We start from the raw sequence: 56,884 nt of genomic DNA on the forward strand, positions 1-56,884 counted from the left end.
TCAACGGGATGGGCGGGACGGCCCTGCTGGAGCTCTACGTGCTCGCCGAGCTCGCCTCGGCCGGACTGGCGAGTCGTGGGATCGACCGGGCGGGCCTGCTGGTCGGCACGTTCGTCCCGGCGCTGGACATGGCCGGGTTCTCGCTGACGCTGACCAGGATGCAGCCGTCCTGGAAGGACCACTGGGCCGCGCCCGTCGAGACGGCGGCGTGGGTACGAGGCACCGAGGAGACCCGATGATCGACCAGGACACCGTGCTGGACCGGTTCGCCCGGGCGGTCGAGGACGGCCACGGCGCGCTCACCGACCTCGACCAGCACTCCGGGGACGGCGACTTCGGCGACAACCTGCGCGCCGGGGTACGGCACGCCGTCCGGAGCGCGGAACAGGGCCCGCGGCGCGGGTTCGCCGCGCTCGGCGAGGTCTTCCTCGACGAGGTCGGCGGGACGAGCGGGCCGCTGCTCGGGTTGCTGTTCACCGAGATCGCCCGCGCGCTGGGCACCGCGGGCTCCTCCGGTGACGGCCTCGCGGCCCTCGCCTCGGGCACCCGGGCCGGCCTGACCGCGATCCAGCGGGTCGGCGAGGCCGAGGAGGGCGACCGGACGCTGGTCGACGCGCTCGCACCCGCGGTGACCGCGCTCGGCCGCGACGGCTACGCCGCGGCGGCGACCGCGGCCCGGGAGGGCGCCGAGCGGACCGCGGGCCTCACGGCACGCCACGGGCGCGCGTCGTACCTGGGCGAGCGGGCCAAGGGTGCCCAGGACCCCGGCGCGGTCGGGATCGCACTGCTGTTCTGGGTGATCGCCGGGGTCGCCGAGCCGGACGCGACGCTCCCCTCCCCACTGCCGGGCGCGGCCTGACGCGCCACCGATGGCGTGATCCTGCCCGCGGGACGCCGATGAGGCGGGGCGACCGAGTGATCATGATGTGGTCTCTTCGCGGTACCCGTCCCACCGCGTTCCGCGGAACGCACCCCGTCCCATCCACCGCGTTCCGCGGAACGCGCTCCGTCCGACTCACCGCGTTCCGCGGAACGCTCGCGGGTCCGTCTCGTCGGATCCCGCGGAGCGGTCGCTGCCGGCCTCCGCACCGGCACCCCGACGGGCGCATCCGGTCAGGCATGGTGCGCCCACTCCTCGCTGCCGAAGGCGCGGTGCAGCGCGGTTCCTGCTCCGGGCTGAGCACGCTGGTCAATGGCGGGGTACCGCCCAGCCGGCACGGCGACAAGAGCCGTTGGGCCGGCGGGTTCCGGGATGGAGCCCGGCTCCGGCGTGGTGCCTGCACCGGTGGCCGCCGCACCGGGCGGTAGGGGCGGCCCGGTGCACCGATCGCGGAATCCCTGGCCCCGGCGGCGGCGCCGGACCTGACCGCGACCGGGCGCTCAGGCGTTCGTGGCGGTCTGTTCGGTCGGTGTCGTCTGCGGCGCGAACTGGGTCCGGTACAGGGTCGCGTACCGGCCGTCCGCGGCGAGCAGCTCGTCGTGGGTCCCGGTCTCCACGACCCGGCCCGCCTCCAGGACGGCGATCCGGTCCGCGGAGCGCACCGTGGACAGCCGGTGCGCGATGACGATCGCCGTCCGCCCGGCCAGCGCCTCGGTCAGCGCCTCCTGCACCGCCGCCTCCGACTCGGAGTCGAGGTGCGCGGTGGCCTCGTCGAGGATCACCACCCGCGGCCTCGCGAGCAGCAGCCGCGCGATCGTCAGCCGTTGGCGCTCGCCACCGGAGAGCCGGTACCCGCGCTCGCCCACCACGGTCGCGAGACCGTCCGGCAGCGTGTCGAGCAGCTCGCCGAGGCGGGCCCGGCGCAGCGCGTCGGTCATCTCGGCCTCGGTGGCCTCCGGCGCCGCGTAGCGCAGGTTGCCCCCGATGGTGTCGTGGAACAGGTGACCGTCCTGAGTCACCATGCCGACGGTGCCGCGCAGCGTCGCGAAGTCCAGGTCGCGGACGTCGACCCCGGCCAGCTCGACGGCACCGGAGTCGACGTCGTAGAGCCGCGGCACCAGTGACGCGAGCGTCGACTTCCCGGCGCCCGACGAGCCGACCAGCGCGAGCAGGCCGCCGCCGTGCACCCGCAGGTCGACGCCGTGCAGCACCTCGGAGTTGACCCGCTGGTCGAGCACCGCGACCTCCTCCAGCGAGGCCAGCGAGACCTCGGCGGCGCCGGGGTAGGTGAACCGGACGTCCCGCAGCCGCACGTCGACCGGACCGTCGGGCATCGGCCGCGGGTCCGGCCGCTCGGTGATCGTGGCCCGCAGGTCCAGGACCTCGAAGACCCGCTCGAAGGCGACCAGCGCGGTCATGACGTCGACCCGGGCGTTCGCGAGCGCCGTCATCGGCGTGTAGAGGCGGGTCAGCAGCAGCCCCAGCGCGACGACCGTGCCGGCCGGGATCGCGCCCGTCACCGCGAGGTACCCGCCGAGGCCGTAGATCAGCGCCTGGGCGAGCGCGGACACCAGCTGCAGAGCCGTGACGAACAGCCGGGACACCATCGCCGACCGGACGCCGATGTCGCGGACCCGAGCGACCTGGCCGCGGAACACCCCCGCCTCCACCGCGGGGTCGCCGAACAGCTTCACCAGGGTGGCGCCGGGAGCGGAGAACCGCTCGGTCATCTGGTTGCCCATGGTCGCGTTCAGCTCGGCGGCCTCCCGGCGGAGCTCGGCGAGCCAGGTCCCCATCCGGCGGGCGGGCAGCACGAACACCGGCAGCAGCAGCATCGCGAGCACGGTCACCTGCCACGCCAGCCCGATCATCACGGCTATGGCCAGGACGAGCTGGATGGTGTTCGACAGGACCGTCGACAGGGTGCCGGTGATCGCGGTCTGGGCACCGATGACGTCGTTGTTGAGCCTGCTGACCAGCGCGCCGGTGCGGGTGCGGGCGAAGAACGCCAGCGGCATCGACTGGACGTGCGAGAACACCGCCACCCGCAGGTCCTCGATGAGCCCCTCGCCCAGCCGGGAGGAGAACCAGCGCCCGGCGAGACCGACGACGGCCTCCAGCACCGCCAGCCCGGCGATGGCACCGGCGATCACGATGATCACCCGGGCCGCGTCCGGGAGCTCGTTCGCGGCGACGATCGTGTTGACGACCCGTCCGGCCAGCAGCGGTGTCGCGACGCCGACCACGCCGGTGACCGTGGTGAGCGCCAGGTAGCCGAGCAGCCAGCGCCGGTAGGGCCGGACGAAGCCCCAGATCCGGGGCCAGGTGCCCTTCGCGATGGAGCCGCGGCGGATGGACGGTGAGTCCGCTCCCCGCACGACTCCCCGCATCAGGGTGAGCGGGCGATCCAACGGTGTTCCCTTCGCCGGTGGTGGACGGCGAGGAATCACGTTACGGCGGGGCGGTCACCGCGGCGCACCGGTCCCGGAGGGCCTCGGGACGCCGGCGGGCCCGCGCATACGACGACGCCGCCCCGGGCTCGTTTCTCGACCCGGCCGACGGCGTCGCCGGTGGTCCTGCTGGAGCTACTTCTTCTTCGTCCGGGTCGCGCCGCCGCGGCCGCGCAGCGTCACGCCGGTCTCGGACAGAACACGGTGCACGAACCCGTACGACCGGCCGGTCTGCTCGGCGAGCGAACGGATACTGGCGCCCTTCTCGTACTTCTTCTTCAGGTCGGCCGCGAGTTTCCCCCGCTGTGTCCCGGTGATCCGGGCGCCCTTTTTCAGCTCGGCCATTGGCCCTCCTCATCCCACCGCGGATGCCCCCGCGGACCGCCGCATCCGGCGCGACGATCAGGCCATGATGATCCAGTTGACCATTTCTGGCCAGAACGCGGAAAACGTGATCGGTGAACGGTTACACCGAACGGCGCACGATGTTCCGTGACCGGACGAATACCCGTCCTTCGATCAGCAGAGTGCCGTCACCCGTTGGAGCCGACGACGCACAATACGAACAAACGATCCCGGTCCGATCCGGGGTCATCGACGATCATGATGGTCCGGTCGGGTGATCATCGCGCCGTGCGACGACCGGTCGTGCGGCCGGGAGCAGCCCGGCCGCACGGTCAGGCCAGCTGCACCAGTTCGAGGTACTCGGCCGACCAGTGGTCCTCGGTGCCGTCCGGCAGGACGATCACCCGGTCCGGCTCGAGCGCCTCGACCGCGCCCGGGTCGTGCGTCACGAGCACGACCGAGCCCTCGAACCGGCGCAGCGCGTCGAGCACCTGCTCGCGGCTGGCGGGATCCAGGTTGTTCGTCGGCTCGTCGAGCAGCAGCACGTTCGCCGCCGACGACACCAGCCCGGCCAGCGCGAGCCGGGTGCGCTCGCCGCCGGACAGCGTCCCGGCCGGCTGGTCGAGCTGCTCCCCGGAGAACATGAACGAGCCCAGCAGGGTCCGCAGCTGCTGCTCCGGCGCGTCCGGCGAGGCGTGCCGGATGTTGTGCCAGACCGAGCGTTCCATGTCGAGGGTGTCGTGCTCCTGCGCGAAGTAGCCGGTCCGCAGTCCGTGGCCGGGGACGACCTCGCCCGCGTCGGCCTCCTCGGTGCCGGCCAGCAGCCGCAGCAGCGTCGTCTTGCCCGCACCGTTGAGGCCGAGCACGACCACCTTCGCCCCGCGGTCCACCGCGAGGTCGACGCCGGTGAACACCTCGAGCGAGCCGTACGCCTTGGTCAGGCCCTCGGCCGTCATCGGGGTCTTCCCGCAGGGCGCGGGTGTCGGGAAGCGGATCTTCGCGACCCGGTCGGCCTGGCGCTCGTCGTCCAGCCCGGCGAGCAGCTGGTCGGCGCGGCGTGCCATGTTCTTCGCGGCGACGGCCTTGGTCGCCTTGGCGCCCATCTTCGCGGCCTGGGTGTGCAGCGCGGACGCCTTCTTCTCGGCGTTCGCGCGCTCCCGGCGGCGGCGCTTCTCGTCGGTCGCGCGCGCCTCGAGGTAACGCTTCCAGTTCATGTTGTACTGGTCGGCCTCGCTGCGGGTCGCGTCGAGGAACCACACCTTGTTGACCACCGAGTCCAGCAGGTCGGTGTCGTGGCTGATCACCACGAGCCCGCCCTCGTGGTTCTGCAGGAACCCGCGCAGCCAGGTGATCGAGTCGGCGTCGAGGTGGTTCGTCGGCTCGTCGAGCAGCAGCGTGGTCGCCGACTGGGAGCCGCCGTCGGAGGCGGCGAACAGGATCCGGGCCAGCTCGACGCGGCGGCGCTGGCCGCCCGACAGCGTCCGCATCGGCTGCTCGAGCACCCGGTCCGGCAGGCCGAGGTGGGTGCAGATCCGGGCGGCCTCGGACTCGGCGGCGTAACCGCCGAGCGCGGAGAAACGCTCCTCGAGCCGGCCGTACTCGCGCACGGCCTTCTCGTTCTCCGGGCCGTCGACCAGCTCGGCCATCGCCGTCTGGGCCTTCTCCATCTTCGACAGCAGCACGTCCAGCCCGCGGGCGGACAGCACCCGGTCCTTCGCGGTGACCGAGAGGTCACCCTCGCGCGGGTCCTGCGGCAGGTAGCCGACCGGGGTGTTCGAGCGGACCTCACCGGAGTAGGGCTCGCCCTCCCCCGCCAGCACCCGCATGGAGGTGGTCTTGCCTGCGCCGTTGCGGCCGACCAGGCCGATCCGGTCGCCGGACTGGACCCGCAGGTCGGCACCGGAGAGCAGGATCCGGGAGCCGGCGCGCAGTTCGAGGTCGGTCGCGGTGATCACGTGAAAGGGCTCCAGACGGAGTCGGGGGCGGCACTGAGAGGCATCGGGCGCGGACACACGGGTGCCCGGCGCGACGGCTACTCGATCAGAACCACACGGCCACCATACCCGGCGGGGCGACCGGTTTACCGACGTAGGGTCCGTGGTCATGACCGATCTCACCTCCCTCGCCGGCCGTGCGGCACTGGTCACCGGGGCGTCCCGGGGCATCGGGTACGGCGTCGCGGCCGGGCTGCTGGCCCGCGGCGCGACCGTGACGATCACCGGGCGCAAGGCGCCCGAGCTGGACGCGGCCGCCACGGCGCTCGCGACCGGCGCCGGGATCGACCGGGGCCGCGTGCTGGCCGTGCCGGGGAACGCGGGCGACGCGGCGCACCGGGCGCACGCGGTCGATGCGACGGTGGCCGCGTTCGGGTCGCTGGACGTCCTGGTCAACAACGCCGGGATCAACCCGCAGTACGGCCCGCTGGTCGAGGCCGACCTCGACGCCGTCCGGAAGATCTTCGACGTCAACGTGGTCGCCGCGCTCGGCTTCGTGCAGCAGGCGCACCGGGCGTGGATGGGCGCACACGGCGGGTCGGTGGTGAACATGGCCTCGGTCGGCGGACTGCGGCCCACCGGGGTGATCGGGGCGTACGGCGCGTCGAAGGCGGCGCTGATCAAGCTGACCGAGGAGCTGGCCGGGCAGCTCGGCCCGGGGATCCGGGTGAACGCGGTGGCCCCGGCCGTGGTGAAGACCCGCTTCGCCGAGGCCCTCTACGCCCACGACGAGGACGGTGTCGCCGCCGGCTATCCCCTGCGGCGCCTGGGAATGCCGTCCGACATCGCCGAGGCGGTCGGGTTCCTGGTCTCCGACGCCGCGTCGTGGATCACCGGCGAGACACTGCGGGTCGACGGTGGCAGCCTGGCCGCGGGCCGCCACGCCTGACCGGGCGCCGGCACGACGAGAGGGGGTGAGGGGTGCGCGAGGTCGACGTCCTGGTGGTCGGCGGCGGGCCCGCCGGGCGCGCGCTGGCCGGGGCCTGCGCCGGCCGGGGGCTGCGGACCGCGCTCGCCGATCCGGCACCCGGGCGCCCCTGGAGCGCCACCTACTGCGCGTGGCCCGAGGAGCTGCCCGCCGACCTGCCCGGATCGGCGGTCGCGGCCCGCCCTGTCGCGCGGGCGGTGCTCCCGGGCACCGGCGGCGACCGGGACCTGGGGCCCTACGCCGTCCTGCACACGGCCGGTCTACGTGCCCACCTCGACTCCCGCCTCGGCGAGGTCACCGTGCTGACCGGCCGTACCGAGTCCTGCGACGTCCGCCCCGGCGGTGGCCGCTACCGGGTCCGGCTGCGCCGCACCGGCGAGGACGGCCCGGAGGTGACTGCCGCGCTCGTCGTCGACGCGACCGGTGCCCCGTCCCGGCTCCGCCCGGTCGCCGGCGCCCGGGCCGAGCAGACCGCGTACGGCGTCGTCGTCCCGGCGGCGGCCGCCACCGCGGTCCTCGCCCCCGGCGAGGCGGTGTTCATGGACTGGCGCTCCCCCGCCGCCGTCCGCCCGGCTGGATGGACGGACTGGCCGACCTTCCTCTACGCCGTCCCCTACGGCGACGGCACCGTCCTGCTGGAGGAGACCTCGCTGGCGCGCAGGCCCGGGTTGCCGCTGCCCGAGCTGCGCGAGCGGCTCACCGCCCGGCTGGCGGGGCTGGGCGTCACGGTCCCGCGGGACGCACCGGTGGAGCGGGTGCGGTTCCCCGTGGACACGCCGCGCGGGCCCCGGCACCCCGTCCCGTTCGGCGCGGCGACGCCGCTGGTGCACCCGGCGACCGGGTTCAGCGTCGCCCCCGCGCTACGGCTCGCCCCGGAGCTCGCCACCGCGCTGGCCCACCACCTGCCGGGGGACGCGGCCGCGGCGACGGCGGCGGCGCACCGGCAGCTCTGGTCGCCGTCGGCCCGGGCGGTGCACCGGCTGCGCCGGCACGGACTGCGCACCGTGCTGGAGCTGCCCGCGCCGCTGGTGCCCGCGTTCTTCGACGCCTTCTTCTCCGGCCGCAGCGGGCGGGCGTTCCTCACCGGGCGCGACGACCTGTCGGGCACCCTCGCCGGCATGGCGGGCGTCTTCCGGGCCGCCACCCCCCGGGTCAAGGCCCATATGCTTCGTTCGGCCTCAGCATTTCACCCGAAAGGGCGATGACGGCGGGGTGTATCGATCAGTTGACGGGTGACCAGTAGTAGCGTCGGCGCACTGAGCCCGGGCCCCACCCGCTCCCCCACGGAGGCTGCCCATGTCCGCATACCGGACCATCGTCGTCGGTACCGACGGCTCGTCCACCTCGTTCGCCGCGGTCGAGCGCGCGGCCGGTGTCGCCGCCGACAGCGGCGCGAACCTCGTCATCGTCTCGGCCTACACCCCGGCCAGCCGGGAGGACACCGCGGCCGCCGAGGACGCGCTCAAGGACGAGGCCCACCTCGTCACCGGCTGGACCCCGGCCGAGGAGGCGCTGCGCGAGGCCGCGGACCGCGCCGCGGCCACCGGTGCGCAGAACGTCTCCACCTACGCCGAGGACGGTGCGCCGGTCGACGTCCTGCGCAAGGCCGTCGCGACCCACTCCGCCGACCTGCTCGTCATCGGCAACCGCGGGCTCAACACGCTGTCCGGGCGGCTGCTCGGATCGGTCCCCTCCGACGCCACCCGCCGGGCCGGGGTCGACGTGCTGGTCGTGCACACCACCTGATCCGTGACCGCCGAACCACCGGCCACCGGCCCGGAAGCCGGCTCGCTGCCCGATCCCGCATCGATCGACTGGAGCGAGCTCGAGGGCGGTGTGCTCGACGAGATAATCCTGGGCGCGCCGCGCGAGTTCACCCGGGACGAGCTCGTCGAGGCCACCGGACTCGATCCCGACGAGTCCGGGCGGCTCTGGCGTGCCCTGGGGTTCCCGGAGACCGATCCGGACGCGCGCGTGTTCACCCGGGCCGATATCGCGGCGGCCCGCAAGGTCATCGCGCTGAGCCGGGACCGGCTGCCCCGGACCGAGGCGCGCGAGGCCGTGGCGCGGGCGATCGCGCAGTCGCTGTCCCGGCTGGCCGAGTGGCAGATCGGGATGCTCGCCCAGATGGCCGCCGAACACGTCGGTGAGCTGACCCCGCGGGCAGCCGCGGAGCTGGCGGCCGAGGTGCTGCCCGAGCTGGAGGACCTGCAGGCCTACGTGTGGCGGCGGCATCTCGCGGCGACCGCGGCCCGGTGGACCGCCGGTGCGCAGCGCGGCGACGTCGTGCACATCGCCGCCGACACCTGGCCGCTGTCGGTCGGGTTCGCCGACATGGTCGGCTTCACCCGTACCACCCGGCGCCGGTCGATGGACGAGCTCGGCGAGATGATCGAGCGGTTCGGCTCGGTGACCAACGAGGTGATCGCGAACGGCCGCGGCCGGATCATCAAGACGGTCGGTGACGAGGTCCTGTTCGTCACCGAGCACCCCGCCGACGCCGCCGTGATCGCGCTCGGCCTGCGCGACCGGGTGCGGACCGAGCCGTCGCTGCCGCCGTTGCGGATCGGGCTGGCGCACGGCATGGTGCTCAGCCGCTACGGCGACGTCTACGGCGAGGTCGTCAACGTCGCCGCCCGCCTCACCCCCGAGGCCCGCCCGGACACCGTGCTGGTGGACCAGGAGATCCACGAGGCGCTGCGCGACGACCCCCGCTTCGAGCTGCGGCGCATCGCGACCCTGCACACCCGCGGCTACAGCCACCTGCGGGCCTGGGCCCTGCGCGGGTCCCGGGAGCGCTGAGCCGCTCCCGGAGCCACCCGGGTGATCACCGGTTATGGAGCGCTGCGCACGCGAGACGCACGCGACACTCCCCAACGGGTGATCACAGCCACGAGCAGTGGGGCGGCGGATCCTTCGCGCCGCTTGACCTGAAGCCCGGTTCAGGCGCCAGGCTCGTGGCCATGACGACCACACCGCTGACCGCACCGCCGACCGTGGCCGCCTACCTGGACCGGATCGGGGTCGCACCGGGCCCGCCGGACGGGGCGCTGCTCGCCCGGATCGTCCGCGCGCACCTCGCGACGATCCCGTTCGAGAACCTCGACCCGTTCACCCACACCGAGCCGCCGGTGGACGGCGCCGGCGTCGCCGCGAAGCTGGTGCACGGGCGTCGCGGCGGGTGGTGCTTCGAGCACAACCTGCTGCTGCACGACGTGCTGAAGGATCTCGGCTACCGGGTCACACCGCTGCTGGGGCGGGTACGGCTGGGTCTCGACGACGACGCACCCGCGACGGTGCGCACGCACCGGCTGACGCTGGTCGAGACCGGCGAGGGGGCCGTCCTCGCCGACGTCGGTTTCGGCGGCACCGTGCCTCCCGCGCCGATGCGCCTGGTCGAGGGGATCGTGCAGCCGACGGCGCACGCCGACTACCGCTTCGTCCGCGACGGCGCCGGAGCATGGGTCCTGCAGCGGCGCGGGTCCGCGGGCTGGCTCGCCCAGTACGTCGTCGACCTGGCCCCGGTGCCGGACGCCGACTACGCGATGGGCTCCTGGTACCTGGTCCACCACCCGGACTCCGGCTTCCGCAACGGGCTCACCGCCGCGTACACCGCCGACGACCATCGCGCCACGCTGGACGGGAACCGGTACACCGTACGCCGCCCGGACGGCCGCACCGAGCGCCGGGAGCTGGGCTCCCCGGCGCAGGTCCGCGGGGTGCTGGAGGACGCGTTCGGCATCGACACCGGCGCGATCACGGGCCTGGAGGACCGGATCCGGGCAGCGCACTTCGGCTGACCCGCATCCCGGCCGAGACGCGTCGAGCCGGGCCCCCGGCGTGGGGACCCGGCTCGATCGGGGTGCTACGGGTGGTTCAGACCCGGAAGCCGAGGGCGCGCAGCTGCTCGCGGCCGTCCTCGGTGATCTTCTCCGGGCCCCACGGCGGCATCCAGACCCAGTTGATCCGGATGTCGGACACCAGGCCGCCGTCCGGGCCCGAGGTGAGCGCGGAGCGGGTCTGCTCCTCGATCACGTCGGTCAGCGGGCAGGCGGCCGAGGTCAGCGTCATGTCGATGACCGCGGTGTCCCCGTCCCGGCCGATGCCGTAGACGAGGCCGAGGTCGACGACGTTGATGCCCAGCTCGGGGTCGACGACGTCCTTCATCGCCTCCTCCAGCTGGTCCTGGGAGGCGCCCTCGCCGTCGGCCGGTGCCGCGGGCGGCTCCGGCATCCCGGCGGCGCCGCGGACGACGTCGTCGTCGGTCGTGGTGTGCTCGGTGGTCTCGCTCATGCCGGAGATCCCTCCGTGTCGACGGTCTCGATCTTCGCGTCGGTGCGGGAGACGGCGTCCTTGAACGCCATCCAGCCCAGCAGCGCGCACTTCACCCGGGCCGGGTACTTGGCGACGCCGGCGAACGCGACGCCGTCGCCGATGACGCCCTCGTCCGGCTCGACCTGGCCACGACCCTGCGCCATCTCCTGGAACGAGTCCAGGATCCGCCACGCCTGCTCGATCGACGTCCCGACGAGCAGGTCGTGCAGCACCGACACCGACGCCTGGCTGATCGAACAGCCGAGCGTCTCGTAGGACACGTCGGCGACCCTGTTCCCCTCGACCTTCACCCGCAGGGTGACCTCGTCCCCGCAGGTGGGGTTGACGTGGTGGGTCTCGGCGTCGTAGGGCTCGCGCAGGCCGGAGCCGTGCGGATCGCGATAGTGGTCCAGGATGATCTCCTGGTACATCTGTTGCAGCTGCATCTGTCTAGACCGTCCCGAAGAACTTCTGGGCGGCGCGCACGCCGTCCGCCAGCGCCTCGACCTCGTCGAGGGTGTTGTACACCGCGAACGTCGCCCGCGCCGTCGCCACGATCCCGAACCTGCGGTGCAGCGGCCACGCACAGTGGTGCCCCACCCGGATCGCGACGCCACGGTCGTCGAGCACCTGGGACAGGTCGTGCGCGTGGATGCCGTCCACCACGAACGACACCGCTCCCCCGCGCAGCTCCGCCCCCGGCGGGCCGACGATCCGCACGCCGTCGATCGCGCAGAGCTGCTCCAGCGCCGCGGCGGTGAGCGTCGCCTCGTGCGCCGCGACCGTGTCCATCCCGATCTGCTCGAGATAGTCGACCGCGGCACCCAGGCCCACGGCCTGCGACGTCATCGGCACCCCGGCCTCGAACTTCTGCGGGGCGTCGGCGTAGGTCGAGCCCTCCATCCGCACCAGCTCGATCATCGACCCGCCGGTGAGGAACGGCGGCAGCGCGTCGAGCAGCTCCCGGCGACCCCAGAGCACGCCGACCCCGGAGGGGCCGAGCATCTTGTGCCCGGAGAACACCGCGAAGTCGACGCCCAGCGAAGCCAGGTCGACCGGCATGTGCGGGACGGACTGACAGGCGTCCAGCACCGTCAGCGCGCCCACCGCCCGTGCCCGCTCCACCAGCTCCGCGACCGGCGCGACGGCACCGGTGACGTTGGACTGGTGGGTGAAGGCGACGATCTTCGTCCGGTCGGACAGCTCGAGCGAGTCCAGGTCGATCCGGCCGTCGTCGGTGACCGAGTACCAGCGCAGGGCCGCCCCGGTGCGCCGGCACAGCTCCTGCCAGGGCACCAGGTTCGCGTGGTGCTCCAGCTCGGTGATCACGACCTCGTCCCCGGGGCCGAGCGCGAAGCGCTCCGACTCCGCGGAGAGACCGGTCCGGACCGAGGCGTTGCCGAAGCCGTAGGCCACCAGGTTGATGCCCTCGGTGGCGTTCTTGACGAAGACGACCTCGTCGACACGCGCGCCGACGAACGCCGCGATACGTGCCCGGGCGGACTCGTAGGCGTCGGTGGCCTCCTCGGCGAGCTGGTGCGCGCCCCTGTGGACCGCGGCGTTGTGCCGCTCCAGGAACACCCGCTCGGCGTCGAGCACCTGCCGCGGGCGCTGCGACGTCGCACCGGAGTCGAGGTAGACCAGCGGCCGGTCCTCGCGCACCGTGCGCCCGAGGATCGGGAAGTCCGCCCGGATCCGGGCCACGGCACCGGCACCGAGAGGAGCGCCGGCGGAACGAGCATCGGCACTGTGGCCGGCCGTGGTCCCGGTTCCGTGCAGGGTCGTCATGATCAGACCGCCGCAGCTGCCTGGGTGAACCGCGCGTAGCCGCTGCGCTCCAGCTCGTCGGCCAGCTCGGGACCGCCGGACTCGACGACCCGGCCACCGGAGAACACGTGCACCCGGTCCGGCTTGATGTGGCTCAGGATCCGGGTGTAGTGCGTGATCAGCAGGACGCCGGTCTCGCCGCCCTCGCGGTAGCGGTTCACGCCCTCGGACACGACGCGCAGGGCGTCGACGTCGAGGCCGGAGTCGGTCTCGTCCAGCACGGCGAACTTCGGCTTCAGCAGGCCCAGCTGCAGCACCTCGTGGCGCTTCTTCTCGCCACCGGAGAAGCCCTCGTTCACCGAGCGGTCGGCGAACTCCGCGGAGATGTCCAGGTCGGACATCGCCTGCTTGACCTCCTTGACCCAGGTGCGCAGCTTCGGCGCCTCACCGCGGGTCGCGGTGGCGGCCGAACGCAGGAAGTTCGCCATCGACACACCCGGGACCTCGACCGGGTACTGCATGGCCAGGAACAGCCCGGCCCGCGCCCGCTCGTCGACCGCCATGTCCAGGACGTTCTCGCCGTCCAGGAGCACCTCGCCGGAGGTGACCGTGTACTTCGGGTGCCCGGCGACGGCGTAGGCCAGCGTCGACTTGCCCGAGCCGTTGGGGCCCATGATCGCGTGCGTCTCGCCCGCGCGGACGGTGAGGTTCACACCGCGCAGGATCTCCTTCGGACCGTCCTCGGTCTCGACCGAGGCGTGCAGGTCCTTGATCTCCAGAGTGGACATCTGTACTCGTCGCTCCGTAACGCCGTTGTGGTGGGGGACGCCGTCAGGCGCCGGTGATCGCGAGCTCGGCCTCGACCGCGGCCTCGAGCCGTTCCTTGAGCTCGGGCAGCGTGATCTTGTTCAGGACCTCGCCGAAGAACCCGCGGACGACCAGGCGGCGGGCCTGGTCCTCGGGGATGCCGCGGCTCTGCAGGTAGAACAGCTGCTCGTCGTCGAACCGGCCGGTGGCGCTGGCGTGCCCGGCGCTCACGATCTCACCGGTCTCGATCTCCAGGTTCGGGACCGAGTCGGCACGGCAGTGCTCGGTGAGCACCAGGTTCCGGTTGAACTCGAACGTCTCGGTGTTCTCCGCGGCGGCCCGGATCAGCACGTCGCCGATCCACACCACGTGCGAGGAGTCCTTCGTGTGGCTCTGCAGCGCGTTCTTGTAGAGCACGTTGGACTTGCAGTTCGGCACCGCGTGGTCGACCAGCAGCCGCTGCTCGAGGTGCTGGCCCGCGTCGGCGAAGCCCAGGCCGAGCAGCTCGGCGTCGCCGCCGGGGCCGGCGTAGTGCACCGTCGAGGAGACCCGCACCAGGTCGCCGCCCAGCTGGATCGTGGTCCCGCGCAGGGTGGCGTCGCGGCCGATGTTGTAGTGCTCGGCACCGACGTGCACGGCGTCGTCGGCCCACTCCTCGGTGACCACCAGCGTCAGCTGCGAGCCGTCCGCCAGCACCACCTCGGTGTTGTCGGCCAGCGCACCGTGCCCGCGGTGCTCGACGACGACCGTCGCCCGGGAGTTCGGCGTGGTCCGGACCTGCAGGTGACCGGCCGCGGTGACGCCCTCGCCGGGCCCCTCCACGGTGATCGTCACCGGCTCCGGCTCGCCGTCCAGCGTCACCAGGGTGGCCTCGGTGAACGCCGACCACGCGGCCGCGGCGACCCGGTCGGCCGGGATCCCGCCCTCGCCGATCCGTGCGTCGTCGCGGGTCACCTTCTCGACGGTCACGCCCGCGGCCTCGGTGACCGAGACCGACGCGGTGCCGTCGAACGCGGCGGTGCCGTCGTGCAGCCCACGGATCCGGCGCAGCGGGGTGAACCGCCAGTTCTCCTCGCGCCCGCCGGGGACCTCGAAGGCCTCGACGTCGAAGGACTGGAACCGCTCGCCCGCGGAGGCGATCGGGACCTCGCCCTGGCCTGCCTTGGCGCCCTTCAGCTCGGGCGCGAGGCCGGCAACATCACTCGCCGTCATCCGACGGAACCCTCCATCTGCAGTTCGATCAGCCGGTTCAGCTCCAGCGCGTACTCCATCGGCAGCTCGCGGGCGATCGGCTCGACGAACCCGCGCACCACCATGGCCATCGCCTCGTCCTCGGTCAGACCGCGGCTCATCAGGTAGAAGAGCTGGTCGTCCGAGACCTTGGAGACGGTGGCCTCGTGCCCCATCGACACGTCGTCGTTGCGGATGTCGACGTAGGGGTAGGTGTCCGACCGCGAGATCGTGTCGACCAGCAACGCGTCGCACTTCACCGTCGAACGGGAGTTCTTCGCCCGTGGGTTGACCTGGATCAGGCCGCGGTAGGACGTCCGCCCGCCGCCACGCGCCACCGACTTGGAGATGATCGTCGACGACGTGTTCGGCGCCAGGTGCACCATCTTGGCGCCGGCGTCCTGGTGCTGGCCCTCGCCCGCGAACGCGACCGACAGGACTTCGCCCTTGGCGTGCTCGCCCATCAGCCACACGGCCGGGTACTTCATGGTCACCTTGGAGCCGAGGTTGCCGTCGACCCACTCCATGGTCGCGCCCTCCTCGGCCTTGGCGCGCTTGGTGACCAGGTTGTAGACGTTGTTCGACCAGTTCTGGATCGTGGTGTAGCGGCAGCGGCCGCCCTTCTTGACCACGATCTCCACCACGGCCGAGTGCAGCGAGTCGGTCTTGTAGATCGGCGCGGTGCAGCCCTCGACGTAGTGCACGTAGGCACCCTCGTCGACGATGATCAGCGTCCGCTCGAACTGGCCCATGTTCTCGGTGTTGATCCGGAAGTAGGCCTGCAGCGGGATGTCGACGTGCACGCCCGGCGGCACGTAGACGAAGGAGCCGCCGGACCAGACCGACGAGTTCAGCGCGGAGAACTTGTTGTCACCGCTCGGGATGACGGAGCCGAAGTACTCCTTGAACAGCTCCGGGTGCTCCTTGAGCGCCGTGTCGGTGTCCAGGAAGATGACGCCCTGCTCCTCCAGGTCCTCACGGATCGAGTGGTAAACGACCTCGGACTCGTACTGCGCCGCGACACCGGACACCAGGCGGGCCTTCTCGGCCTCGGGGATCCCCAGCTTGTCGTAGGTGTTCTTGATGTCCTCGGGCAGGTCCTCCCAGCTGGCGGCCTGCTTCTCCGAGGAACGGACGAAGTACTTGATGTTGTCGAAGTCGATCCCAGACAGGTCGGAGCCCCACCGCGGCATCGGCTTCTTGCCGAAGATGTCGAGCGCCTTCTGACGGAACTCGAGCATCCACTCGGGCTCGCTCTTCAGGCGGGAGATGTCGGCGACGACCTCGGAGGACAGGCCACGCTTCGCGATGGCACCCGCCTCGTCGGAGTCGGACCAGCCGAAGTCGTACCGGCCGAGCGTCGCGATCGTCTCCTCCTGGGTGAGCTCGGTGCGCACATCAGGAGTGGTCGTCATGTGGGCTGCCTCCCTTTCGGGGACCGTGGTGGGAGATGGTCCCGCCTTCGGCGGGGCCTTCTTCTTCTTGCATCTTCCGCAGCCAAGCAGGTGGTGGCGGACTCTCGGTGCCGGCCTCTGGGCCGTCACCTTGCATCTTCCGCAGCCAAGCAGATGGTGGCGGACTCTCGGTGCCGGCCTTTCGACCGTCACCTTGCATCTTCCGCGACCACGCAGGCTGTGGCGGATTCTCGGTGCCGGCTTCGGGGCCGTCATCTTGCATCTTCCGCGACCGAGCCGGTGGTGGCGGAAGCTCTGTGCCGGCTTCTTGCATCTCCCGCAACCGTCCGGCTGGTTGCGGATTTTCGGCTCGGGGCGTGGGCATCGCTGCCGTTGCCCCTTGCCTTGCCCTCGCCAGGCGTTCGGGATCCTCCAGCGGGACGTGTGTGGTGCACGCGGCGTCGCCGCGGGCGATGGTCGCCAGGCGCTGCACGTGGGTGCCCAGCAGCTCGGCGAAGGCGCGGGTCTCTGCCTCGCAGAGCTCCGGGAACTCGGTGGCGACGTGCGCCACCGGGCAGTGGTGCTGGCAGAGCTGCATCCCGAACCCGCCGCGGCGGGCCTGTGCAGCGTAGCCACGGGTACTGAGCACCCTGGCGAGAACCTCGACCCGTTCCTGGGGGCTCCCGGGCGCGCTGACCGAGTCCAGGTCCGGGCCCAGCAGGTCGTGCACCCGGCGGCGCGCGAACGCGTCCACCGCCTGCTCCCCCGCCGTCTCGGCGAGGAACCGCAGGGCCGAGGTGGCCAGGTCGTCGTAACCGTGCCCGAAGCGGACCCGGCCGGCGTCGGTGAGCAGGTACTCCTTGGCCGGACGGCCGCGCCCGCGGGGCCGGGCGGACCGCGCCGCTGCGCGGGCCTCGGCCTCGCCGTCGGCCAGCAGTGCGTCCAGGTGCCGGCGCACCGCGGCCTCGGTGAGGCCCAGCTCGCCCGCCACGACGGCGGCCGTGACCGGGCCCTGCTCCATCAGCACCCGCGCGACGGCGACCCGGGTGCCCGATCCGGACGCGGGCACGGCGAGCTCCGGCCCGTGCCCGCAGGCCGGGTCGTCGCGCGTCGGCGCAGTCCGGTTCGTTTTCACAACACCAGTGTTGCGGATATGTCCGCGCACAGCAAAACGGACCCCCCTCCGTCGTGACCGGGCTCACCCCACCTTCCGGGTATTGCCGGTCGGGACCGGTACCCGGGGCCCGGAGGTGCCCCCACTAACCTGCGTGGTCATGGTGACGCCCGAGGTTGCCCCACCCGGGCGCAACGACTCCCCGACGCGAGCGGCGCCCCCGGCCACCGCCACCGGCCCGACCGGCCCGACCGATCGGAAACCGCCCGCGGCGCGCCGCGGGCTGCGCGAGCAGGCCCGGATCGCACGGATCCTCGGCCTGACCGGCGCGCTCCTGATGGGCATCAGCGCCCTGGGGTCCGGCGCCTACCCGGTGCCGAACCCGCTCCACGGCCTGCGGGTGATCGGCCTACCGGCCCGTAACGTCACGCTGGCCATCGCGGTCACGTATGCCGGCCTGCTCATGGTGGTCACCGCCTGGCTGTGGATCGCCCGGATGCTCACCGCGCGCGGCGCGAAGCACCCGGCGCCGGAGCGGCGCGAGCTGACCCGCACGGCGCTGATGTGGGGGATCCCCCTCGCCCTCGCGCCGCCGATGTTCTCCAAGGACATCTACAGCTACCTGGCGCAGAGCGCGACGCTGGCCCGCGGCATCGACCCGTACACGATCGGCCCGGCCCAGGCGCTGGGCATCGACGATCCACTGACCCGCGGCATCCCCACGATCTGGCGGGACACCCCGGCGCCCTACGGGCCGCTGTTCCTCGGTCTCGGCCGGATCATCACGGCGTTGTCCGGCGAGAACGTGGTCCTCGGGATCTTCGAGCACCGGATGCTGGCGCTGATCGGTGTCGCGGTGCTGGTGTGGGTGCTGCCCCGGCTCGCGGCCCGCTTCGACCTGGACGCCGGCCTGGTGCTCTGGCTCGGCGCCGCCAACCCGCTGGTGCTGTTCCACCTGGTCAGCGGCATCCACAACGAGTCGATCATGATTCCGCTGATGCTGCTGGGCATCTACGTGATGCTCGGCCGCGACGACGTCCTCCAACCCTGGTGGCGGATCACGCTCGGAGCGGCGCTGATCGTGGCGGGTGCGTCGGTGAAACTGCCCGCGTTGCTCGCGCTCGGTTTCGTCGGGGTGTACCTGATCCACCTGCGGGGCGGCCGGCTCGTCGACTGGGCGGTCATGACGACCTGGCTCACCGCGGTCGCCGGCGTCGTCTTCTCGTTCTTCAGCTTCGCCACCGGGCTGGGCTTCAACTGGCTGAAGGGACTGTCCGCGCCCAGCGAGATCCTCAGCTGGATGTCGGTCAGCACCGATGTCGGCCTGCTCGCCGGGCAGGTGGGCCGGCTCGCCGGGCTCGGCGACCACACCGAGGCGACCCTCGCCCTGGCCCGCGGGATGTTCGTGGTCCCGATCGTGGTCATCGTCGTCGTCCTGCTGCTGGCCTGCCTGCGCGGGCGGATCGACCCGCTGACGGGCACCGGTGCGGGACTGGGCGCCGTCGTGCTCCTCGGCCCGGTCGTGCACCCCTGGTACCTGTTCTGGGCGCTGCTCCCGCTGGTCGCGACCCGCGCGATGCCGCGCTACCGGCGGGCGATGCTGCTGCTCTCGGCCTTCCTCGCACTGGTCGTGCCGCCGACCGGGGCCGACTTCATCTTCCGGGCGTTCCAGCTGCCGCTGGCGATCATCGCCGGGATCGTGATGTTCGCGCTGTCGCTACTGGTCGTGTACCGGCTGCTACGTGCGCCCAAGGCCACGGCGGCGAGCGGCGGCACCGCGGAAACCGCCCCGTGAGCGCCGCACTGGAGGTCCGCGGGCTCGTCGTCCGCTACGGCCCGACGACGGCCGTCGACGGGATCGACCTCGATCTCGCCCGCGGCGAGGTGCTGGCCCTGCTCGGGCCGAACGGCGCCGGGAAGTCCAGCACGATCGAGGTCTGCACCGGCTTCCGGCCGCCGTCCGGTGGACGGGTCTCGGTACTCGGCCACGCCCCCGACGACGAGGCCGTCCGGCCCCGGGTCGGCGTCATGCCGCAGGGCGGCGGCGCCTACCCCGCCGTGCGGACGGGCGAGATGCTGCACCTGGTCGCCGACTGTGCGGCCCGCCCGATCGACCCGAACCACCTGCTCGACGTCCTCGGGCTGCGCCCACGCGCGGCGACGCCGTACAAACGGCTCTCCGGCGGCGAGCAGCAGCGGCTCGCGCTGGCCTGCGCCGTCGTCGGGCGTCCGGAGCTGGTGTTCCTCGACGAGCCCACCGCCGGGCTGGACCCGCAGGCCCGCCACCTCGTGTGGGACCTGATCCGCGCACTGCGCCGCGACGGCGTCGGGGTCCTGCTCACCACGCACCTGATGGACGAGGCCGAGGAGCTCGCCGACGACGTGGTGATCATCGACCGCGGCCGGGTCGTCGCGCACGGCTCCCCCGCCCAGCTCACCGCGGGCGACCAGACCGAGCTGCGTTTCCGGGCGCCGCCGGGGATGGACACCGCCGGGCTCGCCGGGCGGCTGCCCCACGGCTACGCGACCACCGAGACCACGCCCGGGCGCTACCGGGTGCAGGGCCGGATCGATCCCGGCGCGCTGGCCGCGATCACCTCGTGGTGCGCCGACCAGGGTGTGATGGCCGACGACGTCCAGGTCGTCCGGCGCAGCCTGGAGGACGTCTTCCTCGACCTCACCGGACGGGAGCTGCGCTCATGAGCGACCTCTTCCCCGCCGGGACCTTCACCCCCGATCCCGGCCGCGGCAGCACGCTGACCATGCTGCGCGCGCAGGGCGGGCTGGAGACCCGGCTCGCCCTGCGCAACGCCGAGCAGGTGCTGCTGACCCTGCTGATCCCGGCGGTACTGCTGGTCGGGCTCACCCTCGTACCGGCCGTCCCGGCGCCGGAGCCGCGGGTGGGCTGGCTGCTCGCCTCGATGCTGGCGCTGGCCGTGATGAGCTCGGCGTTCACCAGCCAGGCCATCGCGCTCGGCTTCGACCGCCGCTACGGGGCGCTGCGTCGGCTCGCCGCGACCGCGCTGCCGCGCTGGCTGCTGGTCTGCGGCCGGCTGACCGCGGTGGCCGCGGTGGTCGTGATCCAGGTGGTGCTGCTGTGCCTGCTGGCGCTCACCCTGGGCTGGACGCCGGCGGGAGCGCGGCTGGACGGGGCGGTGGTCGCCGTGCTGCTCGGCGCCGCGGCGTTCGGGGCGCTGGGCATCCTGCTGGGTGGAACGCTGCGCGCGGACATCGTGCTCGCCGTCGCGAACGTCGTGTGGTTCGTGCTGCTGCTCGCCGGCGGGATCGTGATCCCGGTCGACGACCTGCCCGGACCGATCGCGGCGGTCGCGGCCTGGCTGCCCTCGGGGGCGCTGGCCGAGGCGCTGCGCGACTCCCTGGGGGCCGGGGAGTTCCCGGCACCGGGATCGCTGCTGGTGCTGGCCGGATGGGCGGTGGCGGCCGGGCTGCTCGCCGCGCGGACGGTGCGCTGGAACTGACGGCGCGGACCCATCGGAAGTCGATCGGATCTCCGCCCTCGGGTGGTTCTCGCTCACCCCCGGCACACGCGATCCTGTGGGCCACGGGTGGCCGCTCCGCCACTCCGCGTACCCACCGGGAGGGCCCACCCGCATGCCGACGCACGACACCGCCCCGGACGCCGGCACCGGACGCAAGCTCGCCCCGGACCTGTCCCGCGGCGTGATGCTGCTGCTCATCGCGATGGCCTACGCGGGCACCTACGCCGGGGCCCAGTTCGGTACCGACGTCTCGGCCGCCCCGCCCCACGACCGGGTCGCCTCCGTCCTGAGCACGCTGTTCCTCGACAACCGTGCGTTCCCGATGTTCGCGGTGCTGTTCGGTTACGGGCTGGCGTGGACGGTGGCCGGCCGGCGCTCCCGTGGGGCCGACGAGGGGCAGGCCCGCCGCCTGCTGCGCCGGCGGGGCCTGTACCTGCTGCTGTTCGGCGCCGTGCACGCGATCCTCGTGTACCCGGGCGAGATCCTCACCTCCTACGGGCTCGCCACCCTCGTCACCGGGTGGCTGCTGTTCCGCCCGGACCGGACGGTCACCCGGGCGGCCGTCTGGTTCACCGCCGCCTACGTGCTGACCGTCCCGCTCACGATGATCGGGCTGTGGATTTCGACCGCAGGCGGCACGGCGCCGCTGCCGCCCGCCGGGTACACCACCTCGGCCGACTGGCTCGGGCGGATCTTCGGGGCACCGGTCACGCCGCTGTTCCTCGCCGTCGGCTTCCCACTGTTCCTGCTGGTCGTGCTCGGCTACCGGGCCGCCCGGGCCGACCTGCTCGACGACCCGGCCGCGCACCGCGGGTTGCTCACCCGGATCGCGGCCGGCGGCATCGGCGTGTCCGTGCTGGGCGCGGTTCCCGCGGCCCTGACCGTGACCGGGGTGCTCGCCCCCGGCGCCCTGACCGGCGGTCTCGTCCTGGGCCTGCAAGTGCTCACCGGTGTCGCCGGCGGTGCCGGGTACGCGGCGGCGTTCGCACTGCTGAGCATCCGGCTGCAGGCCGCGCCCGGGCCGCTGACCCGGGCCGCGTCCGCCATGGGCCGGCGCTCGCTGACCTTCTACCTGCTCAACTCGGTGCTCGTGGCCGCGGTGCTGCACCCGGACCTGGGCGGCCTGGGCGAGCACGTCGGGAGTGCCGGCGCGCTGCTGGTGGCGGCCGCGGTCTGGTCGGTGTCGCTGCTGCTCGCCGACCGGCTCGGCGCCGCGGGCCGGCCCGGGCCGCTGGACCATCTGATGCGCCGGCTGGTGCACCGCGAGCAGCGGTAGCGAACCGTTCTTCTACCATCCGTAGTGTGACAACCTCGTCCGGTCTGCTGGCCCGCGTGCCGTCCACCCCGCCGCTGCTGATGCGCCGGCTGGCAATCGCGAACCTGATCGCGCAGATCGGCATCGGGGTGACCGGCTCGGTCGTACGGGTGACCGGATCGGGTCTCGGCTGCTCGACCTGGCCGCAGTGCGAGCCGGGCAGCATGGTGCCGGTCTCGCACGCCGAGATCGCGCCGCTGCACATGTGGATCGAGTTCGGCAACCGGCTGCTCGGGGTCCTGGTGGTCCTCACCGCAGGCGCGGCCATGCTCGCCGCCCTGTACACCCGCCCGCGGCGACGCCGGCTGACCGGGCTGGCGCTGGCGATGCCGCTCGGCGTCGTCGCCCAGGCGGTGATCGGCGGGATCACCGTGCTCGCCGGGCTGGCCTGGTGGACGGTGATGCTGCACTTCCTCGCCTCGATGGTGCTGGTGTGGTTCGCGGTACTGCTGGTCACCGCCGCGACCGAGCACGACGGCCCGGTCACCCGGACCGTCCCCGCCGCCGGGCGCGGGCTGGTGCTGTTCTCCACCGCGGTGCTGTCCGTGCTGCTCGTCGCCGGGACCCTGGTCACCGCGGCCGGCCCGCACGGCGGCGACCCGGAGACCCCGCGCCTCGACGTCGACATCCCGGTGCTCACCCAGCTGCACGTCGACACGCTGTTCCTCTACCTCGGCACCCTCGTCGGAATCGGTTTCCTGTTCCACGCGGTCCACGCCCCCGCCACGCTGCACCGGCGGTACCGGACGCTGGTCGCCGTCGTGCTCGCGCAGGGTGCGCTCGGCGGCGTGCAGTACGCGCTCGGGGTGCCGGAGCTGCTGGTGTCGCTGCACGTCCTCGGTGCGGGCCTGGTCACCGCGGCCGCCTCCTGGATGTGGGCGGCCACCGCGACTCGGCCTGCAATGGGCCCCGCCCCGGCCGCCGATACCTCCGGCAACGGCGCCGAACGCCCCCTCGCCGGCGCCGACCGGACCTGACCGACCCGACCGACCTGACCTGACTGACGAGTAGCGGACGTATCCCGCGCTGCGGCGACTCCCCCGCTGCGGCGACCCGGCAGCAGCCCTACGGCGCGACGGCGCGGGACGCCCCACTGCGATCCCCGCGCTTCACACCCCGCCGGACGAGCTCGCACCGGCTGCACCCGGCGCGTGGCCCCGGCGAGGTGCGACGTCAGGCCCGAGATGCAGCGTCGCGCAACCGGTGCGACCGCGCCCTGCGCGCCGGGCCCTCGGTACGGCACTCTGGAACCATGACCTCCGGATCTCGGTTGCGCCGTGGTGGGATCGCCGCGGCGCTCGCGGCGGCGCTGGCCGTCGCCCTCACCGTCGGCTTCGTCACCGCGCGGGCCTCGGCCGCGCCCGACCTCCCACCGGTGACGCCGGAGGAGCTGGTCGCCTCCGTGCTCGAGGCGGAGCCCGCCGCGCTGGCCGGCACCGTCGCCGTCGACAACCGGCTGGGGCTGCCCGCGATCCCGGGCGCCCCGGCCGACTCGTTCACCGACGGCACCTCCACGGCGCGGGTCTGGTCCGACGGCGAGGGTCGCGGCCGCCTCGCGGTGCCCCGGCCGGACGGCGAACGCACCTACGTCCGGGACGGGACGGTGACCTGGGCCTACGACTCGGCCGACCGCACCGCGACCCGGATCCCGTCCCGGGACGGTGACCGCGACGAGCGCACCGGCCAGGACCCGCAGGCCGCGGCGCGCGACATCGTCGGGAAGCTGCGCGGCACCAGCGTCGTCGCCGTCGACGGCACCACCGAGGTCGCCGGGCGCCCCGCCTACACCCTGGTACTGACCCCGCAGCCCGGTGAGCGGACGGTGCTGCGCGAGGTCCGGGCCGCGATCGACGCGCAGACCCGCACTCCGCTGGAGCTGACCGTGCTCGGTGAGGGCGCCGAACCCGTCCTGCGGGCCGGGTTCGACGAGGTCACGTTCGGGCCGCAGGATCCGTCGCTGTTCACGTTCACCCCGCCGCCGGGCGTCCCGGTCGAGGAGAAGGACGCGCGGGCTGACGGGCATCGCAAGCCTGCCGATGCGCCGCGCCCGCAGGTCGTCGGGGACGGGTGGGACGCCGTCGTCGTCGGGACCGTGCCGGAGCGCACCGGCGACGCCGGGCAGCAGCCGGACCTGTCCGCACTCGGCACGCCGGTCTCCGGGGCGTGGGGCAGCGGCCGTGCGATCACCACGAACGCCGGGTCCGCGATCCTCACCGACGACGGCCGGGTCGCCGCGGGCGCCGTCGAACCGGACGTCCTGGGCACGGCGCTGGAACGGTGAGCACGGGAACCGAGACCGCAACCGGGGCGGGCACCGAACCGGTCCGCACCGAGCCGCCTGCCGCCCGGGTCCGTGCCCTGCGCAAGGAGTTCGGCCGGGTCACCGCGGTGGACGGGATCGACCTCGACGTCCCGGCCGGGTCGGTGTTCGGGATGCTCGGTCCCAACGGCTCGGGCAAGACCACCCTGATCCGGATGCTGCTCGGGCTGTCCCGGCCGACGTCCGGCACCGTCGAGCTGCTCGGCCGGCCGGTCCCCGCGGGACTGTCCGCCGCGCTGCCGGACGTCGGCGCGCTCGTCGAGGGCCCCGGCTTCCATCCGTTCCTGTCCGGGCGGGAGAACCTGCGCCGCGCCGCGGACCTCGAACCGCGGCTGTCCGCCCACGAGACGGGTCCGGCGGTGGACGCCGCGCTGGACCGGGTCGGGTTGGCCGACGCGGCCGGGCGGCGCTACCGCGGCTACTCGCTCGGTATGAAGCAGCGCCTCGGGCTGGCCGCGGCGCTGCTGGTACCACGGCGGCTGGTCGTGCTGGACGAGCCGACCAACGGGCTCGACCCGGCCGGGACGCGGGAGATCCGGGCGATCGTGGCGGAGCTGCGGGCGGCCGGCGCGACGGTGCTGCTGTCCTCGCACCTGCTCTCCGAGGTGGAGGCGGTGTGCACGCACGTGGCCGTGCTGAAGCAGGGGACGTTGCTCGCCGCCGGGGAGCTCGGGCAGCTGCTCGACGCCGTCGCGGGTGGCTGGGAGATCGCCACCACCGACGTCGACCGGGCGCTGCGGGTGCTGCGCGAGACCGGCGCGACCGCCCGTGCCGACGGGGCGGGTGTGCTCGTCGAGGACGGCCCGGAGGGCCCTGTGCTGTTCGCCGCGCTGGTCCGGGCCGATGTGCGGGTGCACGGACTGCGCAGGCAGCGCCCGGACCTGGAGACGCTCTTCACGAGGATCACCGAGACGTGAGCACCACCTCCGCGGCGCCGCGCGCCGTTCCCTGGACCCGTCTGCTGGGCGCCGAGCTGCGCTGGGTGCTCCGCCGCCCGCGGACCTGGGTGATGCTGGTCCTGCTCGGCGCCGTGCCCGTCCTGATGGCGCTGGGCATCGTGCTGGCCGACCGGCCCCGGCGCAGCCTGCTCTCCGAGGTCACCGGCAACGGGCTGACGCTGCCGGTCGCCGCGCTGTCGCTCCTGCTGACCCTGCTGCTGCCGCTCGTCGTCGCGGTGGCGGCGGCGGACGCGATCGCGGGCGAGAGCCAGCACGGCACGCTGCGCGGGCTGCTGATGGCCCCGGTCGGACGGCTGCGGCTGGTGACGATGAAGGCCTTCGGTGTGCTCGTGGTCGCCGCGGTCGCGGTCGCGGTGGTCACCCTGTCCGGGGTCGTCGCCGGCTGGCTGATGATCGGCCCGCCGGTGGTGCTCACCACCGACGGCGCGCTCCTCACGATGTCGGGGACGACCCTGTCGCTGCCCGAGGCGCTGTACCGGATCGTCCTCGCCGCGGCCTGGACGCTGGGGCAGCTCGCCGCGGTCGGCGCCGTCGCGCTCGCGATCTCCGCCTGGACCGACCACCCGCTGGTCGTGCTGTCCTCGGTGCTCGGCGGCCTGATCCTGTTCGGGGTGCTCGCCGCGCTCCCGGCACTGGAGCCGCTGCACCCGTGGCTGATCACCAGCGGCTGGGGCGCGGCGGCGGACGTGCTGCGAGATCCGCTGCCCTACGCCGAGCTCGTCCGCAGTGCGCTGGTCGCGGCCGGCTACCTCGTTCTCGGCGGGGTCGTACTGGTGGCCCGGATGCTGCGCCGCGACGCGTGAGTGAAGCTTGCGGAACGAACATCGGCGCGTGAGAGAGGCTTGCGGAACGAACATCGGCCCCGGTGAGAGGCTTGCGGAGCGAGCATCAATACTGCGGGCATGATCACGTCGCTGCAGTCGAACGAGGAGGACCATGCGTGCGGTACGGGTGACCAAGGCCGGCGGGCCGGACGTGCTGGAGGTCGCCGAGGTCGACGCCCCCGCGCCGGGGCCGGGCGAGGTGCTCGTCGAGGTCGCGGCGGCGGGTGTCAACTACATCGACACCTACCAGCGCGAGGGCATCTACCCGATGGACACGCCCTACGTCCCGGGATTGGAGGGCACCGGGCGGGTCACCGCACTCGGCACCGGTGTCGACGGTGTCGCGGTCGGTGACCGGATCGCCTGGGCCGAGACGCTGGGCAGCTACGCCGAGCAGGTCGCGGTGCCCTGGGAGAAGGCCGTGCCGGTGCCCGACGGCGTCGCCGACGATGCCGCCGTCGGCGCCCTGCTGCAGGGCATGACCGCGCACTTCCTGGTCAACGACAGCGTCCCGCTGACCGGCGGCGAGACCGTGCTCGTGCACGCCGCGGCGGGTGGGGTCGGGCTGTTGCTCACCCAGCTGGCGACCGCGAAGGGGGCCCGGGTGATCGCGACGACGTCGAGCGCGGAGAAGGCGGAGCTCGCCCGTGGCGCCGGCGCCGCCGAGGTGATCGACTACACGCAGGTGGACGACCTCGCGGCCGCGGTCCGGGAGCTCACCGGCGGCGAGGGCGTGCACGCGGCCTTCGACGCCGTCGGGCGGACGACGTTCGACGCCAGCCTGGCGTCGCTGCGCAAGCGCGGGACACTGGTGCTCTACGGCGCGGCGTCCGGCCCCGTGCCCGCGGTCGACCCCCAGCGGCTCAACTCGGCCGGCTCGGTGTACCTGACCCGGCCGAAGCTGTTCGACTTCATCGACACCACCGCGTCGTTGCGGGAGAAGGCCGCCGCGGTCTACGGCGAGGTCGCCGGCGGACGCCTGGACGTCCGGATCGGGCACCGCTACCCCCTCGACGGAGCCCGCACCGCGCACGAGGACCTGCAGGGCCGCCGGACGACCGGCAAGCTGCTCCTCCAACCCTGAAGCCCGCGCCAGGCCGTCGAGTGTCACGTTGTGGCGCCACCGGGAACCACAACGTGACACTCGACGGGGCGCATCTGCGGTGCGGGGATGCTATGAACCCGGGGTGCCGATGGACGACGCCCCGAAGACCCCGTTCCACGACCTCGACGCCTACATCGCACTACCCCGTCTCAGCGGCCTCGCGCTGTCCCCCGACGGAACGCGGCTGATCACCGCCGTCGCCGAGCCGGACGCCGACGCCACCCGGTACCGCACCGCGCTGTGGGAGGTCGATCCGGCCGGGACGGCGCCGGCCCGGCGGCTGACCCGGGGCGCGGCCGGCGAGTCGGGGCCGGTGTTCACGCCGGACGGCGACCTGCTGTTCCGCTCGGCGCGCCCGGACCCGGACGCGTCGTCGGACACCGAGCCCCCGGCCGCGTTGTGGCTGCTACCCGCCGGCGGTGGCGAGGCACGCCCGGCGGGCAGTCGCCCGGGCGGGATCGACGACGTCGGCGTGGGCCGGGAGTCGGGGACGGTCGTCGCGTCGTCGCCGACGCTGCCGGGCGCCGTGACCGGGGACGACGACGAGAAGCGCCGCACCGCACGGACCGAGGCGAAGGTGACCGCGATCCTGCACACCGGCTACCCGGTGCGGCACTGGGACCACGACCTCGGACCGGCCGAGAACCGGCTGCTGGTGCAGGACGGCGACGGCTGGACCGACCTCACCCCCGCGCCGGGCCGGGCGCTCGACGAGACCGGGTTCGACGTCTCCCCGGACGGGGCGACCGTGGTCACCGGATGGCACCGGACGCACGGGCACGGCACGTGGCGCCCGGGGATCGTCGCGATCGACGTCGCCACCGGAGCGCACCGCGACCTGCTGTTCGACGACGGTCACGAGTACGGCGACCCGCGGATCAGCCCGGACGGGCGCACCGTCGTCGTGGCACGGGAGCGGCTGTCCACGCCGCACGTCGCCCCGCGCATCGACCTCGTACTCGTCCCGCTCGGCGGGGGCGTGGCCCGCCCGGTCGCCGAGGCATGGGACCGGTGGCCGTCGTCGGTGCGGTGGACCGCCGACTCCTCGGCGCTGATCGTCACCGCCGACGAGGACGGCCGCGGCCCGCTCTTCCGGATCGACCTCGGCTCCGACCACGCCCCCGGATCCGACCACGACCCTGCTGCCGACACCGCCGGCGGCGACCGGGTCGTGCGGCTCACCGCCGACCACGGCTCCTACACCGACCCGGTCCCGAGCCCGGACGGCCGCTGGGTCTACGCGCTGCGCAACGCCTACGACGCCGCCCCCGCCCCGGTCCGGGTGGACGCCCGTGCCGGCGGCGCGCAGCCCGAGTACCTGCCCGGCCCGGCCGCGGCGCCGGAGCTGCCCGGCACCCTCACCGAGATCGAGACCACCACCGCCGACGGCACCCGGGTCCGCGCCTGGCTCGTGCTCCCCACCGGCGCCGATCCCGAGACTCCCGCGCCGCTGCTGCTGTGGATCCACGGTGGGCCGCTGAACAGCTGGAACGCCTGGTCCTGGCGGTGGAACCCGTGGCTGATGGCGGCCCGCGGCCATGCCGTCCTGCTGCCCGACCCGGCGCTGTCCACCGGCTACGGGCAGGACTTCGTCCAGCGGGGCTGGGGGCGGTGGGGCGGCCCGCCCTACGAGGACCTGATGGCGATCACCGACGCCGCCGTCGCCCGGCCCGACATCGACCGGAACCGGACCGCGGCGATGGGCGGCTCGTTCGGCGGCTACATGGCGAACTGGGTCGCCGGGCACACCGACCGGTTCGCCGCGATCGTCACGCACGCGAGCCTGTGGGCGCTCGACCAGTTCGGCCCGACGACCGACCACGCCGACTACTGGCTGACCGAGATGACGCCGGAGATGGCCCGGGAGAACAGCCCGCACCGGCACGCCGACGCGATCGTCACGCCGATGCTGGTCATCCACGGCGACAAGGACTACCGGGTACCGATCGGTGACGGCCTGCGGCTGTGGTGGGACCTCGTGTCGCGGCAGCCGGACCCGGCGTCGAACCCGCACCGGTTCCTGTACTTCCCGGACGAGAACCACTGGGTGCTCACGCCGAACCACGCGAAGCTCTGGTACGAGACCGTGCACGCGTTCCTGGCGACCCACGTGCTGGGCGCGGAGTGGGAGACGCCCGAGCTGCTGCGGTGAACGCCGCGCGCGGACCCGACGCCGTGGCCGAGGCCCGGGCCCGCCGCGACCGTCTCGACGGGTGGCTACGAGCCTTCGTCGCGACGTACGACGGCGACGGGCCCGGCACGGTGCACACCGGATCGTGGCCTGCGCACGAGGTCGGATCGCGGGCAGGCCCGTGCGGACCCGGAACCCACGAGGCGCCGGCCGGGCTGCCGGTGGCTGTGAAGGGGACGCGCGGGATCCGGACGCCGGCGGTGCGCCGGCTGCTCGCCGCGGGTGCGGTCCCAATCGGTGCGACGTCGGTGCCGCGGGGCGCCGGTCACCAGACGTGGGGCTGGACCGACCGCGGCCCGACCCGGAACCCGTGGCGCGCCGACCGCTCCCCGAGCGGGTCGTCGGCGGGGTCGGCGGCGGCCGTCGCGGCGGGGATCGTGCCGCTCGCGACCGGCTCGGACGGCGCCGGGGTCCGTACGGACCCCGGCGGCCTGGTGCGGGGTGCTCGGGTACAAGCCGACCACCGGACTCGTCCCGGGGACCGACCCGACCGGCCTCGCGACACCCGGGGTCCTGGTGCGCGACCCGGCGCTGCTGCTGCTGTGGCTGGCCGCGGTGACCGGCGCGAGCAGCACCCTCGTCCCGCGGCCGTGTGGCCCCGCAGCCGCTACGCGGGGCTCGGCGCGCCGCCCGGCCATGCACGACCGCAACCGCGATGTCGGTGCTGTCGGCGATCCCGGGCAAAGATGGGCCGAGCTCGGGTGCCGGTGCGCCGATCCTGAGCCCGGGTGGACCGGTCCCGGCACGGCCGCGTGGTCACCGGATCTCGGGTTCGCCGGAGCCGATCTGGATCCCGCCGTGGTCACGATCGCCCGGTCGGCGGCGCGGCGGTGGGTCTCGCGCACCGGTCTCGACGAGATCGAGGTCCCGGTCCGGCTGCGTGACCCGGCACCGGCGTGGGCGGCGCTGCGCAGGCCCGGCGCGTCCGCCGCCTCGCTGCGGGCGGCGAACGCGCTGCGCAGGGCGAACGACCGCGCGCTCCGGGAGCTGTTCGAGCGGGTGGACCTGCTCCTGACCCCGGCGACGCCGGACGGTCCGCACGGGCACGACGGCCCCGGTGGCCGGATGAACGTCGCACTGACCTGGGCGTTCAACCTGTCCGGGCACCCGGCGGTGTCGGTCCCGGCCGGGTTCGGGCCGGACGGGTGCCCGGTCGGGCTCCAGATCGTCGCCCGCCCCGGCGAGGACCACCGGCTGCTCACACTGCTGGAACGCCACCAACCGGTCACCGGGGTCGCCGTACCCCGGTGAGCGGCCCGGTCAGAACAGGACCGGCAGCCCCAGCGCGGCGTCGACGGCGATGGCCGCGAACAGCACGCACAGGTACAGGTTCGACAGGTGGAACAGCGGCATCGGCGCGACCTCGCCGCCCGCCTTGACCTCGGAGTGCAGCCGGTGCGCCCGGAAGATGAAGTAGGCACCGCCGAGCAGCGCGACCGCCAGGTACACCCACGACGTCGCCGGCAGCAGGAGCAGGCTCCAGGCCACCATCACCCAGCTGTAGACCACGATCCGGATCGACACCGCGGCCGCCGGGGCGACGACCGGCAGCATCGGGACGCCGGCCGCCGCGTAGTCCTCGCGGTAGCGCATCGCCAGCGCCCAGAAGTGCGGCGGGGTCCAGAAGAAGATCACGCCGAACATGACCAGCGCGGGCCATTCGACGGTGCCGGTCACCGCCGCCCAGCCGATCACCACCGGCATGCAGCCCGCGGCACCGCCCCAGACGATGTTCTGCGAGGTCCGCCGCTTGAGCAGCAACGTGTAGACGAGCACGTAGAAGGCGATCGCGGCCAGCGAGAGCACGGCCGCGAGCCAGTTCGTCGTGAGGCCCAGCCAGGCCGAGCTCAGCGCCGCGAGGACCAGACCGAACACGAGCGCGTGGCTGGTGGGGACCTGTCCCCTCGCCAGCGGACGGCGCGCGGTCCGCTTCATCTTCTTGTCGATGTCGGCGTCGGCCACGCAGTTCAGCGCGTGCGCCGCGGCCGCGGCCATCGCCCCGCCGACCAGGGTCGCGGCGATCAGCCACAGCGACGGGACGCCCCGCTGGGCGAGGAACATGGCGGGCACGGTGACCACGAGCAGCTGCTCGATGATCCGGGTCTTGGTGAGCCCCAGGTAGGCCCCGAGGGTCGCGCGGACGCGATCCATCCGGCCCACGGGGGCCACGGGGGCCACCACTTCCGGGACGTCGACAGCGGGCACCGACGGCTCCGGGGAGACCGGCGGGGTCCCGACGGCTCCGGCGCCGGCCGTCGCGGACGCCTCCGTCCATCCCGGCCGAGCGGTCGGCACCGCCCGGCTCCGGCGCGACGCGGCTGCGCTCACCTGTTCGTACCTCGCTCGGCTCGGCAGTTCGGGTTCCTGCGCCGCCGTGGCGGCGGCCCCGTAGTTCTACAGCGCGTCGATGTTAGCCCGGTCGCGTGCACTCCGGGGCGGCGGGGTACACCCGTGCCGGGCCCCCGGGGCTCCCACCGGGCCGGGCGGCATCCCCGCAGGCGACAGGCCCGCGCAGTAGGGTGGACGATGGCCGGGGCGGCGACGGTGCCGCCACCACGAGGCAGCAGACGCCCCACCGCGGGCACCTGCCGGCCGACCCCCCGGCCGAGGTTCACCTGCCGACGCGAGTACAGGAGTCATCGCTTTGTCCGACACCGCCATGTCCCCCCACGCCGGGGACAGCGCCGTCGCTGCGCTCACCCGCGCGCACGTGCCCGACGACTGGACCGACCTGGACCGCAGGGCCGTGGACACGATCCGCGTACTCGCCGCGGACGCGGTCCAGAAGTGCGGCAGCGGACACCCCGGCACCGCGATGAGCCTGGCCCCGCTGGCGTACACGCTGTTCCAGCGGGTCATGCGGCACGACCCGGCCGCCCCGGACTGGATGGGCCGCGACCGGTTCGTGCTCTCCGCCGGGCACTCCAGCCTGACCCTCTACATCCAGCTGTACCTCGCCGGCTACGGCCTGGAGCGCGAGGACCTGGAGCAGCTGCGCAAGTGGGGTTCGCTGACCCCGGGCCACCCGGAGTTCGGCCACACCCGCGGCGTCGAGATGACCACCGGCCCGCTGGGCCAGGGCCTGTCCTCCGCGGTCGGCATGGCGATCGCCGCCCGGCGCGAGCGTGGCCTGTTCGACCCGGACGCCCCCGAGGGCGCCTCGCCGTTCGACCACCAGATCTACGTGATCGCCTCGGACGGCGACATCGAGGAGGGCGTCACCTCCGAGGCGTCGTCGCTGGCGGGCCGCCAGGAGCTGGGCAACCTCACGGTGATCTACGACGCGAACGAGATCTCCATCGAGGACGACACCAACATCGCCCTCAACGAGGACACCGCCAAGCGCTACGAGGCCTACGGCTGGCACGTCCAGGTCGTCGACGGCGGCGAGAACGTCACCGGCATCCTCGCGGCCCTCGAGGCGGCGCGGGCCGAGACCGCGCGCCCGTCGATCGTCGTGCTGCGGACCGTGATCGGCTACCCGGCGCCGAACAAGATGAACACCGGCGCCGCGCACGGCTCCGCCCTCGGCGACGAGGAGGTGCGCGAGGTCAAGAAGGTCCTGGGCTTCGACCCGGACCAGCAGTTCGAGGTCGACGACGACGTCCTCAAGCACACCCGCTCGGTCGGCGACCGTTCCCGCGCCGCGCACGACACCTGGCAGGGCACCTTCGACGAGTGGGCCCAGCGCGAGCCGCAGCGCAAGCGGCTGCTCGACCGGCTCCTCGCGAAGCGGCTGCCCGAGGGCTGGGCGGACTCGCTCCCGCACTTCGACGCCGACGAGAAGGGCATAGCCACCCGCAAGGCCTCCGGCGCGGTGCTGGCGGCCCTCGCCGACGTCCTGCCCGAGCTGTGGGGTGGCTCGGCCGACCTGGCCGAGTCGAACAACACCTCGATGAAGGGTGCCGACTCGTTCGGCCCGAAGTCCGCCACCACGGGGATGTGGAACGCCACCCCGTACGGCCGCACGCTGCACTTCGGTGTCCGCGAGCACGCGATGGGTGCCGTGCTCAACGGCATCGCGCTGCACGGGCCGACCCGCGCCTACGGCGGCACCTTCCTGGTCTTCTCCGACTACATGCGCCCGGCCGTGCGGCTGGCCGCCCTGATGAAGACCAACCCGATCTATGTGTGGACCCACGACTCGATCGGCCTCGGCGAGGACGGCCCGACCCACCAGCCGATCGAGCACCTCGCCGCGCTGCGCGGCATCCCGGGCCTCTCGGTCGTGCGGCCCGGCGACGCCAACGAGACCACCTACGCCTGGAGGACGGCGCTGGAGCGGCCGGACGGCGGCCCGGTCGGCTTCGCGCTGACCCGGCAGAACGTGCCGACCCTGACCGGCACCTCCGCCGAGGGCGTCGCCCGGGGCGGTTACGTCCTGGAGGAGGCCTCCTCCGGCGTGCCGCAGGTGATCCTGGTCGCGACCGGTTCCGAGCTGCACCTCGCGGTGCAGGCGCGCGCGACGCTCGAGGCCGAGGGCGTCGGCGTCCGGGTGGTGTCGATGCCGTGTGTCGAGTGGTTCGACGCCCAGGACGCCGCCTACCGCGAGTCGGTGCTGCCGGCCGCGGTGAAGGCCCGGGTCTCGGTCGAGGCCGGCATCGCGATGCCGTGGCACCGCCTCGTGGGTGACGCCGGACGCTCGGTCTCGATCGAGCACTTCGGCGCCAGCGCCGACCAGGCCACGCTGTTCGAGAAGTTCGGGTTCACCGGTGCGACCGTCGCCGCCGCCGCGCGGGAGTCCCTCGCCGCGGCACGGACGTCCGCCTGAACCGTCGGCACCCGATCGCAAGGAGAGAACCATGAGCAACGATCGACTTGCCGCACTGTCCGCGGCAGGGGTGTCCATCTGGCTGGACGACCTCTCCCGTGAGCGCCTGAACAGCGGCAACCTCGCCGGCCTGATCCGCGACCGGCACGTCGTCGGCGTCACCACGAACCCGACGATCTTCGCCGGCGCGCTGGCCGACGGTGCCGCCTACGACGACCAGGTCCGCGAGCTCGCCGCCCGCGGCGCGGACGTCGACACGGCGATCCGCGAGATCACCGTCGCCGACGTGCAGCAGGCCTGCGACGTGTTCTCCGGTACCTGGGAGAACACGAACGGTGTCGACGGCCGGGTCTCGCTCGAGGTCGACCCGGGCCTGGCGCACGACACCGAGCAGACCGTCGCCCAGGCACAGGACCTCTGGAAGTCCGTCGACCGGCCGAACCTGCTGGTCAAGATCCCGGCCACCGAGGCGGGCCTGCCCGCCATCACCCGGGCCACCGCGGAGGGCATCAGCGTCAACGTCACGCTGATCTTCTCGGTGGAGCGGTACAAGGCGGTCATGGACGCCTACCTCACCGGCCTCGAGCAGGCCGTGGGGAACGGGCAGGAGCTGTCCCGGATCCACTCCGTCGGCTCGTTCTTCGTGTCCCGTGTGGACTCCGAGGTCGACAAGCGGCTGGAGGCGACCGGCGGCGACGAGGCCATGGGCCTGCGCGGCAAGGCGGCGATCGCCAACTCCCGCCTGGCCTACGCCGCGTACCGGGCCGCGTTCTCCGGTGCCCGGTGGGACGCGCTCAAGGCCAAGGGCGCCAACGCCCAGCGGCCGCTGTGGGCCTCGACCGGGGTCAAGAACCCGGACTACCCGGACACGCTGTACGTCTCCGAGCTGGTCGTGGACAACACCGTCAACACGATGCCGGAGAAGACCCTGGAGGCCTTCGCCGACCACGGTGAGGTCACCGGCGACAAGGTCACCGACACCGCCGGCGCCGCCCAGCAGGTCTTCACCGACCTCGAGGGGGTCGGGATCGACCTCGACGAGGTCTACCGCGTGCTGGAGTCCGAGGGCGTCGACAAGTTCGCGAAGTCCTGGACCGAGCTGCAGGACACCGTCCGCCAGCAGCTCGAGGCCACCAAGTAGTCGGCGCAGAAGTAGTTGGCCGACAACACACCCGGTGGCGACGGGGCCGATCTCGGCTCCGCCGCCGCCGGCGGACGTTCCGGCGCGGCACCCGTCCCGGTGCGGGTGCTGCTCGCCGGTGAGCCGTTCACCGGCGCGGCCCGGCGCATCGCCGCCGAGCTGGCCGACGAGACGGTCGCGTCCCGCCTCGCCGACGGCGACCCCAGCGTGTGGGCGCCGGCCGCGGCGTCCGGAGCCGCCCGCGCGGGCACCGGCTGGACGGGCCTGGCCGGCCGGTCCCGTCCGCTCGCCGGGCAGATCGCCGCGCTGCGCGAGCGGTTCGCGGTCGCCGGTGCGCACCGGGTGCTGCTCGTGGGCACCCCGGACGCCGTCGCCGTCACCCGGGTCGTCGCCGCACACTCGTCCGGTACGACCCGGCTGACCGCGCTCGACTCGGCCGATCCGGTGCAGCTGGCCGAGGCGTTGTCCGGGGAGCTCGACGAGACCGTGCTGGTGGTCGCGGACCCCGCGGGCGACGATCCGGTCGTCGGCGCCGTGCGGCACGCGGTGTGCTCGGTGCTCGCCGACGAGCTCGGCCCGGACGTCCTCGCCGACCGCACCGTGCACCTCACCGAGCCGGGCTCACCGCTCGACACCCCCGGGGCGGGCGGGTCCGGTGACACCGGCGTGGTGGTGATCACCCTCGACGCCGACGTCCCCGGCCGGTTCGGCACGCTCGGCCCGCTGGGCCTGGTGCCCGCCGGGCTGGCCGGCGCCGACGTCGCGGGCCTGCTGGCGAGCGCCGTGCCCGCCGAGCAGGCGCTCGCCGAGGACGACCCGGACAACCCCGCGCTGCTGTTGGCCGGTGGCCTGGCCGCGGCCCGCGGATCGGTGCTGGCGCTGCGCGACGAGGTCCGCTCCCCCGCGGTCACCGCGTGGCTCGCACCGCTGCTGACCGCCGCCGGGCTGGTCGCGGTCCCGGCCGCACCGGACGAGATCGTGCCCGCCGGCGGCCACGCGTCCGAGGCGGGCACCGCGCCACCCGACGTGGTCGACGTGCACGCCGACGGCACCGGCGTCGTCCCGGGGGCCGGTGACGGCGCGGTCCGCACCGACGCCGGTCCCGGCGCGACGATCGTCCTGTGGCAGGTCGCGGTCGCGCTGGCCGCACGGGTGCTCGGCACCGACCCGTTCGCCCCGGCGCCGCCGGCCCCGCACGAGGGACCCGAGGAGGTCCCGGCCTTCGTCGACGGTGGCGTCGCCGTGCACGGTGGGGACTGGCTCCCGTCCGGTGTGGACACCGTGGCGGACGCGCTGGACGCGCTCGCCGACGCCGTGCGCCACGACGGCGGCCATCTCGCCGTCTCGGCCTGGCTGGACCCCGAGTCCGACGCCTCGGTCGGGGTGCTGCGCGCCCCGCTCGCGGCACGTCTCGGGCTGCCGGTGGCGTTCGGCTGGGCGCCCGGCTGCCGAAGCGGCGACACCGGCGCACCGGACCGCGCCGCGCACTGCCACCTCACCGGTGGCGGCATCGACCCGGACGGGACCGAACCGCCGGGCGCGGGTACCGCGCCGGAACCCTCCGGAATGGATAGCCTGCACGCGGCGCAGGCCCGTGCGGTCGTCTCCGACCAGCGACGGCGGGGGCGGCCGGTGCTGCGGCTGCACCTGACCGACCGGCTGACCGGCCTGGTCACACTGGCGCACGCCGTCGGGAACTGACCGGGACCGACACACGGCCATACTGCAGATGAGAGGCGAGGAGCGATGCCCACCGCGAACGGCGGCCGGATCAACCCGCTACGCGATCCCCGCGACAAGCGGCTCCCCCGGATCGCGGGCCCCTGCGGCCTGGTGATCTTCGGGGTCACCGGTGACCTGGCCCGCAAGAAGCTGATGCCGGCGATCTACGACCTCGCCAACCGCGGCCTGCTCCCGCCCGGCTTCGCGCTCACCGGCTTCGCCCGCCGCGACTGGGCCGACGAGGACTTCGGCCAGGTCGTGTACGAGGCGGTGCGCGAGCACGCGCGCACGCCGTTCCGCCAGGAGGTCTGGGACCGGCTCGCCGAGGGGCTGCGCTTCGTCCAGGGCAGCTTCGACGACGACGCCGCCTTCGACGAGCTGGAGCGCACCGTCCGCGAGCTGGACGAGAAGCGCGGCACCGGCGGGAACCACGCGTTCTACCTGTCCGTGCCGCCGTCGGCGTTCCCGGTGGTCTGCAAGCAGCTGTCCCGCTCCGGGCTGTCCGGCTCCTACGACGACACCTGGCGCCGGGTGGTGATCGAGAAGCCGTTCGGCCACGACCTGGCCTCGGCCAAGGAGCTGAACGCGATCGTCAACGAGGTCTTCCCCGAGGACTCGGTGTTCCGCATCGACCACTACCTCGGCAAGGAGACCGTGCAGAACGTGCTCGCGCTGCGGTTCGCCAACCAGCTGTTCGAGCCGATCTGGAACTCCAACTACGTCGACCACGTCCAGATCACCATGGCCGAGGACATCGGGCTGGGCGGCCGGGCCGGGTACTACGACGGCATCGGTGCCGCCCGCGACGTCATCCAGAACCACCTGCTGCAGCTGCTCGCCTTCACCGCGATGGAGGAGCCGACGTCGTTCTCCTCCGACGAGCTGCGTGCCGAGAAGATCAAGGTGCTCAAGGCGGTCAAGCTGGCGCACCCGCTGGAGGAGACCACCGCCCGCGGCCAGTACGAGGGCGGCTGGCAGGGCGGCGAGCAGGTCCCCGGTCTGGCCCAGGAGGAGGGGTTCGACCCCGAGTCCACCACCGAGACCTTCGCCGCCATCACCTGCGAGGTGGAGAACCGCCGCTGGGCGGGCGTGCCGTTCTACCTGCGCACCGGCAAGCGCCTGGGCCGGCGCGTCACCGAGATCGCGGTCCTGTTCAAGCGTGCCCCGCACCTGCCCTTCGACGCCACGATGACCGAGGAGCTGGGGCAGAACGCGATGGTCATCCGGGTGCAACCGGACGAGGGGGTGACGATGCGGTTCGGCTCCAAGGTGCCCGGCAACCAGATGGAGGTCCGCGACGTCACGATGGACTTCGGTTACGGCAACGCGTTCACCGAGTCCTCCCCCGAGGCCTACGAGCGGCTGATCCTGGACGTGCTGCTCGGCGAGCCCTCGCTGTTCCCGGTGAACGAGGAGGTCGAGCGGTCCTGGGAGATCCTCGACCCGGTGCTCGAGCACTGGGCGGAGCTCCCGACCGGACCGGACGGCTACCCGGCCGGCTCCTGGGGCCCCGACTCGTCCGCCGCGATGCTCGCGCGCACCGGCCGGCACTGGCGGCGCCCGTGAGTGGTCAGCACGGTCCGGGCAACGACAACCGCGCACGAGGTCTCTCATGATCATCGATCTCCCGTCGAGCAACACCTCGGCGGTCAACCGCAAGCTCGTCGAGCTGCGCGAGTCCGGTGGCGTGTTCGCACTCGGCCGGGTGCTCACGCTGGTCGTCGTCACCGACGACGGCCCGGGCCTCGAGCGCTCGATCGACGCCGCCAACGCCGCCAGCCGCGAGCACCCGTGCCGAGTCATCGTGCTGGCCCGCGGCCAGCGCCGCGCCTCGCCCCGCCTCGACGCCCAGATCCGGGTCGGCGGCGACGCCGGCGCCAGCGAGGTGATCGTGCTGCGCGGTTACGGCGCGCTCGCCGAGGAGGACGCCGGCGCCGGCATGGTGATGCCGCTGCTGCTCCCCGACGCCCCGGTCGTCGCCTGGTGGCCGAGCGAGGCGCCCGCGAGCCCGTCGGAGGACGCGGTCGGGCGGCTCGCGCAGCGCCGGATCACCGACGCGCTCTCGTCGCGGAACCCGACCAAGGCCTTCGAGCAGCGGCGCCGGGACCACGCCCCCGGTGACACCGACCTGACCTGGACCCGGCTGACGCACTGGCGGGCCCAGCTCGCGGCCGCGCTGGACGTGCCGCCCTACGAGGACGTCACCTCCGTCGTGGTCGCCGGGGAGGCGATCTCGCCGTCCACCGAGCTGGTCGCCGGCTGGCTGGCCGCCGCGCTCGGGGTGAAGGTGAAGCGCTCGCCGTCGGCCCACGCCCACGGCCTGTCGCTGGTCCGCCTGGTCCGCGCGTCCGGCAACGTCGAGCTGGCCCGCCCGGACGGCCGGACCGCCCGGCTCACCCAGCCCGGCCAGCCGGAACGACTCATCGCCCTGGCCCGCCGGGAGGTGTCGGACTGCCTCGCCGAGGAGCTGCGCCGGCTCGACCCGGACGAGGTCTACCACGAGGCCCTGCTCGGGTTGTCCCAGGTGACCCGCGGCCGAACCCCGGTGAAGGTGTGAACGTGAACGTCCAGATCGCCGTCCACCCGGACAAGAACGTCCTGGCCGCGGCCACCGCGGCCCGGCTGATCACCACGCTGGCGGACCTGCAGGCGCGCGGGGTCGTGCCGAGGGTCGTGCTGACCGGCGGCGGGGTCGGCATCGCGCTGCTGCGCGACGTCGCCTCCTCGCCCGCCCGCGACGCGGTCGACTGGGGGGCGGTCGACGTGTTCTGGGGCGACGAGCGGTTCGTCCCGGCCGACGACGCCGAGCGCAACGAGAAGCAGGCCCACGAGGCCCTGCTGGACCGGGTCCCGCTCGACCCGGCGCGGGTGCACCCGATGCCGGCCGCCCCGGCCGACGGCGGCACCGCCGACGAGGCGCGGTCGGCCGCCGAGGACTACGCGACGGTGCTCGCCGACCAGGCGGGCCCGGACGGCCCGATCCCCGCCTTCGACGTCACCCTGGTCGGGATGGGCGAGGAAGGGCACACCCTGTCGGTGTTCCCGGACTCCCCCGCCGTGCACGAGCAGGCCGCCGGTGTCGTCGCGGTGTTCGACTGCCCGAAGCCGCCGCCGACCCGGATCTCGCTGACCCTCGCCGCGGCGCGCCGCTCCCGCGAGGTGTGGGTGGTCGCCGCCGGGGCGGGCAAGGCCCCCGCGGTCGCGGGTGCGCTCACCGGCACACCGGAGACCGAGCTGCCGGTCGCCGGGGCCCGGGGCACCGAGGTGACCCGATGGCTGCTCGACACCGAGGCCGCGGCCCGGCTCCCGGCCGAGCTCCGGCCGAGGTGTACCTGACCGGCCCGATACACCGTTCTGTGCCGGTGCAGGACCGTTCCGCGAACGGTCGTGTGACGTGCCGCCCGTTCCCTGGCCGGGCGCCGCCCCGCCCCGGTTAGGGTCCGGCCCATGCGCCTCGGCACCCCGCTCGGACCTGCCCCCACCCGTGTGCTGCTGCTCGGCTCGGGGGAGCTGGGCAAGGAGGTCGCGATCGCCTTCCAGCGCCTCGGCGTCGAGGTGGTCGCGGTCGACCGCTACCCGCACGCGCCGGCCCACCAGGTCGCGCACCGCTGGCACGCGATCGACATGACCGACCCCGTCACGCTCGCCACCCTCATCGAGCAGGAAGCGCCCGACCTGGTCATTCCGGAGATCGAGGCGCTCGCGACCAACGCGCTGGTGGAGGTCGAGGCCGCGGGCACCACCGTGGTGCCGACCGCCCGGGCGGCGAAGCTGACCATGGACCGGGAGGGCATCCGGCGCCTCGCCGCCGAGGAGCTGGGACTGCCGACCTCGCCGTACGTCTTCGCGGACACCCTCGACGAGGTCCGTGCGGGGGTCGAGAAGGTCGGCCTGCCGTGCGTGCTGAAGCCGGTGATGTCGTCGTCGGGCAAGGGGCAGTCGACGCTGCGCTCGGTCGAGGACAGCGAGGACGCCTGGGAGCACGCCCGCACCGCGGGCCGGGTGGCGAACCCGCGGGTCATCGTCGAGGGCTTCGTCGAGTTCGACTACGAGATCACCCTGCTCACCGTGCGGCACGCCGGCGGCACCTCCTTCTGCGAGCCGATCGGGCACCGCCAGTCCGACGGCGACTACGTCGAGTCCTGGCAGCCGCAGCCGATGTCCGACGCCGCGCTGGCCGCCGCCCGGGACGTCGCCGAGCGGGCCACCGACGCCCTCGGCGGACGCGGGGTCTTCGGGGTGGAGCTGTTCGTCCGCGGCGACGAGGTGCTGTTCTCCGAGGTCAGCCCGCGCCCGCACGACACCGGCCTGGTCACCCTCGCCACCCAGCGGCTCTCGGAGTTCGAGCTGCATGCCCGCGCCGTGCTCGGCCTGCCGGTCGACACCGCGCTGCGCTCGCCCGGGGCGTCCGCGGTGATCTACGGCGGGCAGGACATCGACGCCCCCGACTACACCGGCGTCGCCGACGCGCTCGCCGTCGAGGGTGCGGACCTGCGGCTGTTCGGCAAGCCGGACGCGACCGCGCGCCGCCGGATGGGCGTCGCCGTCGCATACGCCGACGACGTCGGGAGCGCCCGCGACCGCGCGACGCGGGCGGCCGGACTCGTGCACCCGGTCCCGCGCGGCTGAGGGCCCGGGTCGCCCGCCCGCGGTCGCCGAGGTCCTCGTCGCCGATGTCCTCGTCGCCACCCACGGCACGCTCGACACGGCGGCGCTGGGGACCGCGTACCGCGGGTAGCGTCGGAGCCGGAGGTGGGCGATGGCCGGGCGCACGGGACTCGTGGTGGCGGGCGCCGGTGCCCGCGGCGCGTACGAGGCGGGGGCACTCACCGAGCTGCTCCCCCGCCTCACCCGCACCTGGTCCGCCCCGTCGATCCTGGTCGGGACGAGTGCCGGCGCGCTGAACGTGGCCGCGCTCGCCGGCCTGTCCGGGACCGGCCCGGAGGAGGCGACGGCCGAGCTCGTGTCCCGCTGGGAGTCGGTGCGGACCGACGAGGTGATCGCGCTGCCCTCGTCGGCCCTGCAGGCCGGGATCGCCTACGCCGGTGACCTGCTCGGCGTCGGGTCCCGGCTGCGTCGCGCGGTGGGTCTGCCGGGCCGGGTGACCCGGCTGCTCGACGCGGAACGGCTCCGCCCGGTCGTCGAGCGCGTCGTCGACTGGGACCGGCTGCACCACGCGATCGCCCGCGGCCCGGTCGACGCCGTCGGGGTCGCCGCCACGTCGGCCGGGACCGGCGGGACGGTCGTGTTCGTCGAGCGCGGCCCGGGCGTGCCGCTGCCGCCGTACGACCCGGGCCGCGACATCCGCTACGTCGACGCCCGGCTCACCCCCGACCACCTGCTCGCGTCCGCCGCGGTCCCGGTGCTGTTCTCCCCGCGCCGCCTCGACGACGGCTGGTACCTCGACGGCGGCGTCCGGCTCAACACCCCGCTGAAGCCCGCGCTGCGGCTCGGGGCGCAGCGGCTCGGCGTCGTCGCGACCACCCCCGCGGTGCCGGTCCCGGACGCCGCCGTACCCGCGGAACGGACCCCGGACGTCTACGCCGTCGCCGCGCTCGCGCTGCGGATCGTGCTGGGCGCCGGGGTCACCGAGGACCTGCGCACGCTGCGCGCGGTGAACGAGCTCGTCCGGCGGGGCACCGACGAGCGGCACACCCGGATCGGGACCTGGTTCGCGGGCCCGCCCGCGGACCGGGCCACCGAGCTCGCGGACCTGGCCGACGAGGTCCGCCGCACCGAGTACAGCGGGCTGCGGGCGCTGCGCAACCCGTCGCTGGCGGTGCTGGAACGCCTGGTCGGCGGTGCGGTCCCGGACGTCGACCGCACCCACGGCTCGGAGCTGCTGAGCTTCCTGTTCTTCGACCCGGCCTTCGCCTCGGCCGCCGCCGCCCTCGGTGCGGCCCACGCGTCGGCGGCGGTCGCCCCGGACGTCCCGGCCCGTGCCGCACGGCGCCGTTCGCTCCCGCTGGGCGGTGGTGGGCCGACCGGGTGAACCCGGGCGGCGGCGATGACTCCCGGCGGGACCGGCGGTCGGTACTGCTGACGGCGGCCCCGTTCGGAAGGACCGCCCCTCGGGGAGGAACCCACCATGACCACCACGTCCACCACCCCCCGCCGGCGCCCGGTCGCCGGGACCGTCGCGCTCTGGGTCCTGCAGGTCCTGCTCGCCGGCGTCTTCGTGATGGCGGCGCTGCCCAAGGTGACCGGCGACCCGATCGCCGTCGCCGGATTCGACCTACTGGGCCTGGGGATACCCGGGATGATCGTCGTCGGGTGGCTGGAGCTCGCCGGGGCCGTCGCGCTGCTCGTCCCGCGGCTGTGCGGACTGGCCGCGGCCTGCCAGATCGTGCTGATGATCGGCGCGACGACCGTGACCGCGGTCCTGTTCCCGGCGATGGTCGCGTTCCCGGCGGTGACCCTGGTCCTGGTGTGCGTGGTCGCGTGGTTCCGCCGCCACGACACCGCCGCGCTGCTCCGGTCGGTCCGCCGCTGAGCGTGGTCGGGCGGCTCAGCCCATCTCGTCGGTGAGCCGCCCGTTGTTGTAGTCGTCGTACGCGGCGAGATCGAGGAACCCGTGCCCGCTGTAGTTGAACAGGATGACCTTCTCCTCGCCGGTCTCCTTCGCCGCGAGTGCCTCGTCGATCGTCGCGGCGATGGCGTGGCTGCACTCCGGGGCGGGGATCTTCCCCTCGGCCCTGGCGAACTGGACGGCCGCCTCGAACACCTTGCCCTGCGGGTACGCGACGGCCTCCATCCGGCCGTCCTTCACCAGCGACGACACCAGCGGCGAGTCGCCGTGGTAGCGCAGCCCGCCGGCATGGATCGACGGCGGCACGAAGTCGTGGCCCAGGGTGTACATCGGCATCAGCGGGGTGAGGCCCGCGGTGTCGCCGAAGTCGTAGTCGTAGCGCCCCTGGGTCAGGGTCGGGCAGGACAGCGGCTCGACGGCGAGCAGCCGGACGTCGGGGTCCGGCACGAACGGGAAGGCGATCCCGCCGAGGTTGGAGCCACCGCCGCAGGGCGCGACGACGACGTCGGGCAACCGCTCCCCGGCCACCGCGAGCTGCTCCTTGGCCTCCAGGCCGATCACCGTCTGGTGCAGCAGCACGTGGTTGAGCAACGAGCCCAGCGCGTAGTGGGTGTCGTCGCGGCCGACGCAGTCACGGACCGCGTCGGAGATCGCCGATCCGAGCGAGCCGGGCTGGTCCGGCTCGTCCACCGGGGACGGGACGACCGCGCCGCCCCAGGTCTCGATCGCGACGCGGCGGTACGGCTTCTGCTCGTACGAGGCCCGCACCATGTAGACCTTCAGCTCCAGGTCGAACTGGGCCGAGGCGAACGCGAGGGCGGTGCCCCACTGACCGGCGCCGGTCTCGGTGGTGAGCCGGCCGGTGCCCTCCCGGGCGTTGTAGAACGCCTGCGCCACCGCGGTGTTGGTCTTGTGACTGCCGGACGGCGAGACCGACTCGTCCTTGAAGTAGATCCGCGCGGGCGTGCCGAGCGCCTTCTCCAGCCGGGTCGCCCGCACCAGCGGGGTGGGCCGCCACAGCTTCAGGATGTCGAGCACCTCACCGGGGACGTCGATCCACGGCTCGGTGCTGACCTCCTGCTCGATCAGCGACATCGGGAACAGCGGCGCGAGGTCGTCGGGACCCACCGGCTCCCGGGTCCCCGGGTGCAGCGGCGGCTGCGGCGGGGTCGTCAGGTGCGGAACGATGTTGAACCAGGCGGAGGGGATCTGCTCCGGGGGCAGCGTCCAGCGGGTCATGACCTGGGAACCTATCTGGGGCGTGCCGTCCGTCACGAGGGGGGCGCGGTCCCCGCGTCGTCGATCCGGACGGCCACCTGCTCGTTGTCGTGGGTGTAGCAGACGTAGTCGTGGCGCACCCCGTGCTTCTCGGCGTACTCCCACCACGCCCGGGCCTCGTGCCGCTCCCAGCCGGGGAAGTTGAAGAACTCGTCGAACAGCACGATGCTGCCGGGGCGCAGCCGGGGGCCGACGGCCTCCAGCACGGTGCGGGCCGAGGAGTACAGGTCCGAGTCGACGTGCAGGAAGTCGACCGGGCCGGGGTGCGCGGCGAGGAAGCGGTCGACGGTGTCGTCGAACAGGCCGGCGACCAGCTCGGCGCCCGGAACCTCGGGCAGCTCCCCGACGTCGTCGAAGGCGCCGGCCGGGAACCCCGGCCGCCAGGTCTCCGGCAGGCCGGTGAAGGTGTCGAAGCCGTGCACCCGGCCGTCGCCCCGGTGCGCGGCGATCGCCCGCAGGGTGTCCCCGCGGTAGACGCCGAACTCCAGCGCCATCCCGCCGGACGGCGCCTGCCCGAGGGCGTACTCCAGGGTGGCCGACGGGCCGGGCAGCGCGACCGCGTCGGCAAGATGTTCCCGGACGAACCGGGCACTGCCGGCCACGGCCTCCCGCTCCCCCGCGGCGAGCGTGTCACGGCGGTCGCGGACCTCCACCGCACGGATCTCGGCGATCACCCGGTCGGCCTCGCCGCGGACGCGGGCGTCCAGCTCGTCGCGCAGCGCGGCGAGCTCGGCCCGCAGCACCGCGGTCTGGGCGGCCGAGTGCCGGGCCAGGGCGTCGTCGAGCAGGCGCCCGGCCCGGTGGCGGACGCGGCGCAGCAGGATGCGCGGGCTGCGGATCTGCGTGCCCCGGATCTACAGCTCCCGCGAGGCCCGCAGACGGACGAGGGCCTCCTCCAGGATGGCCTCGCCGTCGGCGTCGCTGCGCCGCTCCTTCACGTACGCCAGGTGCGTCTTGTACGGCTCGGTGCGCGGCGCGGCCGGTGGGTTCGCCGAGTCCCGCCCGCCGGGCAGGCCGCAGCGCGGGCAGTCCCAGGTCTCCGGGACCTCGGCCTCCGCGGCGAACCAGGTGTTGTTGGTGTGCCCGTTCGCGCAGTAGAAGGGGATCCGCTCGCGGGCAGCGGTCTCACCGCGCTCGGACTCCCCCATCGGACCGGCCCCGACTCGGGTGCCGCGGATCGCGTTGCCACCAGCCATAGCGGTGTCCCCTCTCGCTCGCCCTGTCGCCCGTCAGGCGTTGACCAGCATCAGGCCGTTGCCGACGACCGCGATGAACCAGATCAGCCCGACGAAGACGGTGTAGCGAGCGATGTTGCGGTCGGCGGCCGCCGAACCGGACAGGCTCGACTGCACGCCGCCACCGAAAAGACTGGTCAGCCCCCCGCCCTTGCTGCGTTGCAGCAGGACCATCGCGATCAGCATCAAGCTGGTCACGATGAGGATGATCTGCAGGGTCAGGATCACGGGCAATTCCCAATCTGCGGTCGCTCGCCGGAGTGCCGAGGATACTCCGCTCACCGCGCCCGCCTCGCCACACCCCTCCCACAGACGACTCGAGGAGCTGCGGTCCGGTACCGGACGACAGCTCCTCGAGTCGTGATGCGGGTGCGGTGTTACGGCAGCGGGCCGCCCGCGGCGATCGCCGAGAGCTTCGCGAACTCCTCGGCGTCCAGGCTGGCGCCACCGACCAGCGCACCGTCCACGTCGGACTGCGCGACGATCTCCGCGACGTTCGACGACTTCACCGAGCCGCCGTAGAGGATCCGGGCGCCCGCGGCGACCTCGTCCCCGTGGAGCTCCCGCAGGGTCTGCCGCAGCGCGGCGCAGACCTCCTGCGCGTCCGAGGCGCCCGCCACCTTGCCGGTGCCGATCGCCCAGACCGGCTCGTAGGCGAGCACGATCCCGGCCGCCTGCTCCGCGGTGACCTTCGCACAAGCCCCGCGGAGCTGGTCGGTGCAGTGCTGCACGTGGGTGCCGGCCTCGCGGACCGCCAGGCCCTCGCCGACGCACAGGATCGGGGTGATCCCGTGCTTGAGCGCGGCCCGCACCTTCGCGTTGACGACCCCGTCGTCCTCGCCGTGGACCTCCCGGCGCTCCGAGTGCCCGACGACGACGTAGCGGCAGCCGAGCTTCGCGAGCATCGGCCCGGACACGTCGCCGGTGTAGGCCCCCGAGTCGTGCGGGGACAGGTCCTGCGCCCCGTGCACGACCTTGAGCTTGTCACCGTCGATGAGCGTCTGGACGCTGCGGATGTCGGTGAACGGCGGCAGGACCGCGACCTCGACCTTGTCGAAGTACCGCTCCGGCAGCGCGAAGGCCAGCTTCTGCACCACCGCGAGCGCCTCGAGGTGGTTGAGGTTCATCTTCCAGTTGCCGGCGATCAGCGGTTTCCTGCTCATGCCTCTCCCTCCAGTACGGCGACGCCCGGCAGGGTCGCGCCCTCGAGGAACTCGAGCGAGGCACCCCCGCCGGTGGAGATGTGCGAGAAACCGTCCTCGCCGATGCCCAGCGCCCGCACCGCGGCCGCCGAGTCGCCACCGCCGACGACGGAGAAGGCTCCGGAGTCGGCGACGGCCTGCGCCACGCCGCGGGTGCCCTCGGCGAACGGCGCCAGCTCGAACACGCCCATCGGCCCGTTCCAGAAGATCGTCTTCGCGTCCTCGATCCGCGCGGCGAACTCCCGCACCGACTCCGGGCCGATGTCGAGGCCGAGCCAACCGTCCTCGATGCCGTCCACGGGCACCGTGCGGGTGTTCGCGTCGGCGGAGAACGCGTCGGCGACCACCACGTCGGTCGGCAGGACGATCTTCCCGGACTCCAGGAGCCTGCGGCAGCCCTCGATCTGGTCGGACTCCAGCAGCGACGAGCCGACGCCGTGCCCCTGCGCGGCGAGGAAGGTGAAGCACATCCCGCCGCCGACCAGCAGGGTGTCGACCTTCGGCAGCAGTGCCTCGATCACGGCCAGCTTGTCCGAGACCTTGGACCCGCCGAGCACGACCGCGTAGGGCCGCTGCGGCTGCCCGGTGAGGGTGCGGAGCACCTCGACCTCGGACAGCACGAGCCCGCCGGCGTAGGCGTCGAGCCGCTGGGCGACGTCGTAGACCGACGCCTGCTTGCGGTGCACCACGCCGAACCCGTCGGAGACGAACGCCGCGCCGTCGCCCACCAGGGAGACGAGCTCGTCGGCGAACGCGCCGCGCTCGGCGTCGTCCTTGCTGGTCTCGCGGGGGTCGAACCGGATGTTCTCCAGCATCACCACGTCGCCGGCGGCCATGTTCGGCAGCGGCTTGCCGTGCTCCACCAGCCGGACCGGGGCACCGAGCAGCTCACCGAGCCGCTCGGCCGCGGGGGCCAGCGAGAACCGGTCCTCCGGGCCGTTCTTCGGGCGGCCCAGGTGCGCGGTCACGACGACCTGCGCGCCCGCCCCGGACAGCGCCGAGATGGTCGGTACCGAGGCGCGGATACGGCCGTCGTCGGTGATGTTCCGGTCGTCGTCGAGGGGAACGTTCAGGTCGGACCGGACCAGCACGGTCCGGCCCTGCACGCCCTCGGCCCCATCGACAAGGAGGTCGTCGAGGGTCCTCACAGCTTCGACGCCACCAGCCCGGTGATGTCGACGAGGCGGTTCGAGTAGCCCCACTCGTTGTCGTACCAGCCGAAGATCTTGACCTGCTTGCCCATGACCTTGGTCAGGCTGGCGTCGAGGATGCAGGAGTGCGGGTCGGTCACGATGTCCGAGGACACGATCGGGTCCTCGGTGTACTTGAGGATGCCCTTGAGCGGGCCGTCGGCGGCGGCCTTGAACGCCGCGTTGACCTCCTCGGCGCTGATCTCCCGCTTGACCTCGGCGACCAGGTCGGTGATCGAGCCGGTCGGCACCGGCACCCGCAGCGAGTAGCCGTCGAGCTTGCCCTGCAGGTGCGGCAGGACCAGGCCGATCGCCTTCGCGGCGCCGGTGGTGGTCGGGATGACGTTCAGCGCGGCGGCCCGGGCACGGCGCGGGTCCTTGTGCGGGCCGTCCTGCAGGTTCTGGTCCTGGGTGTAGGCGTGGATCGTGGTCATCAGACCGTGCTCGATCCCGGCCGCGTCGTCGAGCACCTTCGCCATCGGGCCCAGGCAGTTGGTGGTGCAGGACGCGTTCGAGACGATGTTCTGCGAGCCGTCGTAGTCACCGTCGTTGACGCCCTTGACGATGGTGATGTCCTCGTCGGTCGCCGGGGCCGAGATGACGACCTTCTTCGCGCCGGCCTCGAGGTGCTTGGCCGCGCCGTCGCGCTTGGTGAAGATCCCGGTCGACTCGACCACCACGTCGACGCCCAGGTCCTTCCAGGGCAGCTCGGCGGGGTCGCGGACGGCCAGGGCCTTGAAGCCCTTGCCGTCGACCAGGATCTCGTCGTCGGAGGTCGTCACCTCGTAGGGCAGCCGGCCCAGGATCGAGTCGTACTTGAGCAGGTTCGCGAGCGTCGCGTTGTCGGTGATGTCGTTCACCGCGACGATCTCGATGTCGGTGGTTCCGGCGGCGCGCTGGGCATCGACCGCCCGCCAGAAGTTCCGGCCGATGCGGCCGAAGCCGTTGACTCCTACGCGGACCGTCACAGTGCCTCCATGGGCTCGTCGTGCGTGTCGTCTCCCCGGCACGCCGGGTCCCGGCGGCGGGTGTGGCAGGTCGATCGCGGCCTCTCCGCCGTCGGGGAGCGGCCGCGTGCCGTGCTCGGCCGCCACCCTATCGGCGCGTCGCGCGCCGGGGACCCCGCGCACCCCGTGACCTGCGCCGCCCTCCGGGCCCGGAACCGATCGGGCGGCCCCGGGCGCCCGGCGGCGGCTCAGGCGATGCGCAGGAGCCTGCGCCAGCCGGGACGGGTGTCGGCGACGTCGGCGGCGGCGCGCTCGTCGGCGGAGAAGCCCTCGACCGGCCCGCGCGGGGCGGCGGCGCGAGCCCGGGAGACGAACGACGACGCGGCGGCCAGCGCGGCGGTGACGCCCTCGGCGCCGGGGCCCGCGGTGATCGTCGCGCTCGCCGGGACCCCGAACCGGGCGGCCGCGGCGGTCGGGTCCGGTGCCTCGGCGAGTGCGACGGCGCCGGCGTGGCCCTCGCTCTCGCCCTCGGCGGTCCCGGCCTGCTCCGCGCCCACCTCGGCGGCGTCGGCCGGAACCGAACGCCGCGCGGCCGGGATCCCCCCGCTGGTGATGTCGACGAGCCCGAACTCCCAGGCGTACTCCGCCTGCTGGTGCGTGATGCGCTCGCGCGCCTCGGTGGTGTCGCCGACCGCGGCCTCGCCCACGAGCAGGACGACGACGCGCTCGGGACGGTCGGTCTCGTCCCGCGCGGCGAGCTCGTCCCCGACCGCGTCGAGCAGGCGGGCGGCGCCGATGCGCAGGTCCGGTCCGTCGAGCGCGCGCAGCCTCGCGGGCAGTGCGGCGCGCGCCTCGGCCGCGCTCACCGGCACGGCCGGCGGGTGCGAGCCGTCGGGCAGCTGGCGGGTCAGGTCGGTGCCGGTCGACAGCACGACCTGCAGCTCCCCCGGCTCGGCGGCGTGGGCGTCGAGCAGGTCAGCGAGGCCGGTGCGCAGGGCGGGGAGCAGCGGGCGCAGCATGCTGGATCGATCGAGATGAACGGCGAGGAGCGTGGATCCCGGGTTTGTCACGGCGGCATCATGCCCGACCGTGCGCACCGGGCCCGTGACGGGGTGTGATCACCGTCGCGGTCACTGCCCGTCGGGCTCCTCCAGCATCTCCGCGGTCACCGCGGACTCGGTGTCCGGGATCCCCAGTTCGGCGGCCTTCTTGTCGGCCGTCTGCAGCAGCCTGCGGATCCGGCCCGCGACGGCGTCCTTGGTCATCGGCGGGTCCGCGAGCTGACCCAGCTCCTCCAGGGAGGCCTGGGTGTGTTCGGCCCGCAGGCTCCCGGCCGCGCGCAGGTGCTCGGGCACCTCGTCGCCGAGGATCTCCAGCGCGCGCGACACCCGGGCCGCGGCCGCGACAGCGGCCCGTGCCGAGCGGCGCAGGTTCGCGTCGTCGAAGTTCGCGAGCCGGTTGGCGGTGGCCCGGACCTCGCGGCGCATCCGCCGCTCCTCCCAGGACAGCACGCTCTGGTGCGCGCCCATCCGGGTCAGCAGCGCGCCGATCGCGTCACCGTCGCGGACGACGACCCGGTCCGCGCCGCGCACCTCACGGGCCTTCGCCGCCACCCCGAGCCGCCGCGCCGCACCGACCAGTGCCAGCGCGGCCTCCGGGCCCGGGCAGGTCACCTCCAGGGCGGAGCTGCGGCCGGGCTCGGTCAGCGACCCGTGCGCCAGGAACGCACCGCGCCAGGCGGCCTCGGCGTCGGACAGGTCCCCGGAGACGACGGGCGGCGGCAGCCCGCGCACCGGGCGCCCGCGGTTGTCGAGCAGCCCGGTCTGTCGGGCGAGGCCCTCGCCGTCGCGGATCACCCGGATCACGTACCGGGCGCTGCGGCGCAGCCCGCCCGCGGTGATCACGTGCGCGTCGGCGGTGTGGCCGTAGAGCTCGTGGATCTCGCGACGGAGCCTGCGGGCCACCGAGCCGGTGTCGACCTCCGCCTCGATGACGACGCGGCCGCCCACGATGTGCAGCCCGCCGGCGAAGCGCAGCAACGAGGCGACCTCGGCGCGACGCGACGACTGCTTGGTGACGGTGAGCCGGCTCAGCTCGTCCTTCACCGTGGCGGTCATGGCCATTGCGGGCTCCTTCCGCGCTGCGGGCTGTGCTGGTCCGTCACCGGTGCCGACCCGGCACCACCGTCCGCGCTCCCGGCCGGGCCGAGAGCGTCGAACACGTCGAGCAGGGCACCGGCCAGTGCATTCGGGTCGTGCCGGGGTGTCGCCGCGTGGACGTCGGCGACATCGGCGAGCCACACCCTCCCGCCGGGGACCAGCAGGTCGGCCGCGGCCGCGTGCAACCGGTCCGGCAGGGGTACCGACCCGGTGTCGGCCAGAACGGCGTGCGCCCGCAGGGAGGGCGCGTGACCGGACAGTACTTCAAGGTGTTGCTCGGGTGAGAATCCGGCGGTCTCCCCCGGCTCCGGGGCCAGGTTGAGCAGCACCACGCGGGCCGCGGCGGTCGCCAGCAGCGCGTCGCGCAGGCCCGGCACGAGCAGGTGCGGCAGCACGCTGGTGAACCACGACCCCGGACCGAGGAGGACGACGTCGGCGTCCAGGACCGCCCGGACGGCCTCGTCGCAGGCCGGCGGGTTCTCGGGCCGCAGCCACACGCGTCGCACCCGTCCCGGGGTGGACGCGACCGCGACCTGGCCACGGATCCGGTGCGCGTGGTCGAGGCCGTCGATGGCGACCTCCGCCTCGATGTCCAGCGGCACCCGGGCCATCGGCAGCACCCGTCCGGCGCAGCCGAGCAGGCCGCCGACCGTCTCCAGCGCCTGGACCGGGTCGCCGCCGCGTTCCAGCAGCCCGGCGAGCAGCAGGTTCCCCAGCGCGTGGCCGGCGAGCGCCCCGTTGCCGCCGAAACGGTGCTGGACCAGGCCGGACCAGAACCGGCCGTCCTCGTCGTCGGCGGCCAGTGCCGCCAGCGCCATCCGCAGGTCCCCCGGTGGCAGCAGGCCGAGCTCGCGCCGCAGCCGGCCCGAGGAGCCGCCGTCGTCGGCGACGGTCACGACGGCGGTGATCCCGCCGACCGCCGGGCAGCGGCGCAGCGCGGTCAGGGTGGCGTGCAGGCCGTGCCCACCGCCCAGCGCCACGACGCGCAGCGGCGACGGGGACGCTGTCGCGGGCTCGGTCATTCGCGCCCCATGTCCCGGTGCCCGACGTTGACCTGGACACCCGGCCGCCCGGCCAGCCGCCTGCCCAGCTCCTCGGAGATCGCCACCGAGCGGTGCTTCCCACCGGTGCAGCCGACGGCGACGGTCAGGTAGCGCTTGCCCTCCCGCCGGTAGCCGGCGCCGACCAGGTCGAGCAGCTCCAGGTAGCGCTCGACGAACTCCTCGGCGCCCTCCTGGGACAGCACGTAGTCGCTGACCTCGCTGTCGCGCCCGGTGAACTCGCGCAGCTCCGGGATCCAGTGCGGGTTGGGCAGGAACCGGACGTCGACGACCAGGTCGGAGTCCAGGGGCAGCCCGTACTTGTAGCCGAAGGACAGCACCGTGATCCGGGTGGCCGCGTGCGCGTGCTCACCCGCGAACACGCCCTCGATCCGGGCGCGCAGGTCGTGCACGGACAGGTTCGAGGTGTCGACCACCAGGTCGGCGTCCTCGCGCAGCGGGCGCAGCACCTCGCGTTCGGCGTTCAGCCCGTCGGTGATCCGGCCGGCGCCCTGCAGCGGGTGCGACCGGCGGTTCTGCTCGAACCGGCGCACCAGCACCGCGTCGGACGCCTCCAGGAACAGCAGCTTCGGCCGGTAGCCACGGCTGTCCAGATCCTTGATCACCGCGCCCAGGTCGTCGGTGAACGCCCGGGACCGCACGTCCATCACGACCGCGATCCGGGTGACCTCGCCACGGGCCCGCGAGCCGAGCTCGACCATCGTGGCGATCAGCTCCGGCGGCAGGTTGTCGACGACGAACCAGCCGAGGTCCTCCAGCACCTTGGCCGCCGTGCTGCGGCCCGCGCCGGACAGGCCGCTGACGACCGCGACCTCGATCCCCGGCCCGCTGCCCTGCTCTCCCGTATCCGCCCTCGTCATCACTGTCCCCCCTCGGTCGGTGCCCCGGAACCGCCCTGCAACGCCGCGACCACCGTCTCGGCGGTCCGCGGCCCGAAGCCGGGCAGCCCGGCGATCTCCTCCACCCCGGCGGCGCGCAGCTTGCGGACCGAGCCGAAGTGCTTGAGCAACGCCTGCTTGCGGGCCGGGCCGAGCCCGGGCACGCCGTCCAGCGCCGATGTCGTCATGCCCTGGGAACGACGCTGCCGGTGATAGGTGATGGCGAAGCGGTGTGCCTCGTCCCGCACCCGTTGCAGCAGGTACAGCCCCTCGCTCGTCCGGGACAGGATGACCGGGTCGTCGTCGTCCGGGAGCCAGACTTCCTCGAGCCGCTTGGCGAGCCCGCAGACCGCGACGTCGGTGATCCCGAGCTCGGCGAGCTCGGCCGCGGCCGCGTCGACCTGCGGCTTGGCGCCGTCGACGACGAGCAGGTTCGGCGGGTAGGCGAACTTCTTCGGCCGCCCGGTCTCCGGGTCGATCCCGGTACGGACCGTGTCACCGGGCGCGACCTCGCCGGACCCGGTGCCGGGTGCCGGGTCGTCGGCGGTCTCGGCCAGGTAGCGCTTGAACCGGCGCCGGACGACCTGGGCGATCGAGGCGACGTCGCTGTGGCCGCCCTCTGCCGTCCCCCGGATCTCGAAGCGGCGGTACTCGGACTTGCGGGCCAGCCCGTCCTCGAACACGACCAGGGAGGCGACGACGTCCGTGCCCTGCACGTGGCTGACGTCGATGCACTCGATCCGCAGCGGCGCCTGGTCCAGATCCAGGTTCTCCTGGATCTCCTGCAGTGCCGCCGACCGGGCGGTGAGGTCCCCGGCGCGGCGCAGCTTGTGCTGGACGAAGGCCTCCCTGGCGTTGCGCGCGACGGTCTCGGCCAGGTCCTTCTTGTCGCCCCGCTGCGGCACGCGCAGCCCGACCTTCGACCCGCGCAGCCCGCTCAGCCAGCGCTCGAGTGCCGGGCCGTCCGCGGGCAGCACCGGGACGAGGATCTCCTTCGGCACCGGCTGCACGGCGTCGTCGGCGGCGCCGGCCAGCGCGTGCTGCTCGCCGTAGAACTGCGAGACGAACCGCTCGACGAGCTGCTCGGTGTCGGTGGGCTCGACCTTGTCGATCACCCATCCGCGCTGGCCGCGGACCCGGCCGCCGCGCACGTGGAACACCTGCACCGCGGCCTCCAGCTCGTCCTCGGCGAAGGCGACGACGTCGGCGTCGGTCCCGTCACCCAGCACGACGGCCTGTTTCTCCAGCGCGCGGCGCAGCGCGCCGAGGTCGTCGCGCAGGCGGGCGGCACGCTCGAACTCCAGGTTCTGCGACGCCTCGGCCATCTCGCGCTCCAGGTGGCGCACCATCCGGTCGGTACGGCCGGAGAGGAAGTCGGAGAAACCCTCGACGATGTCACGGTGCTCGTCCGCGGTGACCTTCCCGACGCACGGCGCCGAGCACTTGTCGATGTAGCCGAGCAGGCAGGGGCGGCCGATCTGACGGTGCCGCTTGAACACCCCGGAGGAGCAGGTACGGGCCGGGAAGACCCGCAGGAGCAGGTCGAGGGTCTCCCGGATCGCCCAGGCGTGCGCGTACGGGCCGAAGTAGCGGACGCCCTTCTTGCGGGGCCCCCGGTAGACGTGCAGCCGCGGGTACTCCTCGTGCATCGTCGCGGCGAGCACGGGATAGGACTTGTCGTCCCGGTACCGGACGTTGAACCGCGGGTCGTACTCCTTGATCCAGTTGTACTCGAGCTGGAGTGCCTCGACCTCGGTGCCGACGACGGTCCACTCGACCTTCGCCGCGGTGGTCACCATCTGCCGGGTACGCGGGTGCAGGCCCGACAGGTCGGCGAAGTAGGAGTTCAGCCGCTGGCGCAGGCTCTTGGCCTTGCCGACGTAGATCACCCGGCCACGCGGGTCGGAGAACCGGTATACCCCCGGCGACTCCGGGATCGTCCCGGTCGCCGGACGGTAGGTGCTCGGGTCGGCCATGGTGCCTCCCAGGGTAGATCCGGCCACCGACACGCCCGCTCCGCCCCCGGTCGGCCCGAGCGCCCCGAGCGGGGTGTAGTGAATGCGGGGTACGCCCCGGGCGGGAACTGTCGGGCCCCTCCGGTAGGACTTCCCTCGAACACGAGTTCGACCGCCGGACCCTCCGAGGAGAAGCCATGAGCACCACGCACGACATCGAGTTCGGCACCGCCCCGGGCGAGGCGGCCGTCCCCGAGGCCCGGCTGGACCGGATCCGCAAGCTGCTGGCGAAGGCGGAGCGGGCCGGGACACCGGACGAGGCCGAGATCTACACCGACAAGGCCGTCGAGCTCATGGCGCGCCACGGCGTGGACGAGGCGCTGCTCGCCGCGACCGGTCCCCCGCGGACCGACCCGATCGGCCAGGTGCGGATCGACATCGACGACCCCTACAGCGGGGCGAAGGCCCGGCTGCTGGGCTGGATCTCCTCGGCGCTGCGGTGCCGGTGGATCATGCACGACCCCCGGGCCGGGAGGGTCGCCGCGGTGACCGTGTTCGGGTACGCGTCGGACCGCGAGCGGGCGGAGCTCCTGTACACCTCACTGCTGTTGCAGGCCTCGGCGCAGCTGGGCTCGGTGCGGCCACCGGATCCGCGGGAGTCGGTCGCCGCCTACCGGCGGTCCTGGATCTACGGCTTCGCCGCCCGGGTCCACCAGCGGCTGCTGGCGGCCGAGCAGGAGGCGGTGTCCGAGGTGGCGACCACCCGCGCGGCCGGTGCGCCGTCGGTCGAGCTGGTGCTGGCCGACCGCGGCAAGGAGGTGGACCGCGCCTACGACGACGAGTTCGGCGACCTGCGCCGGGCGCGCAGGCCCCAGGTCTCCGGATCCGGCTACCGGCACGGCGCGATCGCCGCGGACCGGGCGGACCTGGGTGGTTCCCGCCTGGACGGGCGGGGCCGTGCGGCCGAGCTGGACCGGTGAGCCGGTGACCCGGCCCCGGAGCGGGTCAGCTACCGCCGGCCGCGGCGGCGTGCAGGTCGCGCAGGGTCCGGACACCGCGGACGGCGAGTCCCCGGTCGACCGCCTGGACGGCGAGCACCGGGTGGTACTCGTCGTCGGGCAGCTCCAGGCGGGCCGAGGAGGCCCCGTCCGGGAAGGAGACGCCGACCACCTCGTCCCACGGGAACCAGCGCGTGGTCAGCACGTTGCGCACCTGGATCCCGCCCCGGTCGGCCCGCACGCGCGGGCGGGCCATCAGCAGCAGGCCGCCTGCCACGAACGCGCCGATCACCATCATCGCCGCCTGGTCGACCGGCCGGAAGATCACTCCGGTGTCCTCGGCGGGCATCAGGTAGGCGACGACCGCGAAGAAGATCATGA

Annotated in this window: 51 protein-coding genes and 3 pseudogenes (2 of these 54 cut by a window edge); 30 read left to right on the forward strand and 24 right to left on the reverse strand. The window is 73.7% G+C overall.

The genetic code is table 11. The features are described 5' to 3' along the window. Positions 1–239, forward strand: the 3' portion of a protein-coding gene (locus JOF36_RS21280; RefSeq protein ID WP_210030007.1) for a dihydroxyacetone kinase subunit DhaK. It extends 772 nt beyond the left edge of the window; 239 of the gene's 1,011 nt are visible here — the last part of the coding sequence; its start codon lies off the left edge, out of view; its stop codon occupies positions 237–239. Continuing rightward, positions 236–859 (forward strand): DAK2 domain-containing protein, encoded by a 624-nt coding sequence (locus JOF36_RS21285; RefSeq protein ID WP_210030015.1) that lies wholly within the window; start codon positions 236–238, stop codon positions 857–859. Before JOF36_RS21280 ends, JOF36_RS21285 begins: the two co-directional genes overlap by 4 nt. 521 nt (positions 860–1,380) lie before the next feature. Here the strand turns inward: JOF36_RS21285 and JOF36_RS21290 are convergent. The 3 genes from JOF36_RS21290 to JOF36_RS21300 all read right to left on the reverse strand — a co-directional run bounded on the left by JOF36_RS21290 (position 1,381) and on the right by JOF36_RS21300 (position 5,630). Beyond that, positions 1,381–3,291, reverse strand: a complete 1,911-nt coding sequence (locus JOF36_RS21290) for an ABC transporter ATP-binding protein (RefSeq protein WP_372447398.1) — start codon at positions 3,289–3,291, stop codon at positions 1,381–1,383. Positions 3,292–3,465: 174 nt separating this feature from the next. Next, positions 3,466–3,675, reverse strand: coding sequence for a helix-turn-helix domain-containing protein (locus tag JOF36_RS21295; RefSeq protein WP_010240451.1), 210 nt, complete (start codon positions 3,673–3,675; stop codon positions 3,466–3,468). 332 nt (positions 3,676–4,007) lie between these two features. Continuing rightward, the gene (locus JOF36_RS21300; RefSeq protein WP_210030017.1) at positions 4,008–5,630 is read right to left on the reverse strand and encodes an ABC-F family ATP-binding cassette domain-containing protein; all 1,623 of its coding nucleotides are present in this window, start codon (positions 5,628–5,630) and stop codon (positions 4,008–4,010) included. A 148-nt stretch (positions 5,631–5,778) separates the two neighbouring features. Between JOF36_RS21300 and JOF36_RS21305 the strand changes: the two genes are divergently transcribed. From JOF36_RS21305 to JOF36_RS21325, 5 genes are all read left to right on the forward strand, one after another. After that, complete coding sequence (locus tag JOF36_RS21305; protein ID WP_210030025.1) at positions 5,779–6,558, forward strand: SDR family oxidoreductase; 780 nt, start codon at positions 5,779–5,781, stop codon at positions 6,556–6,558. A gap of 32 nt (positions 6,559–6,590) precedes the next feature. Then, positions 6,591–7,802, forward strand: coding sequence for a lycopene cyclase family protein (locus JOF36_RS21310; RefSeq protein ID WP_210030026.1), 1,212 nt, complete (start codon positions 6,591–6,593; stop codon positions 7,800–7,802). A gap of 91 nt (positions 7,803–7,893) precedes the next feature. Continuing rightward, positions 7,894–8,343 (forward strand): universal stress protein, encoded by a 450-nt coding sequence (locus tag JOF36_RS21315; protein WP_210030029.1) that lies wholly within the window; start codon positions 7,894–7,896, stop codon positions 8,341–8,343. A gap of 3 nt (positions 8,344–8,346) precedes the next feature. Further along, positions 8,347–9,399 (forward strand): adenylate/guanylate cyclase domain-containing protein, encoded by a 1,053-nt coding sequence (locus JOF36_RS21320; protein WP_210030031.1) that lies wholly within the window; start codon positions 8,347–8,349, stop codon positions 9,397–9,399. Positions 9,400–9,560: 161 nt separating this feature from the next. Further along, positions 9,561–10,397 (forward strand): arylamine N-acetyltransferase family protein, encoded by an 837-nt coding sequence (locus tag JOF36_RS21325; protein WP_210030033.1) that lies wholly within the window; start codon positions 9,561–9,563, stop codon positions 10,395–10,397. Positions 10,398–10,473: 76 nt separating this feature from the next. On the opposite strand, the gene JOF36_RS21330 is transcribed toward JOF36_RS21325, so the two are convergent. The 7 genes and pseudogenes from JOF36_RS21330 to JOF36_RS21360 form a co-directional block, all read right to left on the reverse strand. Next, a complete protein-coding gene (locus JOF36_RS21330) occupies positions 10,474–10,890 on the reverse strand; it encodes a metal-sulfur cluster assembly factor (protein ID WP_210030035.1) in 417 nt (138 codons plus the stop codon). Continuing rightward, positions 10,887–11,357, reverse strand: coding sequence for a Fe-S cluster assembly sulfur transfer protein SufU (sufU, locus tag JOF36_RS21335; protein WP_210030037.1), 471 nt, complete (start codon positions 11,355–11,357; stop codon positions 10,887–10,889). Before sufU ends, JOF36_RS21330 begins: the two co-directional genes overlap by 4 nt. A gap of 4 nt (positions 11,358–11,361) precedes the next feature. Then, a complete protein-coding gene (locus JOF36_RS21340; RefSeq protein ID WP_245350931.1) occupies positions 11,362–12,699 on the reverse strand; it encodes a cysteine desulfurase in 1,338 nt (445 codons plus the stop codon). A gap of 2 nt (positions 12,700–12,701) precedes the next feature. Then, on the reverse strand, positions 12,702–13,466 hold the full coding sequence (gene sufC, locus JOF36_RS21345) for a Fe-S cluster assembly ATPase SufC (RefSeq protein ID WP_210030039.1): 765 nt from the start codon (positions 13,464–13,466) through the stop codon (positions 12,702–12,704). A 43-nt stretch (positions 13,467–13,509) separates the two neighbouring features. Then, on the reverse strand, positions 13,510–14,697 hold the full coding sequence (gene sufD / locus JOF36_RS21350) for a Fe-S cluster assembly protein SufD (protein WP_210030053.1): 1,188 nt from the start codon (positions 14,695–14,697) through the stop codon (positions 13,510–13,512). After that, entirely contained in the window at positions 14,694–16,385 is a 1,692-nt protein-coding gene (sufB, locus tag JOF36_RS21355; protein ID WP_443706273.1) for a Fe-S cluster assembly protein SufB, read from the reverse strand. The genes sufD and sufB overlap by 4 nt, the downstream gene beginning before the upstream one ends. Before the next feature lie 79 nt (positions 16,386–16,464). Next, positions 16,465–17,244, reverse strand: a pseudogene (locus JOF36_RS21360) (helix-turn-helix transcriptional regulator); the annotation flags it as partial. Positions 17,245–17,383: 139 nt separating this feature from the next. Between JOF36_RS21360 and mptB the strand changes: the two are divergent. From mptB to JOF36_RS21420, 13 genes and pseudogenes are all read left to right on the forward strand, one after another. Then, a complete protein-coding gene (gene mptB / locus JOF36_RS21365) occupies positions 17,384–19,018 on the forward strand; it encodes a polyprenol phosphomannose-dependent alpha 1,6 mannosyltransferase MptB (RefSeq protein ID WP_210030065.1) in 1,635 nt (544 codons plus the stop codon). Beyond that, on the forward strand, positions 19,015–19,926 hold the full coding sequence (locus JOF36_RS21370; protein ID WP_210030067.1) for an ABC transporter ATP-binding protein: 912 nt from the start codon (positions 19,015–19,017) through the stop codon (positions 19,924–19,926). Before mptB ends, JOF36_RS21370 begins: the two co-directional genes overlap by 4 nt. After that, the gene (locus JOF36_RS21375; protein ID WP_210030069.1) at positions 19,923–20,702 is read left to right on the forward strand and encodes an ABC transporter permease; all 780 of its coding nucleotides are present in this window, start codon (positions 19,923–19,925) and stop codon (positions 20,700–20,702) included. Before JOF36_RS21370 ends, JOF36_RS21375 begins: the two co-directional genes overlap by 4 nt. A gap of 133 nt (positions 20,703–20,835) precedes the next feature. Beyond that, positions 20,836–21,999, forward strand: a complete 1,164-nt coding sequence (locus JOF36_RS21380) for a DUF418 domain-containing protein (RefSeq protein WP_210030071.1) — start codon at positions 20,836–20,838, stop codon at positions 21,997–21,999. Between the two features lie 26 nt (positions 22,000–22,025). Next, the gene (locus JOF36_RS21385) at positions 22,026–23,015 is read left to right on the forward strand and encodes a COX15/CtaA family protein (RefSeq protein WP_307862507.1); all 990 of its coding nucleotides are present in this window, start codon (positions 22,026–22,028) and stop codon (positions 23,013–23,015) included. A 275-nt stretch (positions 23,016–23,290) separates the two neighbouring features. Next, on the forward strand, positions 23,291–24,319 hold the full coding sequence (locus JOF36_RS21390) for a LolA family protein (protein WP_210030073.1): 1,029 nt from the start codon (positions 23,291–23,293) through the stop codon (positions 24,317–24,319). Then, a complete protein-coding gene (locus JOF36_RS21395) occupies positions 24,316–25,275 on the forward strand; it encodes an ABC transporter ATP-binding protein (RefSeq protein WP_210030075.1) in 960 nt (319 codons plus the stop codon). Before JOF36_RS21390 ends, JOF36_RS21395 begins: the two co-directional genes overlap by 4 nt. After that, positions 25,272–26,120: an ABC transporter permease gene (locus tag JOF36_RS21400; RefSeq protein ID WP_210030076.1), complete on the forward strand. Its 849-nt coding sequence runs from the start codon at positions 25,272–25,274 to the stop codon at positions 26,118–26,120. The genes JOF36_RS21395 and JOF36_RS21400 overlap by 4 nt, the downstream gene beginning before the upstream one ends. Before the next feature lie 133 nt (positions 26,121–26,253). Then, positions 26,254–27,225: a quinone oxidoreductase family protein gene (locus tag JOF36_RS21405; RefSeq protein WP_210030078.1), complete on the forward strand. Its 972-nt coding sequence runs from the start codon at positions 26,254–26,256 to the stop codon at positions 27,223–27,225. A 109-nt stretch (positions 27,226–27,334) separates the two neighbouring features. Further along, positions 27,335–29,398, forward strand: coding sequence for a S9 family peptidase (locus JOF36_RS21410; protein WP_210030080.1), 2,064 nt, complete (start codon positions 27,335–27,337; stop codon positions 29,396–29,398). Positions 29,399–29,637: 239 nt separating this feature from the next. Then, a pseudogene (locus JOF36_RS41430) lies at positions 29,638–29,832 on the forward strand (amidase family protein); the annotation flags it as partial. Positions 29,833–29,854: 22 nt separating this feature from the next. After that, positions 29,855–29,908 (forward strand): annotated as a pseudogene (locus JOF36_RS41435) (hypothetical protein); the annotation flags it as partial. Between the two features lie 165 nt (positions 29,909–30,073). Next, complete coding sequence (locus JOF36_RS21420) at positions 30,074–30,688, forward strand: amidase family protein (protein ID WP_210036046.1); 615 nt, start codon at positions 30,074–30,076, stop codon at positions 30,686–30,688. Between the two features lie 9 nt (positions 30,689–30,697). Here JOF36_RS21420 and JOF36_RS21425 read toward each other — a convergent pair whose 3' ends face one another. Further along, positions 30,698–31,588: a heme o synthase gene (locus tag JOF36_RS21425; protein WP_210036048.1), complete on the reverse strand. Its 891-nt coding sequence runs from the start codon at positions 31,586–31,588 to the stop codon at positions 30,698–30,700. A 508-nt stretch (positions 31,589–32,096) separates the two neighbouring features. Here JOF36_RS21425 and tkt point away from each other — a divergent pair. From tkt to JOF36_RS21470, 9 genes are all read left to right on the forward strand, one after another. After that, positions 32,097–34,208 carry a transketolase gene (gene tkt / locus JOF36_RS21430; RefSeq protein WP_210036049.1) on the forward strand — a complete coding sequence of 704 codons (2,112 nt, stop codon included), beginning with the start codon at positions 32,097–32,099 and terminating at the stop codon, positions 34,206–34,208. Positions 34,209–34,239: 31 nt separating this feature from the next. Then, entirely contained in the window at positions 34,240–35,349 is a 1,110-nt protein-coding gene (tal, locus tag JOF36_RS21435) for a transaldolase (RefSeq protein ID WP_210030089.1), read from the forward strand. Positions 35,350–35,364: 15 nt separating this feature from the next. Beyond that, positions 35,365–37,050: a hypothetical protein gene (locus tag JOF36_RS21440; protein ID WP_210030091.1), complete on the forward strand. Its 1,686-nt coding sequence runs from the start codon at positions 35,365–35,367 to the stop codon at positions 37,048–37,050. Positions 37,051–37,095: 45 nt separating this feature from the next. Then, complete coding sequence (gene zwf, locus JOF36_RS21445; protein ID WP_210030093.1) at positions 37,096–38,637, forward strand: glucose-6-phosphate dehydrogenase; 1,542 nt, start codon at positions 37,096–37,098, stop codon at positions 38,635–38,637. A 46-nt stretch (positions 38,638–38,683) separates the two neighbouring features. Next, positions 38,684–39,628, forward strand: a complete 945-nt coding sequence (gene opcA / locus JOF36_RS21450; protein ID WP_210030095.1) for a glucose-6-phosphate dehydrogenase assembly protein OpcA — start codon at positions 38,684–38,686, stop codon at positions 39,626–39,628. Next, positions 39,625–40,407: a 6-phosphogluconolactonase gene (gene pgl / locus JOF36_RS21455; protein ID WP_210030097.1), complete on the forward strand. Its 783-nt coding sequence runs from the start codon at positions 39,625–39,627 to the stop codon at positions 40,405–40,407. The genes opcA and pgl overlap by 4 nt, the downstream gene beginning before the upstream one ends. Positions 40,408–40,518: 111 nt before the next feature. Continuing rightward, a complete protein-coding gene (gene purT / locus JOF36_RS21460; RefSeq protein WP_210030099.1) occupies positions 40,519–41,700 on the forward strand; it encodes a formate-dependent phosphoribosylglycinamide formyltransferase in 1,182 nt (393 codons plus the stop codon). Positions 41,701–41,830: 130 nt separating this feature from the next. Further along, positions 41,831–43,063, forward strand: coding sequence for a patatin-like phospholipase family protein (locus JOF36_RS21465; RefSeq protein WP_210030101.1), 1,233 nt, complete (start codon positions 41,831–41,833; stop codon positions 43,061–43,063). Positions 43,064–43,159: 96 nt separating this feature from the next. Continuing rightward, the gene (locus JOF36_RS21470; protein WP_210030103.1) at positions 43,160–43,564 is read left to right on the forward strand and encodes a DoxX family protein; all 405 of its coding nucleotides are present in this window, start codon (positions 43,160–43,162) and stop codon (positions 43,562–43,564) included. A 15-nt stretch (positions 43,565–43,579) separates the two neighbouring features. Here JOF36_RS21470 and JOF36_RS21475 read toward each other — a convergent pair whose 3' ends face one another. The 12 genes from JOF36_RS21475 to uvrC form a co-directional block, all read right to left on the reverse strand. Further along, on the reverse strand, positions 43,580–44,839 hold the full coding sequence (locus JOF36_RS21475) for a TrpB-like pyridoxal phosphate-dependent enzyme (protein WP_210030105.1): 1,260 nt from the start codon (positions 44,837–44,839) through the stop codon (positions 43,580–43,582). A 32-nt stretch (positions 44,840–44,871) separates the two neighbouring features. After that, the gene (locus JOF36_RS21480) at positions 44,872–45,621 is read right to left on the reverse strand and encodes a class I SAM-dependent methyltransferase (protein ID WP_307862510.1); all 750 of its coding nucleotides are present in this window, start codon (positions 45,619–45,621) and stop codon (positions 44,872–44,874) included. Positions 45,622–45,732: 111 nt separating this feature from the next. After that, positions 45,733–46,074, reverse strand: coding sequence for an RNA polymerase-binding protein RbpA (locus JOF36_RS21485; protein WP_210030107.1), 342 nt, complete (start codon positions 46,072–46,074; stop codon positions 45,733–45,735). Between the two features lie 33 nt (positions 46,075–46,107). Next, positions 46,108–46,341 carry a preprotein translocase subunit SecG gene (secG, locus tag JOF36_RS21490; protein ID WP_210030109.1) on the reverse strand — a complete coding sequence of 78 codons (234 nt, stop codon included), beginning with the start codon at positions 46,339–46,341 and terminating at the stop codon, positions 46,108–46,110. Positions 46,342–46,490: 149 nt separating this feature from the next. Beyond that, positions 46,491–47,276, reverse strand: a complete 786-nt coding sequence (gene tpiA, locus JOF36_RS21495) for a triose-phosphate isomerase (protein WP_210030117.1) — start codon at positions 47,274–47,276, stop codon at positions 46,491–46,493. After that, positions 47,273–48,463 (reverse strand): phosphoglycerate kinase, encoded by a 1,191-nt coding sequence (locus tag JOF36_RS21500; protein WP_210030119.1) that lies wholly within the window; start codon positions 48,461–48,463, stop codon positions 47,273–47,275. Before JOF36_RS21500 ends, tpiA begins: the two co-directional genes overlap by 4 nt. Further along, a complete protein-coding gene (gap, locus tag JOF36_RS21505) occupies positions 48,460–49,473 on the reverse strand; it encodes a type I glyceraldehyde-3-phosphate dehydrogenase (RefSeq protein WP_210030121.1) in 1,014 nt (337 codons plus the stop codon). The genes JOF36_RS21500 and gap overlap by 4 nt, the downstream gene beginning before the upstream one ends. A gap of 227 nt (positions 49,474–49,700) precedes the next feature. After that, positions 49,701–50,522: a hypothetical protein gene (locus JOF36_RS21510; protein WP_210030124.1), complete on the reverse strand. Its 822-nt coding sequence runs from the start codon at positions 50,520–50,522 to the stop codon at positions 49,701–49,703. A gap of 60 nt (positions 50,523–50,582) precedes the next feature. Further along, positions 50,583–51,575 (reverse strand): DNA-binding protein WhiA, encoded by a 993-nt coding sequence (whiA, locus tag JOF36_RS21515; RefSeq protein ID WP_210030132.1) that lies wholly within the window; start codon positions 51,573–51,575, stop codon positions 50,583–50,585. After that, positions 51,566–52,633 carry a gluconeogenesis factor YvcK family protein gene (locus tag JOF36_RS21520; protein WP_210030135.1) on the reverse strand — a complete coding sequence of 356 codons (1,068 nt, stop codon included), beginning with the start codon at positions 52,631–52,633 and terminating at the stop codon, positions 51,566–51,568. Before JOF36_RS21520 ends, whiA begins: the two co-directional genes overlap by 10 nt. Beyond that, positions 52,630–53,532: an RNase adapter RapZ gene (gene rapZ, locus JOF36_RS21525; protein WP_210030138.1), complete on the reverse strand. Its 903-nt coding sequence runs from the start codon at positions 53,530–53,532 to the stop codon at positions 52,630–52,632. The genes JOF36_RS21520 and rapZ overlap by 4 nt, the downstream gene beginning before the upstream one ends. Continuing rightward, the gene (gene uvrC / locus JOF36_RS21530; protein WP_210030140.1) at positions 53,532–55,526 is read right to left on the reverse strand and encodes an excinuclease ABC subunit UvrC; all 1,995 of its coding nucleotides are present in this window, start codon (positions 55,524–55,526) and stop codon (positions 53,532–53,534) included. The genes rapZ and uvrC overlap by 1 nt, the downstream gene beginning before the upstream one ends. Before the next feature lie 176 nt (positions 55,527–55,702). Between uvrC and JOF36_RS21535 the strand changes: the two genes are divergently transcribed. Beyond that, positions 55,703–56,485 carry a DUF2786 domain-containing protein gene (locus JOF36_RS21535; protein WP_210030142.1) on the forward strand — a complete coding sequence of 261 codons (783 nt, stop codon included), beginning with the start codon at positions 55,703–55,705 and terminating at the stop codon, positions 56,483–56,485. A 25-nt stretch (positions 56,486–56,510) separates the two neighbouring features. Here the strand turns inward: JOF36_RS21535 and JOF36_RS21540 are convergent, their stop codons facing one another. Beyond that, positions 56,511–56,884, reverse strand: the 3' portion of a protein-coding gene (locus tag JOF36_RS21540) for a PH domain-containing protein (RefSeq protein WP_372447456.1). The gene runs 55 nt beyond the window's last position; 374 of the gene's 429 nt are visible here — the last part of the coding sequence; its start codon lies beyond the right edge, outside the window; the stop codon is at positions 56,511–56,513.

The organism is Pseudonocardia parietis, assembly GCF_017876315.1.
GTDB lineage: Bacteria > Actinomycetota > Actinomycetes > Mycobacteriales > Pseudonocardiaceae > Pseudonocardia > Pseudonocardia parietis.

Excerpts from the sequence above, each read along its gene's own strand:
- uvrC (WP_210030140.1), bottom strand. The coding sequence starts at position 55,526 with ATGGCCGACCCGAGCACCTACCGTCCGGCGACCGGGACGATCCCGGAG.
- JOF36_RS21520 (WP_210030135.1), bottom strand. The coding sequence starts at position 52,633 with ATGACCGAGCCCGCGACAGCGTCCCCGTCGCCGCTGCGCGTCGTGGCG.
- mptB (WP_210030065.1), top strand. The coding sequence starts at position 17,384 with ATGGTGACGCCCGAGGTTGCCCCACCCGGGCGCAACGACTCCCCGACG.
- JOF36_RS21410 (WP_210030080.1), top strand. The coding sequence starts at position 27,335 with ATGGACGACGCCCCGAAGACCCCGTTCCACGACCTCGACGCCTACATC.
- JOF36_RS21425 (WP_210036048.1), bottom strand. The coding sequence starts at position 31,588 with ATGGATCGCGTCCGCGCGACCCTCGGGGCCTACCTGGGGCTCACCAAG.
- JOF36_RS21465 (WP_210030101.1), top strand. The coding sequence starts at position 41,831 with ATGGCCGGGCGCACGGGACTCGTGGTGGCGGGCGCCGGTGCCCGCGGC.
- opcA (WP_210030095.1), top strand. The coding sequence starts at position 38,684 with ATGATCATCGATCTCCCGTCGAGCAACACCTCGGCGGTCAACCGCAAG.
- JOF36_RS21295 (WP_010240451.1), bottom strand. The coding sequence starts at position 3,675 with ATGGCCGAGCTGAAAAAGGGCGCCCGGATCACCGGGACACAGCGGGGG.
- whiA (WP_210030132.1), bottom strand. The coding sequence starts at position 51,575 with ATGGCCATGACCGCCACGGTGAAGGACGAGCTGAGCCGGCTCACCGTC.
- JOF36_RS21315 (WP_210030029.1), top strand. The coding sequence starts at position 7,894 with ATGTCCGCATACCGGACCATCGTCGTCGGTACCGACGGCTCGTCCACC.
- JOF36_RS21305 (WP_210030025.1), top strand. The coding sequence starts at position 5,779 with ATGACCGATCTCACCTCCCTCGCCGGCCGTGCGGCACTGGTCACCGGG.
- JOF36_RS21485 (WP_210030107.1), bottom strand. The coding sequence starts at position 46,074 with ATGGCTGGTGGCAACGCGATCCGCGGCACCCGAGTCGGGGCCGGTCCG.
- tal (WP_210030089.1), top strand. The coding sequence starts at position 34,240 with ATGAGCAACGATCGACTTGCCGCACTGTCCGCGGCAGGGGTGTCCATC.
- JOF36_RS21330 (WP_210030035.1), bottom strand. The coding sequence starts at position 10,890 with ATGAGCGAGACCACCGAGCACACCACGACCGACGACGACGTCGTCCGC.
- sufD (WP_210030053.1), bottom strand. The coding sequence starts at position 14,697 with ATGACGGCGAGTGATGTTGCCGGCCTCGCGCCCGAGCTGAAGGGCGCC.
- JOF36_RS21325 (WP_210030033.1), top strand. The coding sequence starts at position 9,561 with ATGACGACCACACCGCTGACCGCACCGCCGACCGTGGCCGCCTACCTG.
- JOF36_RS21470 (WP_210030103.1), top strand. The coding sequence starts at position 43,160 with ATGACCACCACGTCCACCACCCCCCGCCGGCGCCCGGTCGCCGGGACC.
- purT (WP_210030099.1), top strand. The coding sequence starts at position 40,519 with ATGCGCCTCGGCACCCCGCTCGGACCTGCCCCCACCCGTGTGCTGCTG.
- sufB (WP_443706273.1), bottom strand. The coding sequence starts at position 16,385 with ATGACGGCCCCGAAGCCGGCACCGAGAATCCGCCACAGCCTGCGTGGT.
- JOF36_RS21390 (WP_210030073.1), top strand. The coding sequence starts at position 23,291 with ATGACCTCCGGATCTCGGTTGCGCCGTGGTGGGATCGCCGCGGCGCTC.
- rapZ (WP_210030138.1), bottom strand. The coding sequence starts at position 53,532 with ATGACGAGGGCGGATACGGGAGAGCAGGGCAGCGGGCCGGGGATCGAG.
- sufU (WP_210030037.1), bottom strand. The coding sequence starts at position 11,357 with ATGCAGCTGCAACAGATGTACCAGGAGATCATCCTGGACCACTATCGC.
- sufC (WP_210030039.1), bottom strand. The coding sequence starts at position 13,466 with ATGTCCACTCTGGAGATCAAGGACCTGCACGCCTCGGTCGAGACCGAG.
- JOF36_RS21535 (WP_210030142.1), top strand. The coding sequence starts at position 55,703 with ATGAGCACCACGCACGACATCGAGTTCGGCACCGCCCCGGGCGAGGCG.
- tkt (WP_210036049.1), top strand. The coding sequence starts at position 32,097 with ATGTCCCCCCACGCCGGGGACAGCGCCGTCGCTGCGCTCACCCGCGCG.
- JOF36_RS21285 (WP_210030015.1), top strand. The coding sequence starts at position 236 with ATGATCGACCAGGACACCGTGCTGGACCGGTTCGCCCGGGCGGTCGAG.
- zwf (WP_210030093.1), top strand. The coding sequence starts at position 37,096 with ATGCCCACCGCGAACGGCGGCCGGATCAACCCGCTACGCGATCCCCGC.
- JOF36_RS21405 (WP_210030078.1), top strand. The coding sequence starts at position 26,254 with ATGCGTGCGGTACGGGTGACCAAGGCCGGCGGGCCGGACGTGCTGGAG.
- JOF36_RS21380 (WP_210030071.1), top strand. The coding sequence starts at position 20,836 with ATGCCGACGCACGACACCGCCCCGGACGCCGGCACCGGACGCAAGCTC.
- JOF36_RS21475 (WP_210030105.1), bottom strand. The coding sequence starts at position 44,839 with ATGACCCGCTGGACGCTGCCCCCGGAGCAGATCCCCTCCGCCTGGTTC.
- tpiA (WP_210030117.1), bottom strand. The coding sequence starts at position 47,276 with ATGAGCAGGAAACCGCTGATCGCCGGCAACTGGAAGATGAACCTCAAC.
- JOF36_RS21375 (WP_210030069.1), top strand. The coding sequence starts at position 19,923 with ATGAGCGACCTCTTCCCCGCCGGGACCTTCACCCCCGATCCCGGCCGC.
- JOF36_RS21340 (WP_245350931.1), bottom strand. The coding sequence starts at position 12,699 with ATGACGACCCTGCACGGAACCGGGACCACGGCCGGCCACAGTGCCGAT.
- JOF36_RS21420 (WP_210036046.1), top strand. The coding sequence starts at position 30,074 with ATGCACGACCGCAACCGCGATGTCGGTGCTGTCGGCGATCCCGGGCAA.